Source organism: Nodosilinea sp. P-1105 (genome assembly GCF_012911975.1).
In the GTDB taxonomy this organism is placed as follows: Bacteria; Cyanobacteriota; Cyanobacteriia; order Phormidesmidales; family Phormidesmidaceae; genus Nodosilinea.
Map to the genome: position 1 here is coordinate 1 of NZ_SMDQ01000004.1, position 57,671 is coordinate 57,671.

Sequence of the window (57,671 nt, forward strand, 5' to 3'; positions counted from 1 at the left end):
ATGGGTGGATGGGTGGATGGGTGGATGGGTGGATGGGTGGATGGGTGGATGGGTGGATGGGTGGATGGGTGGATGGGGAGGAGGTTTTGGATTTTGGATTTTGGATTTTGGATTGAAATTGTAGGGTGCATTAGCGGTCAGGGTCTGGGTATTGGCGGTTAACCTAGGGCCGCAATGCACCGGCCAGAAAGGTGGGGAGGTGGTTTTGGATTTTGGATTGAAGTCGTAGTCATTGGGTACATTAGCGGCTAGGGTCCGGGTATTGACGGTCAACCTGGGGCCGCAATGCACCGCTTCCCGAAAGGAATTTTGAATTTTGAATTTTCCCCTTTTCGTTTTTCGTTTTTCAGAAGCGTAGGGGCGGACCTGTGTGTCCGCCCTGGCGGGGTATCCCTGTTTTTGCGATACCCCTAGGGTGCCCAGGAGAACCAGAAGATAGCTATTCTTGATGCCGGACAGGGCTCAGGCGTGGTTTCGTATGCTGTGGCAGACGTAAAGGGCGTATGCTTTAAGGCGGCAAGCTATGCCGTGTGAGCGTTCAGGAGTTAGACTACAAAAAGGGCCTGGATTCTGACTCCTGACTCCTAACTCCTGGCCTATCCCAAACTTCCCGGCTTAGATATCACGCCGGATGTTATCTGGGTTTCCCTTCTACTGTCTGCCTTAAAACCGGATTTCGTACTCCACGGTCACGGTTTCATTGCCAGAAAAGTTGGTCGCCCCCCGGGCCCGGAGTTGATCGCTAAACCGGTAGGACACCCCCACCTCTGGCGGGTTGCCACTGTTAAGAATTTCTAGGGCATCCACACTGATGCGATCGCCGATGTCAATGGAGGCTTCTACCCCAATGCCAATGCCAGCGGTGCTATCGGTGGCGGTATCAGTGGTTGGGAACACACTAAAGGAGCGCAGACCGATGGTATCGGCGACGCGATCGCCAAATCCTGCCAGAGCTCCAGATCCAAAGAAGCCAGCCACCTGTCCCAAAGAGGCCCCATAGACATTGGTCAGTACACTGCGACCCAGCAGGGCCACCAGATCGTCCTGGCTGCGGGCGGGGCGGCTGGTTAAGGCAATCAGCTCCGTGGCCTGCCCGGGGGCATCGGCCTCTTGTAACTCACTGGCGTAACCAAAGGCGGTGGCAAACACGTTGACAAACTCCACCTGGCCTGTGGTCAGGCTCGTGGTATCGGCCACCTCAGCACTGACAAAGGGGGTGGCTGCGGCCTGTCTGACTTCCTGGTCCCGTAGCCGTGCCCGCATGCGCACATCCAGAAAGGGATCTAACCCATGGGCCGGGGTAAAGGTGGCGGTATTGGTTTCCCCAGGAATCAGCCGAAACTGCGTGGAGAACAGGTTGATCCAGCCGGAGTCTAGGGTGATAACCCCATCAGGACGTGGGTCCGCCAGGGTACCATCCACTTGGATATTGCCTGAGGCGGCTATGTTGTAGAACGGCTGTCCCGAGATCAACAGTTGGTCGGCTAAAACCAGATTAAAGTTGCTCAGCCTGACCTGTTCCATCAGCTGATTCGGTAAGGTTTGCGGCTGGGGTGGTAATGGAAACCCGCCCACCTGAGCTTGGTACTCGGCAACGGCATCCGCCAGGGGAGTGGAAAAAAGTGTGGGTTGCTCAGTTGCTGGATCCAGCTCTGAATCCAGCTCTGGATCGACACCATGACCGTTATTGAGTTCGCCCATATAGCCGAGCAGATTATTAGCTCTGACTAAACCACGGCTGACCTCCACCAGCCCAGAGACTTCGGGTGCCATCACCGCCCCTGCAATCAGCACCTGACCTTCCACCTGGGCTTCCAGCAGGTCAGCATAGTCTACATTTAGCTGATTCAGGGCGATCGTCAGTCCCGCAGCAGCCCCTGGGTCTTCCAGAGTCTGTTTGGTCTGGGCTAAGGCAACCGCCGTCCCATGCTGAATCGGCAGTCGTCCATTCACCTCAATGGTGCCATCCCCAAAGACAGCTTGCAGCTGGTTAACCTGCACCTGCTCCAGGTTGAATTGCACATTGCCGGTCAGGTTGGTCACGGGTTGGGTCAAGGCGCTGCTCGTCAACTGGCCATCTTGAAATTGGGCGCGACCTACCACGATCGGATCTTCCAGAGTGCCACCTACCTGGACTGTGACATTACCCTGCCCCCCGTCCCAACGCAACTGCTCTTCAGTGAGTAGGTTCAGTACCTGTAAGCTTTCATTTTGCATGGCCAGCAACACCTCGATCTGGTCGCTGGGGGGCTGCACTGTCATGAACGGTAAGGCATAGGGCACCGTTCCCTGGAGGGTGATTTGGGCTGGATCGGTGACCACCGCAGCCCCTTCAAACCGCAGTTGGGCATTGTCGTAGGTGAAATCGAGATCAACCCCGTCCAGGGGCTGCTGATTCAGCCTGGGATTAACCACTGTCACCTGCCCGACCACCAGGGGATTGCTGAGACTACCCCCCAATTGAGCGGTGGAGGCGATATCCCCCTCAACCGCCACCGGTAAATCGATCAACAGTTCCGCCAGTTCCACCGGTACACCGCTAACCGTCAGTTGGCCATCCAAGTTATCTAACCTGCCGGCACCGGTGAATGCCACCAGCGTGTCAGGGGAGCGAAACTCCAGCGGGCTCACCACGAAGGCCTCGTCTTGGTAGCGGGCGGCCAGTTGGAACTGATTGCAGGCTATGGCGCTCTCCAGGGGTCCAGGGGAATCGGGGGACAGTAGCGGGGCTGAATCGCTTTCATTTCTGGCACCACAGGGCAAAATCCTTCCCCACGACCAGTCTTGGCCTTGGATATTGGCCGTAGCCTGCAGGGTATCGGCAGCAAACCCCTGTCCCTGGACCATGATTGAACCGGTAAACTCACCCTCCAGGGCACTGGGTGGCGGCAGGGCAATCTGAGTGCCGTTCCGCTGGGGTTCATAGGTGTTTAAAAACTGGGCAAACGCCTGCAACTGATCGAAGAAAGGGGCAACGGGCAGAGTCGCTGGCTGCGGAACGACGTCGGCTGCGGTCCCTGTGATGTCATCGGGGGGGGCAAAACCGATATCGCTAAATTCCTCCCAACCCAGCGTGGCCAACGCATCTTCAAAGTTGCCAGTCACAATCTCAACCTGGGCCGCATAGGTCAGCTCGGCCGCCGCCAAATCAGCTTGGCCCGTGAGTTGGTAATGGCTACTGGCAAAGCGTAAATCACCGTTTGTCAAAGCCGCCAGGCCATTGGCATAGCTGTACTGCCCCTCAAAGCTATCAGCCACTACATCCCCCAAGGCCGGGTTGGCAATGGTGGCGATGCCCTGGGCGGTAGGGCTGGCAAAATCAGTCAGATCCGCCTGGAGGGTGGCCTCTAACCGCCCAGCCAGAGGCCCTAACCCGATCGCTTGGGCCGGGGCCAGGTTGAGAGCATCCAGCGGGAAGTTCTGCAGGGTAGCGGTGAGTTGGCGGTTGACCATCTGGCCGTCAGCGGTGGTGTCTCCCTGGCGCAGGGCAAACTGGCTAGGTAACAGGTCAGCATCCAAGCTGGCACTGATGCGATCGCGCTGCCCCCGCAAGTCCACCTGTCCCCCCTCCGCTAGGGCTAGGTTTACGGGGCCTCGAAGCCGGGGCTCAAAGGCGAAGGCATTAACTGCCAGGTTATCCAGTTGAGTATCCCCCTGCAATCGCAGGTTAGCCAGGGGACCCGTGATTTGGCCATCAAAACTGGCCAGCCCAGCCAGGGTAATTTCAGAGCGGGCAGGCTCGGGAATGAACGGGGTTAACCGGCGCAGGTCATAGGGGCTGAGCTGGACCGCTAGATCGACAGTATCGATCGGCGGTGTGGCGGCAAAGTCGGTGGCAATAAACCCGGCAGCGGTTACCCCAGGGGCGTTGAACTGGTCCACCTGAAGGCCAGTGCCAGCCCAGCGAAAGGCAGTGGTCCAGTCCCCCCGGTCCAGTAACGGCGGGGAACCCGGCGCGATCGCCACTTCGGCATCAGCAACCCGGGCCGTACCACTAGCCGCGATCGCGGCTAGATTCAAGTCTTGTAAATTGCCAGCAGCATTGACCACGGCGCTCAACCGGCCGCGGGCCTGATCCGTAAACCGTTCCACCGGCACATCCACTGTGGTCAGTTCTGCCGACCAATCTCCCAGATCAAAGCGAGCCTGGGCGGTGGCATTCAGGGTACCTCCCTCCACCTGGAACTGGGTTTGGTCTACCACCAGCAGGTTGTTGCGATAGGTCGCCTGCCCCTGTCCAGGGTAGGTGGATTCTGGCAGTTGAAACTGCACCACAGCCTGGGGATCATTGAGGCTACCGGTCATTTCCCCGGTAGCCTGGACAGGGCCAATCACCGCCTGGTTAGGCAGCGTTACCCCATAGAGGTTCGCTAGGGCATCGCCGGGCAGGTCGGCCTGCATGTCAAAGGCGAAGCTAGGGTTGGCCAAATCAGCTAAATCTACCTGCCCCTGGCCGGTGATAAAGCCGCCATCCGCAGGGATAATCCGTAGGGTCTGGAGGTCAAACTGCGCCTCGGTGGCCGCAAAGTTGGCGGAGAAGGTATCCACCGTTACTTGGTCCGCCTGGACCGGACCCAGATTGTTCAGTTCCCCCGTCAGTTGAGGCTGATCCAGCGGGCCAGTGACAGCCCCTTCAAACTGAAACGTTCCGGCAGCCTGCACAGGCAGGTCCAGGTCTAGCAGGTCTGTTACCTGGGCCAGGCTAACCGCTGGAATGGCAGCGGTCAGGTCATAACCCGTCTGCCAATCCACCGTACCGGCAGCCGTCAGCGGAATATCCCCCAGCTGCAGACCGGTGTCTTCTAGCACAACCCGCTCCCCCTGAAAGCGCAGGCTGCTGTTGAGATCCCGAATCGGTTCCGGCAGCTGGCTAACCAGGATTTCCCCGTCGCTAAACTGAGCCGTCCCCTGGGCCGACACAGGCCGCACCTCGTCCTGTAGGCGCACCTCGGCCGTCAGGTTACTGTCCAGGGTGCCCCCTGCCAGTCCTAGTTCCGGCGGCAGAAACAGGTTGACCCCGACAGTGGGCAATTGATGGGTTCGCACACTGATATTCAGCTCCTGCTGGTCGAGTAGACCACGGCCCTGGGCCTGAAAGGTGCCGTCACCCAATTGGCCTTCGACCTCAAAGCCCAGTTCATCCACCTCCGGATCATCCAGGGGGGTGAGGTAGGCCCTGGCGTTAACCGCCTCCAGCAGAATCGGCTCCGCCGGGGCGATCGCTTCAGGACGAGGAATTTGGCTGGTCACATGCACCCTGGCGTTTTTCGCCTTGAGTTCCCCCAGCTTGAAGGAAATGGGGCCGGGGTCTTCATCGGGCTCTGGCAGGGTCAGATCAATCCAACGGCCATCCGCCGCCTGCACCACCACCACATCTGGATTCAGCAGGGTCAACGATGGACGCAGGGTGCGGCGAAAAATCAGATCGGGCCAGCTAATGCTGACGTCGATCGCCTCGACGGTGGCCTCGGTCTGTACGGCCTCAGTGGGGGGGAGATGGGCTGAGCCAATGCGAAAGCCCGTTAGGGTAAAGTGTTCAATTTCCCCTACCACCACTGGGCGCTCCAGCGTCTCTTCCAGGCCTGCTTCTAGGCGGGGAATCACCTGCTGGTTCACCACATCCCGACCCCAAATGGCGGTGACAACCCCAGCGGCTACAATCACTCCACCCAGGCCGATACCTACCTTATAGGCCAGGGGCATAGCCGAGCGCGACACATCATCCTGATCAGGGGAAGGGGGCAAAGGGGTAGGCTGGGTCATGACTATCCCGGGGTAGGGGTCAATTAATAAATCATGTAAAGCATGGCGCTAGCAGAAGGCAGTAGGGCTTTGACCGGGGGTAGCAGGCAGCTTCTCACTAACTCTGCTGGGATAAGCACATGTGCAAGAACCCGATTAAGCGCCTTGCATCTACCGAGTCTGTAATCCTGGTAGCACTTTTCAACGAAATTAAGTTAAGGAGACTGTACAAATAATCTGAGCCTCAGGCAAGGGGCGGACGCTACCCATTTGCCCGCGCAGGGCACCAAAGCAATGCCAGCATCTAATGGGTTGCATATAAATGCCAGCATCTAATGGGTTGCATATAACTGATGCAGTGCTAAAGCCATTTGGTGAGCGGCCCCGGCTTGACCCATGCGACGGCGACCGTTTTCGGCGATCGCCTGCAAGCGATCGCTGTCTTCCAAACATTGGCGCATGGCCGCCCCCACCTCGGCGGGCTGGGTAGTCAAAATAATCGATGGCCCCAACAGCCGCTGCTGGGCCTCGGCAAAGGCATAGGTAAACTGGGGACCCGGTCCAGGCAGGGTGAACACAGGCTTACCCAAGCCGACCGCCTGTTCGGTGGCGGTGCCAGCGGTGGCAATCACGGCATCGGCTAAGTGCAGGCACTCGGCAAAGTGGTTGGTACTCAGCACCAGAAAGCCGTTGTGGCGACTAAAGGCCAGGGGCTGCCCGGCGATCGGTTGCCAGCCCGTATCCAGCAGCGCATCTTTGAACGCGGCCTGGTTTAGAGAGGGGGCGATCGCCCCCAGTAGCCGCACCTGCCGTTCTGGGAAAATCGCCAGAATACTGTCGATCGCCGCCAACATCAGCTGCCAGTTATCAAACGCCTCAGGAGCGCGGGATCCAGGCAATAGGGCGACGGTCAACACCGCCTCAGCCGGGGCAAAGGTCCCGGTGAGTTGAGCTAACTTATCAGCGGCGGCCCCCAGGTCATCCATCATTGGGTTACCCGGGTAAATCGCCGGCACTCTAAGTTTCTGCAGCCGCTCAGCGGTCAACTGGTCTCGCACAAACACCCCCTGGCAGCGGCGGTGACTCATCAGCCAGCGCTCCCAGGGTAAATAGACTGAGCCCCCCCATCCCTCGGTCAGGGGGCGACCGGGCAAGCGACCGGTTTCATCCCGCAAGAAATATTCTGACTTCGCAGTGCCCAAAAACGCATAGGGAGCACCGCTGTACCAAGCCATGGCCAGGGGCACAATATCCCCCACCGCCAAAATGGCGCCCCCCGCTTTTCCCCACTGGCGTACGGTTTGCAGCTGTTTCCAGGTCAGCCCCAGCAGCCCCCCCTGGATGTCGCGCATGGCCTGCCGCCTATCCATATAGATAAACCCGCCCGAGGGCAGGGTTTGGGTCGGGCCAACAATGGGAATTCCGGCTTTTTGAAACGCGCCCCCCTCCCCCACAATCGGCAAGGCCGCCAGGGAGGGCGCACCAGGCAAACGACGCAATTGCTTCAAAAGCCTTACCGCAATGCTATCTTCGCCATGACCATTGCTAACACAGAGTAAATCCATTCCCAAGGCTATTCTCAAGGCTGTTTCAAGGGCTATCCACAACCCTATCAGAAAAGCTGAAAAGCCGGTTTTTGCTTCACAGCTCTACGTGCACCTGTTGGGCACAGGTCGTGGCCCGCTGGCGAGCCACTTCCGTGGTTGCTCCGGTGGCCAGGGCGACGCCCATGCGGCGATTTGGGTGGGCCGTGGGCTTGCCAAACAACCGGATTTTACTGCTGGGTACCTGGAGAGCTTGGGCCAGACCGGTGTAGCGGGGGCGATCGCCAGTACCTGCGGCTAAAATCACCGCCGAGGCCCCCGGTCCAATCAGGGTGATTTCACCGATGGGCAGCCCCAAGATGGCCCGCACATGTAGCTCAAACTCAGACATGGCCTGGCTGGCCATGGTCACCATCCCCGTATCGTGGGGCCGGGGGCTCACTTCACTAAAATATACAGTCTGCGGCCGATCCGGAGGACCAGCAATAAACAGCTCCACCCCAAACACTCCCCAACCGCCCAGGGCATCGGTAACGGCCCGGGCCATGGCCTGGCATTGGGCCAGGGTCTCGGTGGGCAGGTCACAGGGCTGCCATGACTCGCGGTAGTCTCCCGCCACTTGCCGGTGACCGATGGGGGGGCAGAACCAGGTGCCATCTGCGGCCCGTACGGTTAACAGGGTAATTTCGGTGTCAAAGGGAATAAACCCCTCTACAATCACGCGATCGCTCTTACCCCGCCCGGCGTCTCGGGCATAGGCCCAGGCCGGTAGCACCTCTGACGTCTGGCGCACTGTTCGTTGCCCCTTCCCCGACGAGCTCATGATCGGCTTGACCACACAGGGCAATCCCACCAGCTGGACCGCCTCCTGATACTCGGCCTCAGTGGCAGCAAATCGGTAGGGGGAGGTCTTTAAGCCTAATTCTTCCGCCGCCAGCCGCCGAATGCCCTCCCGGTTCATGGTCAGCTGAGTGGCCCGGGCGGTGGGAATGACGGTGTAGCCCTCCGCTTCTAGATCAACCAGGGTATCAGTGGCGATCGCCTCTACTTCCGGCACAATCAGGCTAGGTTGTTCCACCTCCACCACTCGGCGCAGCTGAGTACCATTCAGCATGTCGATCACATGACGGCGGTGGGCCACCACCATGGCCGGGGCCTGATCGTAGCGATCGACGGCAATCACCTCTAGGCCCAGACGGATGGCTTCCAGGGCCACTTCTCGCCCGAGCTCGCCAGAACCCAGTAACATCAAGCGTTTAGCCCCATCCGTCAAGGGGGTACCAAGGTGGGTGAAGGGAAGAGTCATGGGCGATCGCTCCAGGGATAAACAGATGGGGTAAAGAACCAGTGCGCCAAAAAAATAGCAAGTTTTTGTCAATCTAGGCGTCCACTTTTCAAAAGTATGTGTAACATCACTGGTGTAGTCAGGTTTTTTCTATCAGGGCAACTATTTGGAGCAGACGCTTTCGGGTTGCACCACTGAGGGTGTGCCCCGTTGGCTTGATTAATAGCTAGTTAGAATTAGGAGTGCGTCGCTAGGGGGGGGGTGATCTAATCCCTCATCGAATCAGATAGTCGATTCAACGATTCAGCGTCCCTACATTAGTGGGGCGATCGATTTTAGGTGGGCGATGGCGATCCCTCTCTAGACCTCTAGATTAGACCCTGGGCTTTAAAGGGATGAAAAGTGGCAAATCTCAAACAAATTGTGTACCATTCGTTAGCACAATTTTCCTAGGGGCGGCCAAACACCCCATAAGCCTAACCTTTAGGCCTAGAAATAGGGTGCCTTAACGGGCTGCAACTAGGACGCGGGGGCAATGTCTCTGCCATTTTTGTGGGCTATTTGATGATTTGACGTTTAGTTTTAGTTACTGATCTGTTTTTGCGGACACTGCCGTGGATAGTTTGAAAGCTATTTTTAATCGTAAGCCTCGCGGCGTTGGCGTTGAGCTTACCCCCGAACGAGTCAACCTAGCCCGACTCAAAAAGCAAGGCGCTAGCCTCAAGTTAGAGACCTTGGCTTCGGTCGAGCTGGCCGAGGGAATTTATGAAGAGGGGCAAATTCTAGACACGGCGGCAATGGCTGACGCCATTCAAACGGTGCTGACCGAAAGCAAAATCAAGGTTAAACAGGCCACCAGTGCCATCCCAGGGAGAGCTATCACTCGGGTGATTCCGGTGCCAGCAGAGCTAGATGATCAAGAACTACGGGAAATGGTGCTGAATCAAGAAGCCAGCCTCTATCTACCCTTTCCTCGGGAAGAAGCGGATGTGGACTACCAAAAGCTGGGCTACTTTGTGGATGAAGATGGCATCGAAAAGGTGCAAGTGCTGCTGGTGGCTGTGCGCAAAGACTTAACCGATCCCTACATCGAAGTCTTCCAACAAGCGGGGCTAGCCCTGAATGTGCTGGAAACCTCTAGCTTTGCCTTGATTCGCACCATTCGCGAGCAGCTGCGCCAGTTCACCCCCCAAGAAGCCGCAGCTGTGGTCGACATCGAATTTGAAAACACTGAAATCTCGATTGTGGTGGATGGGGTGCCCCACTTTTCTCGCACCGTTCCCATTGGTACCTTCCAAATTCAAACGGCTCTCAGTCGGGCCATGAATCTACCGCCATCCCGCAACACAGAACTCCTCCAGGGCATGACCGTACCGATTCAGTCTATGGATACCGTAGGGTCGCCCCAGATGGGCAACACCAACCCTGGCACGACCGCCATGCTACGGGTGCTGGGGGAACTAGCTGACGAACTGCGGCGGTCAATCGACTTTTACCTGAACCAGGGGGAAGAGATGGAAGTCGCCCAATTGCTGTTAGCTGGGCCAGGGGCATCCATTGGCCAATTAGACGAGTTTCTGGCGCAGCGGTTGAGCCTACCCGCCAGTCAAATTGATCCGATTTCAGCCCTGTCCTTAGAGGTGGATGACGACATTCCAGAGGTGCAGCGGGCAGGGTTGGCAACCGTGATTGGTCTTGGACTGCGGGAGGTATAGCCATGTACAGCTTAGATATTAATTTTCTTAAAGACCGAGAGGTCAGGGTCTTTGAAGCCAAGCCCAGGCAGCGTAGTGCGGCGGTGCCTGGCGATCGTCGTCCGCTAATTTTAGGGTTAGTCGTGGCCTTGATTCCCCTGGCCCTGGTGGGGGGCTACTGGGCGGTGACCCGCAACCAAGTCAACACGCTCCAGGCCAGAAGCAACGAACTGGATGCGGAACTGGCTCAGCTACGGGGGCAACTGGATGAAATTAGTGGTATTCAGGGGCAAATCCAGGCGGTTCGCGCCGAAAACAACGCTTTTGTTTCAATCTTTAATGAGATTGTCCCCTGGTCCGCTTTGCTGCAAGACATCCGCAACCGCACCCCAGCCCGGGTGCAAATCACCACCCTCAACCAAACCGCTGGGGACACATCAGAAATTAACCCCGACCTACAACCGCCCAGGGCAGGCGGGGTATCCATTGATGGGGTCGCCTGCTCCCACGACGATATCAATGACTTTGCCTTAGTCCTCCAGCGATCGCCCTTACTACAAACCTCATCGGTGGCCATTGTCCGGGCCCAACAGCAAACCAACCTGCTTGACCCCGAAACCGAGGGTCGCTGCCCCGGCACCGCCGTCGGTGATCCGGAATTTCTAGTGGACTACACCATCCGCGCCAACATTACGGATACCCCCGCCGCCCAGTTGGTGGACGAGTTGGAACGCCAAGGCACCGTTGGTTTAGTGACCCGGCTCCGTGCCCTCAGAGAAACAGGAGTGATCGACTGATGTCATACACAGGTGACTTTCTGCCCGCCGAGGAAAATCAAGAGTTTGAACAGGCCAGCCCGGCCTATCCCACTGCGTTTGGGGTAGAGTTCACGCCAAAAGTTCAGGGCATTGCGATCGCTGTTTTGGGCATTATTGGAGCCTTTGCGGTCTATAACTTTTTGGTACAACCCGTAGTTGAAGAGCGCCAACGGTTAGAAGCTGAAGTGGCCCAAAAAGAGACAGAGTTGGCCCAACAGCGGGCCAACCTGGAAGGGATAGTCGAACTCCAAGCTCAGTTAGATCAAGCCCTAGAGCAGCGGGTTGGCATTTATAGCCTGTTGGGAGATTCCCAGAGCGTAGACACCCTACTGCTCGACATTAACCAACAGATCCGTAACAGCAATGCGGCCATCAGTGATGTGCTTCAAGTTGACTTTGACCGCTTAGATGGGGGGCAACTAGCCGCCCTTGGGCTTAACCAAGCCCAGATCCAGCGAGTTCGGGCCGAGTTTGCCGGTGACCCAGTCACCCAAAAGTTGCTCTACACCTCTGAGTTGATGAGCTTTAATCCAGGCCCGTCTGTTTTGCTCAGTGATGGTCCCCCCGAGCTCAATAATCGGCTCGAACGGCACACCGTTGATGTCTCTATGCAGGCCCTATTTCCACAAACCCTTAGCATCATGCGTAATATCGAGCGGTTAGAACCCTTGATCATTATTCGTGATATGCAGCAGACCATTGCCCCTACACCCCAGGGGGTCAGCGAAGAGCAGCTGATAGGGCTGACCCGCCTGCTACAAACCAACTTCACCCTAGATGTCTTGGTTCCAGTCAACGATCCCAGCATTCCACCGACACCCGTTGCCCCAGAGGGTGAAGAAGGCGAAGACGTCAGCGAGTAACCCTGTCCCGATGCCCCCGCCAACCGAAGATAGATCGCCCAGTATATAAGCCATGCGGCCCGCCGCAACTGTGATGGAGGAGTGAACCGTGAACCGTGTATTGAACCTGAATCCCCTACTACTAGGCGGTGCCCTAATCGCCCTAGCCGCTGAGCCTGGAGTTGCCTCTGTAACCAGCATTACTGGCGTTCGGGTCAACCCCACCGATGCTGGCCTAGAGCTAGTCCTAGATACCAGGGGTGGCGATGCCAGTAATGTTTTCACCGTCAGCCAGGGCAATACCCTACGGGCTGACATCACCCGTGCCCAGCTCAACCTGCCCGATGGCAATGGGTTCAGCCAGGCCAACCCAGCCCCTGGCATTGCCGAAGTATCTGTGGTCCCCCTAGACGCCAACAGTGTCAGGGTAACCATCAACGGCAATGGTCAAGCCCCGACTGGGTCGGTCTCGTCTTCGGGTAATCAGGTGGTGGTGTCGGTTCGCAGCGATGGTCAAGCCGCCCAGCAACCGACCCCCGTACCCACTGAGCTAGAGACCGTACCTGCCCCCGAGGCGCCCCCGGCCACCGCCCAGGCGACGCCCCCGGCTGACGCCACACCGGCCACGCCCCCAGCCCAGGCCAACCCAGATATTTTAGTGCCAGACCCCGAGGTGACCATCGATGGTCAGCCAGTACCCCAGCCCCGGCCCCAGCAAGCTCCCCCCTTCCTCCCCCGGGCCGTGGCTCCACCGGTGGGTGATATTGCCGTAGCGGAGGCCGTACCCACCTTTGGCAGTATTGATCTGGGCAGCAACGAGCGCATTCCTCGGCTGCTGCTGCGGGATGCCTCAGCCCGAGAGGTACTGTCGCTATTGGCCCGTTCCGCTGGGCTAAATCTGGTCTTTACCCCGGCCACAGACAATGGTGCTGCCGCTAATGGCGATGGCCCCACCATTAGCCTCGACATTGAGAACGAGTCGGTGCAAGACGTGTTTAACCACGTTTTGCGGGTTTCGGGCTTACAGGCTAACCGGGTGGGTCGCAGTATCTATGTGGGTCAAGCCCTGCCGGTGTCAGCTCAGACTATTAACACTCGCACTCTGCGTTTAAACCAGGTGGATGCCACGGTTGCCGCCAACTTCCTAGTCGCCCTAGGGGCTGAGAGTGCGGTCAGCCGCGAGCGTTTAGTCACCAATGTCACCGCCGTTGAAGTGGCTGAGGGGACTCCGCCCCTGACCGAAACCCAAACCACTACGGTGGACCAGATTGAAACCCAACGGGTGGACTATGAAGATAGTCGGGCAATTTTGCGGGGCCTACAGGTTGTGGCCGATGAGCGCACGAACTCGGTGACTCTGGTGGGTCGAGGGGAGTTGGTGGCGATCGCCACCGAACAACTGACCCGCCTGGATATCCGCCGTCGTCAGGTGGCCATCAATGTCAGAGTGATTGACATTGACCTGAACGCTCTAGATGCCTTTGGCACCAGCTTCTCGTTCCAGACGGGTAATTTTGGTATCACGAGTACCGGTGGTCTAGGGGTAATCAACCTCGGCACCCCTGGTATAGGTAACCCTGGTGTTCCATCCACCCCAAATCCACCTACTGTACCGGGTGCAACCCCTATCGGGCCCAGAACTTTGGGGGGGCCTGGGACTAATTTAACAGCTAGCAATTTCTTGTTCCAGTTGCTAGCCACCGTCCAAAGCGGTAGCGGCAAGATCATTACCGACCCCACCCTGATTGTGCAGGAGGGACAAAACGCCACCGTTCAGCTCACCCAGGACGTGGTCACCAAAGTCGAAGAAACGACCACGATTACGAATGGCATTTCTGAAACCACTCAAGAAGTTGAAATTAGCCCAGCTGGCTTAATTCTGCAAGTCAATGTCGATCGGATTGATGATAACGGCTTCGTTTCCCTGTCTGTAGCACCGAGTATTTCCGCACCTACCGATACCTTTACGGTGGCAGGAGAGACATTCTTTCTGCTGTCTGAGCGGCAGCTCAGCTCTGGACAGGTGCGGGTGCGAGATGGACAGACCCTGCTGTTGTCGGGCATTATTCAAGAGACAGAGCGCTCTACTGTCACCAAGGTGCCCATTTTGGGCGACATCCCCATTCTGGGGGCGCTTTTCCGCAGCACGGTCACAGATAATCAGCGGCGAGAGTTAGTTGTGTTACTGACACCCCAGATTCTCGACGACTCAGATCAGAGTGTGTGGGGCTACAGTTACACCCCCAGCGAAGAAGTGCAGAATATCTTGGAAAATCGGCAGCGCTAGGGGTAGTTACCAGGTCAGCTTAAACTTAACCCAAATATGACACGAGCCTAGGGGTGTAACTCACGACATCTCTAGGCTTTGCCTTTATTTAAGTTCCTGCCCTACTATCCCACTGTCCCAGAAACCCGGCTTCTTCACTGACGGGCTCACACGTTGAGCGGGTGATATAAATCCTAGTTGTATAACCCCGAATCAAACCCTGTGCCGCTCAGGCTGAGCTTGTCAAAGCCCTAACTCGTTTCGGGGTTTTGTTAACCGGATTTGGTATGACAGAGTAGAAACCGGGTTTCTAGCCAGACGATCTCTTTTCTCTGGCTCTGATTTACAGCCAAGTTGAGTAAACTAGGGCTAACAGTCCCTAAGGCACTTCCATGGCTTACCGCGACTATCCCCAGCCCGCCTCAGAAACTTTGCCGACAATGTACGACTTGCCCAGTGAGGATCCGGAAGGGTTGGGCCTTGGAGTGTGGCCAGGCCAATACCAGGATACCCAAGGGATCTAGTTGCGCTGGTACCAAGACGATGGCAGTTGGGTCCCAACCGCCCAGGAGCAGGCAGACCAGGAGCGACAGCGGGCTGAGCGCTTAGCGGCTCAACTGCGGGCTTTAGGGGTTGACAGAGTAAACATCAAAGACCGCTTTGCCTTCTGGACTAGTGGTCTGTCAAGACTAAAAATTAGGGTAAGCGCTTTGCAAAGCCCTTTTATCTTCAGGGAGGTTGCTTCAACACATCAGGACCTTTCATCCCCTCCCACGGAGGGGTGCCCGGAGGGCGGGGTGGGTCTGTACTAGTCCGGGTACCAGAACATACCTTTGATGCCTTCAGGGTCGGGCATAAATCCCAGCTGCTTATAAAACTCCACCACCTGGGGATCGGCAAACAGGGTGACATTGCTAATATCTTCACTGCGCAGTTTCTTGATCAGCTGTCGCATCAGCTCCTTCCCCAGCCCTCGCCCTTGAAAGTCTGGATGCACCACCACATCCCAAATCGTGGCGTTAAAGGCATGATCCGAGGTGGCCCGCGAAAAGCCAATCAACCGTTGCCGTGCCCCTCGCTGTTCCCACATTGACACCACCAGATAGCTATGCTGAATGGCCTTGCGCACCTTGCGAATCGGGCGCCTGGCCCAACCTACCGCATTACACAGTTCTTCGAGCTCGTATAGGTCGATGTCACGATTCGTGCTAAAAATAATCGCGCTGCCCTCGTCGCGCTCTCGCATCGCCTCTAGAACGGTACCCGACGGCCCTAAATTCCCCGATGACGCGCCATCGGATCCTACAAAAAGACTCTTCCAAAAACCCATGTAGGCACTGCTCTATAACGAACGAAGACAACTGTCAGCAAGGACAACCACGTTTTTTAGTATATCCTCTGGCTCTGGTTCTACGGCCTAGTCCCTAACATCTGGGCAAATTCAACCAGGACTACCCCTGAAGTCGCACTTATACTAGTCTAATCAGGTTCACTGTAGGTCTAAACGTTGTACGATGGAGCCGCTTAACCCGGCGTGGCGCCTAGTTCATCGGCGGCGGCAACCAAGTCACAGATGTAACCCTAGAATCCACAGACGGGATGGTCGTCTTGCCCTGTGACTCAACCTATCAGTTTCTGGGGTTTCAGATGCTAGCTTTACCTCAATGGAGTTCCCCTTTTCAACGATGGCCGCTGGCTTAAACCCCTCCACGGTTGAGTTACTCAAGCGCTTTAACCGGGCGTTTCCCCAGTTTTATGAGCAGTTTGTCAGCAGCGAGATCCAGCTCCAGAATTTGAGGCTGGCTTACCAGTTGTATAAGCAAAAAACTGCCGTTATCGACATCAAACCCGATGGCAGCAAGAGCGCCTTGTACTTTGCCTACCGCAACCAGTCTTTTTTGTTGAGCGATATCTTTGGGGTGTTAGCGGCCTATGGGCTAACTATCCATAACCTGAGTCTATACGGGCAGATTTATTCGCCCATGCTGGTTTTTATGAAGCTGGTGGTGTCGCGCAGCCGGCAGGCCCTACTCGGACCAACCGCTGACAATGTCTGTCGAGCCATTCGTGAAACCCTGGCGGGACACTTCGAAGTCGAGGAAATGCTGACAGTAGAGTTTAACCTGGATGCGGGACTAGAGCGGGTAGAAACTGAGTTTTATGTGGATCCAGTCTTTCATCTGCCAGCCCTCCTGATCGAGGCGGATAACCAACCTGGTTTGTTCTATAAGGTGATGTACGCCATTTGGCAGGAGGATCTCTTGGTGGTGAATGCCAATTTGCTGGTGTGGCGAGGCCGCACCCGGTTAATTTTGTACCTGCTGGGTCCGAACGAAAGCTTAATTCCCGATTACCTAGGCCAAAAGATTGCCGAGGGCATTCGCTACCGCCTCATGGCTTAAGGGATGAGCATTGAGCTGATTACTTGATTGGGCCAGGGTTTGCAGTAGGATCAACCTATGGCCACAACCACAATTTTTGGTGTTCCTCACCACTACCAATTCACTACCGAGGGCACGGATGCTCCCTTTGTATTTATCCACGGTTGGCTGTTGAGCCACAGCTACTGGCAACCGGTTATGCACCAACTAGTGGGTTGTTATCCTTGCCTGGCGTATGATCTGCGCGGGTTTGGCGAGTCCCGATATCATCTCGATCGCTACGAACCTGGCTTGCCCCCCAAAGCTGAAGCCATAGGGGCATCTGATTCTCCCTATGGTTTAGCGGCCTATGCTCGGGACCTGGCAGCCCTGTTGAAACAGCTAAATCTAGGACCTGTGTGGCTTGTGGGCCATTCGTTGGGGGGCAGCATTGCCCTCTGGACGGCCTATTGCTATCCCGAGTTGGTACAGGGGGTGATTTGCCTCAACTCCGGAGGAGGCATTTATATCGAGCGAGACTTCCAACAGTTTCGCCGGGCTGGGCAGCAGATTGTGCGCTGGCGATCGCCCTGGCTGGGCCGGGTGCCGGTGTTACCGCTGCTACTAACTCGGATGATGGTGGCCAAGCCTCTACCTTATCATTGGGGATGGCAGCGCTGTCGCGACATGCTCTGTGCCCATCCTGCAGCGGCCCTAGGTAGCCTGCTCGAATCTACCACCGAGGCAGAAGTACACCTATTACCTCGAATTGTCTCTAGCTTGACCCAGCCTGTGTACTTTATCACCGGTCGCCAAGATCAGGTGATGGGGCCAACCTTTGTCTATCACCTGGCGGGCTATCTAGCCGCCACAGAATCCGGTAGCAAAACGGTGTTTGAGCTAGATAACTGTGGCCATATGGCCATGATTGAACAACCCCAAGCCGTCGTCGATGTTCTTAAGACCATGGTGTTAGGCCCCAACCTCCAGGGCTAGGCCGCCGTTTTCCCAGTGAGGACCAATTTTTCCTAAGGCCAAGATAGTCCAGCGATCGAGCACCAACCCATCCCCTCAGCTCCCAGCCAGCGTTGCAGGCGATGGTTCTAACTTGATAAGTTAACAACATAACTGTTGAATTTTGGATCGCTATTGCAGTCAAAAGACACTGCTATAGCGATGTACCTATGCTTTTTCATCTACGCCAACTAAATCCCAGGCTGCTACTGGGCTTGCCCCTGCTACTGAGTATGGGTTGTACAGAGGCGTCGCTCAATGACACCAATGATCCTAGCGGTCAAACCGAGCCACCCTTTGAGGGTACAACGACGACTATCGATCAGATGGATGACCTGGAAAGGGCCGACTCGGGGATCTTAGAAGAGGTGCGAGTAGCCGAGCATGATGGCTATGAACGGGTTGTGTTTGAATTTCGCGATCGCAGACCTGCCTATCGAGTGGACTATCTCGATCGTCCAGCCCAGGCCTGCGGTTCCGGCTTTGATATGGACACGGCAGGTGATCAGGTACTCAAAGTCAGTTTTGCCCCGGCCTCGGCATTTGAGGATATTGATGGGGAACGCCGGAAAACTGTTGACGACACCGAACTGAGACCTAACTTGGCGGTGCTGCAAGAAATGGTTGAAACCTGCGACCACCATGGTGGAGTATCGTGGGCCTTAGGTACCGCTGAGCAGGTTCCGTTTCGCGTACTTGAGCTAAAGGACCCTGGGCGGCTGGTTATTGACCTGCGTTCCCCATCGCTATGATCAACCCTACCTTTCTGAACCTTTTCGACATGGGGGAGTAGGTCGCTGATTTGATTTGGTTCAAAACTTGGCAAAATAGCTAACAAAACAAAAGAGATGCCGACGACTGGCCGTGTTTCGTCTCGGCATCTCTTCTGGTTCGCTCCTCACACATCCAAATTATAGGCAATGACCATGAGGTTGTCACCCCTTTTTATAGGGTTAACCCAACAGTTTTTCTTATAGGTCGAGTCGGTTAGGGGTCAGAGTTCAGGATCATTAGGCTGGAGAGCAGCCAGGGTAACCCTTAAAGGCTGGTGGGGGCGGCATGGCTGAGCAAACCTACCAGCAGGTGTTCTAATCCGCAGACAATGCCTCTCAGCAATAGAACCGTGGGTGGGCGAGCTGAATCAGCTGACCTCCATGGCAGAGGGTCGAGTTTCCCGAACCAGTGCTCGACTCGGGCGGACAGGTGATAACCGGCCTCAAAACAGGCTGTGGGGTCTGGGGAATCAAACCGATCGATCAGCCGAATTAAGGCCCAAAGTATCTCTTGTTCTAGCGGGGTAGACGCCACAAAGCGATCGGGTAGGAGGAGGTTGTCTTCCCCTAGGCCCGCCAGTCGGTAACACTGACAATAGGCATATTGCACAAATGCCAGGGGAGATAGGCCTAACCGCTGGGCGACCTGCGAGTCTCCTATGAACCCTGGCCAAAGGGGGCTGACCTCTGGGGTATCCCTGGGGCGGGGGGAGTGAACCACCTCCCACAACCACAGACTGAGGGCTTGGGCGGTGGGGGTTAAGAGGATCTGTCCAGTGGATAAACTTTGGGCTTGGGTCTGCCAGGCGATCGCATCCCCCCGTTCATCCAACTCCGGTCTCATCGCCATCGCCCCAGAATCACCTACCTCCGATAGGTGATTCCAGTCCCTAGCCAGGGTGTTGGCCAAAGTAGCGGCGGCTGGGGCCGGAGTTAGCCTCAGGGCAAGGGCCGAGCCATAGCAAATGGGATCGGGGTTGCGGCCCAGGCACAGGTCCCAAGCGGTTAACCGGGATGGTTCCCCGGCGTGGTTGTTTAGGAGCGTTGGCTCCGATATCTCCAGAATGCCTAGGTGCTGAATCGCGATCGCCCCCAACCGGGCCTGTAAAATCCCCTGCAATGTTCGGTAGCCCATCGTTATTCTTAAATACTTTTGAGGTGTATTAGTATGAGAATGTTCCTGCTAATCTTTTACTCTGGTCACTTTTACTCTGGTCATTATTGTCATTTGTGGTTGGTCTGGTATTGGGGTTCGAGTTCTGGACCTTAGATTGGGAGTTTTGGGAAGGGGGGGCAGCTAGGGTTTTAGGGGTTAGAGATAGACCGTATGCTGATGCTTAGTGGCATTCACAGCTCTCCCCAAGTCTCTGGTTATGGGGTTCCTGGCTACAAAGTTAGTCACCAAGCCTAAGGCTTCAGGTGCCATAGGCGATTAGATCTGGGTCTTTAGTCGTCCTATAGGCAAATCGTCACTACTGAACTTGATCCAAGTTATTTCTAGTAATATCCTGCGCTGTCTAAACTTTATGCCGCTATCCACCAGTGCTGACAATGCTCGTCCATTTTTGACCTGGCAACGTATTACTGACTGGGCCCAAGAGCATTATCGCTCCAGAACCTTCAATAAAGATGAACGCATTCCCACCCGCCCAGGGTTGCTTTACCTGGTAGAACGGGGTGCTGTACGCCTAGTGGGGGCGGCTCAGGCGGGGGCGGGCCCCAGCGAAGATGACGATGAAACCGAAGGAAATGATTACGAGTCCCTATCTGCGGCCACATTGGGTAACAACGAGGAGGCGTTTTTAGGCTTTGTAGGATCTGGGCAACCCTTTGAGATCGTGGCCCAGTCTCCCTTTAGCCTGCAAAGCTTTGCCCATGTCGATCAAACGATTGTGATCTGGCTGTACTGGAATGATCTAGACAATTGGCCCCACTTTCGCCGGGAAGTGTTAGATGCCTTTCGCTACCAACACCAGCGTAAGCTGCTATGGCTTAGTACCCTGGGCCAACGCCGTACCATCGATCGCCTGCTGGGATTCTTGACCCTGCTGATTGAGGAATTTGGGGAGCCCTGTGAGTCAGGCTACTACCTACCCTGGCCGCTGACCCACGCTCAAATTGGCAGTGCCATCGGGTCTACCCGGGTGACGGTAACCCGATTGATGGGCAAGTTGCGGCAAAAACAGCTGATTCAAACCTATAAAGATGGGCTGATTGCCATTCCCAACCCCGCTGATCTATCCATTCGAGGGGCTTAGTACTCTGCAGCATAAGTCAGCCAACGATGTCTGATACCTGGCACCTGGTAACCCACCTCTGCCTACTTCGACAAGTTACCCCTGCTTCGACCAACTCAGGACATCGCCTGGGGTCGCTGCGCGAGCAGTACAGGCCTCCCAGGAGGCAATACCCGACACCCGATACCCACTACTACCAGCCAATGCTTAGGGAGTTGGGCTGGGGCAAGGCTCTGACGGTGAGGCGGGTTTAGAGCCATTTTTGTCGGGGCTAGTCTTTTCGGAACTGGCCTTGTTGGCTCCAGCGGACTGAAAGTTAAGGGGCAGGTTAGTAAACTGCGGCAGAATTTCGCTGGTAAACGCCGCCGCCGCCTTGGAGCGATAGCGGTTGGGATTAAAGATCACCGATAGAGTGCGATGGACAACCACAGAGTCAATTTTGGCTCGATGGAGTACCCCCATTTGCAGTTCCTTTTCGATCGCCGAGTTAGATACAAAAGCGACCCCAAGACCAGACTGCACCGCCGTTTTAATCGCTTCGATGGAATTCAGTTCCATTTCAATCTTCAGGCGGCGGGTTTCAATCCCACTGCGGGTCAACACCTGGTCAATTACTTTGCGAATGGTGGATTGGGAATCTAGGGCAATAAAGTGAAGTTTGTAAAGATCTTCCCGCTGAATCACGTCGTGACTGGCCAAGGGATGATAAATCGGCATGATCAATGCGAGTTCATCCTCCGCGTAGGGCACTCTTTCTAAAGAGTCTTGTAATTCAGGAGGAACTTCACCACCAATAATCGCTAAATCCACCTGGCCATTGGCCACACTCCAGGAGGTCCTGCGGGTGGAGTGAACATGGAGTTGCACAGCCACATCGGCATACTTCTGCCGAAACAGGCCAATCATTCGAGGCAGCAAGTATGTCCCTGTGGTTTGGCTAGCGCCAATGATTAGGGTACCTCCCTGCAAATTTTGCAGATCCTCGATCGCCCGGCAGGTTTCTTGGCAAAGGCTCAAAATGCGATCGCCGTAGCTCAGTAATAGATGCCCAGCTTCCGTCAGCTGGGCTCGCCGTCCACCCCGGTCAAACAAGGGGACATCCAGCTGACGCTCAAGGTTTTGCACCTGGAGGCTGACCGCTGGTTGAGACACGTAAAGACTGTCGGCGGCTCGCTTAAAACTACCTTCTGCAGCGATCGCTTTCAGGATACGCAATTGATCAAGGGTGAAAGGAAGGTCAGCCATGGGCATTAACCCTAACGTAAAGTGATACTGGAACGCCAGTAGATAACAGTAGCAGCGGCAGGTAGCCGTCGAGGGGAATCCCTCAACAGCAGCGGCACCGCTCTTGTCTCGACGCCAGGTTCAAGGACACTATTTTAGATCTATCGATTCTTTTCGATAAGTCTGCCATCCTTAGATTACTTGGTTCGGGACCTTCACAGAAAAAAAATGCACAATACCCCAACGATTTATGAAACGTCAGGTTATTCAGAACTTCCTGAATCTACCCGGCATCTCGGGGGTGGCGTTGATTGATGGCCGAAATCGCCCCTTCTTCTTTGGGCCAGATATCAGTCTTAACTCCCACCAACAAGATGTTCTAGCCCAAGGGATTCAGCAGGTCGTATCCACGACCTCGGACAACTTCGACACATTCTCGTTCCGCTTTACCAATCAGTTGGCCCACATCTACAAACTTGACCAGGGGGTTATTCTCCTGGTGTTGATGGCTGAATCACAGCCTTTGGCCGACTATCGCTCGGCAGTGAGCCAACTGAAGGCGACCCTGATGGAAGCGCCCCACAACGTCGTACCCACCTTTCGCCTGGTTGCCGGCTGTGTCACATTGAACGGGCCATCTCAGAACACCCCTGCGTCCCCCGCCCCTGGAGCTGAAAGGGCCGAATTGGGTACGCTAACAATAACCTTTGAAGATACTGTGGTCGCACTTAACCACCTGAGCCATAGTGCCGCTCAATACCTGGGCAACGTGATTGTGGCCAATACTTGGAAACAGGCTCGCCCAGCGAATCCCTGGCTCGACCAATTTGAGTTGCAGCCCAATGGTTCGTTTCGAGTGGTTGAAGCCAGTACAACCTCACTGACTGAAGAGCAGCAGCAGTGGGTCAGGGAATGGGTGAGCGCATTTCTGCAGCGGGGAGGGCGAACCATCCGCAACTTCCATAGCCTGGTGAGCGATACGGCCCTGACGCCCCAGGAAAAGCAGCTACTGCTATCCCCACCGCCGCGATCGCCAGATTCACCTTCCTAGCCCTGGGTGCGTTCCCCCCATAGTTGATTCAGACGGCCATCGTCATTGCCCCTCCCTGCGATCGCAGCGATATCATGTTTAACCTCCTGACTGTAGACATTACCCACCATGGCTAAAACTGTCCGCCTTGAACCCATTGCCCAAGAAACGTCGGTAGAAACCAACGGCAACCTGCTCTCGGTTCTGTTGAACAAAGAGCTAGACGTGCTGAAGGAATGTGGCGGTCGTGGCATGTGCGCCACCTGTCACATCTATGTGCAGTCGGGCATGGAGTCACTAACCCCAATCAATCGCCGAGAACAACGCACCTTAGAGGTAATTACCTCATGTAAGTCCAACTCACGGCTCGCCTGCCAGGCTCGGGTGATGGGAGAAGGGGTGGTCGTCGAACTACCACCCGGGATGTACGTCAACTCCTTACAGGACATTGAAGCGTTGATTGGGCGACGGGCCGACCAAGACTTACTCCACCCGATTACCGGAGAAGTGCTAGTGGAACAGGGCAAGCTGATTACCCGATCTACCCTGAAACAGTTGGAAGACACCGCTAGCTTTAAGGTGGGCGAGTTTTTTACCCAAAGCAAAGAAGGATAGGGCTATAGGTCGGGGTTTGGGTATCGGGCCCAAGGTTCATGGTTCACGGTCTAAGGCTCATGGTTCATGGTTCACGGTCTAAGGTTCACGGTTCGCCGTACACCTTACACCTTGTACCTTGAACCTTCCCCACCTTGTACCTTGAACCTTCCCCACCTTGTACCTTGAACCTTCCCCACCTTGAACCTTCCCCACCTTGCACCTGCTTCCTACTTCCTGCCCCTGACACATCTGCTATGGTAAGGCAAAGCCTTAATTGAGTTTTGTCGAGCCCTTTGGTTATGGAATCTGTCCCGCCACTCAATGCCCGCCATCAGCAGGTGCTACAGGCTACTATTCGTCACTACATCGCCACTGCCGAGCCGGTGGCGTCGCGATCGCTAGCCCAGGAATATAACCTCAAGGTTAGTCCGGCAACGGTGCGCAATGCCATGGGTCTGCTAGAAAAATACGGCCTGCTGTATCAGCCCCACACGTCAGCGGGGCGGGTGCCATCAGATTTTGGCTATCGTCTTTATGTCGATCGCCTGATGCCCCCGGCTAATCAGGTGGGGCAGCGGGTGGATACACTACTGACAGAGGGGTTGAGTTGGGTGGGCTGGAGCCTAGAGGCGGTCTTGAAATCGGCGACTCAAATCCTGGCCCAGGTGAGTGGCTATCTGGCCTTGGTGACTGTCCCCCAAGCCAATACGGTGCTGATTCGCCATGTCCAGTTGGTGGAAGTAGACAGTGGCCAGCTGCTAATGATTGTGCTGCTCGATTCTTTGACCACCCAGTCGGTGGTGATCCAACTGCCCACCGAGGCAGCCCAGCCCCTGTTTGAGGGGCCTTGCGGCCGCGAGATGGAGATTTTATCTAACTTTTTGACCCACCACCTGCGGGGTCGCCCCCTAGCAGAGGTCGCTACCCTAGACTGGGGGGAATTAGGGGATGACTTTCAGCACTATGCCCAGATGCTATGCCAAGCCCTGCTGGATCTGGCCCGGCGATCGCGGCCGACCAGTGCCCCCCAGCTGGTGATTAGTGGCCTTTCAGAGGTGCTGCGCCAGCCTGAATTTTCCGAGTCTCAACAGATTCAAGCGGTCGTCAGACTGTTGGAGGAGGAGCAATCCCAGCTTTGGCCATTGTTGTTTGAAGCGCCTGCCATGGCCCCTGAATCTTCTGACGTGCGGGTGTGGATTGGCTCTGAAAACCCAATTGAGCCGATGCAGGGGTGTGCCTTAGTCGTATCTAACTACACCCGAGACGATACCTCCCTGGGGACTGTAGGGGTGCTGGGGCCTACCCGCATGGTCTACGAAAATGCAGTAGCGGTGGTAAAGGCAACGGCTGACTACCTGTCCACCGCTCTCAGCACCCCTTAGCTACCTGTGATCATCACTGAGCTACTAGCGGTACTTTCGATTGGGGCAGCCACGGGGTTACGGATTGCCCTGCCCCTGCTGCTGATTGGACTAATGTCAGGTAATCAGCTGTGGGCCAATGTGCCCTTACTATCCCGCCTGCCACCGGCTCTGCTGCTGGGAATCTTAGCCAGTTGGTCGGCGGCCGAGTTGATGTTGTCGAAGGATCGCCACAGCCAGCGGCTATTTCAAAGTATCGAGCTCGTGCTTAGCCCTGGGGTAGGGGCCTTGGCTGGTGTTGCCTTGGCCCGCACCGTAGGTCTGGAGGGATGGCTGCATTGGATTTTTGGCTTAATCAGCGCCCTATTGGCCCTGGTGATTCAGCTCTTGCAGGTAGGGTTCTTTTATCGTCCCCGACGTCCCCCCCTGTGGGCTTTTTTTGTGGTGGATGGTCTGTGTATTGTGTTGGCTTTCTTAGCCTTTGATGACCCCAATGCTGGGGGCATCATTGCCTTGCTGCTGCTCTGGCTGGTAATTCGCACCTCTTACCTCTGGCGCAATTGGACCAGAGGTGGTCCCCGATCGCAGGGCTGATGGTTGACTTATGCCTTGCTCAGCTACAGAATGCCAACAAAATGCAGTGGCCCTTTGCCACTGACCAGTTCCAGCAGCAGGGCCAAGAACCCCACCATGGCCAATCGCCCATTCCACACTTCGGCCACCGGAGTAAGCCCCCAAGCCGATCGCTCTTGGGGATAGATCTTCACCTTCTTGTCAGGCTGCACCACTTCAGAAAACAGCTTACGGGGCGACTCTAGGGCGTCAACCACCATTTCGGCCATATCAGCGATGAACTGGGGGTGGGTGTTGAGGGCGGGCACCCGATGAAACCCTTCGATACCGGCATGTTCAGCAATTTCGCGATATTCGATATCAATTTCTTGCAGGGTTTCAATGTGCTCAGAAACAAAGCTAATGGGCACCACCACCAGGTCTTGCACCCCCTGCTGGGCCAGTTCCTTGATGGCGTCTTCGGTGTAGGGCTGAAGCCATTCCACTGGACCCACCCGGCTTTGATAGGCCAGAGTATGGGGGTTAGGGCGATTCAGCGATCGCATGATCAACTCAGTACAATGCTCAATCTCCCGCTGGTAGGGATCCCCCGCTTCTTCCACATAACTCACGGGGACGCCATGGGCGCTAAAGAAGATATGGGCCTGATCAGGGCGATCTAGCTTGTTTAACTCTTGGGCAATTAGATCGGCCACGGCCCCGGTATAGCCTGGGCGGGCATACCAGGAGGGAATCACAGTGTAGACAATCCGTTGCAAAGAAGGATCTTCCATCCACAGTCGCTCTAGTAAGCGAAAGCTAGAGCCACTGGTACTGATAGAAAATTGCGGGTAGAGGGGAAGCACCACTAATTTTTCAATGCCATCGCGCTTAATTTGGGCCACTGCTTCTTCGGTGAAGGGGTACCAATAGCGCATGCCAATGTAAATATTGGCATCAGTACCCTTGGCGGCTAAGGCGGCTTGCAGCGCCTCTGCTTGTTGCTCGGTAACTTGCCGTAGCGGCGAGCCACCACCAATTTGCTGGTAATTTTCTTGGGATTGCTTGGCTCGAGAACTGGAAATTAGCCAAGCCAATGGCCGCTGTAGCCAAGGGAATGGGAGTCGAATAATTTCTGGATCAGAAAACAGGTTAAACAGGAAGGGGCGAACATCGTCAAGTTGTTCTGGCCCCCCCAGATTAAGCAATAAGACCCCAACGCGACCCATGGCACTATCGTGTTTATAAACGTCTGAGCGTGTTCGCTCTCGTAACTGTGATAAAGCTGAAAGCTGTGATTTCATATATTCTACAGGTTCCCTGGATGGTTTCCCACCGCTGACATGACCTATGGGCCAGCTTGACTCGTTAGATGTGGCGATTACTAAGCTCAACCATCGCTTAAAGGCCGCTCGACTGGGGCTACAGGTGGAGCGTCGAGGCGATCGCCTGAACCTCAGAGGAACCCTTCCCCCCCGTCCTGGCAGCACCAAGCAACGCCGCCACCAGCAACGAATTCCCTTGGGGCTACCTGCGACTAAACCGGGACTAAAGCAAATTGAACAAGAGGCGAAAATCATTGCCGCCCGCCTGATTGAGCGTCGGTTTGACTGGTCTGACTACCTCGCCCCTAGCCAAACACCAAAGCCCGAGGGAGCCAGCTTAGCCGAACGCATTGCCCAGTTTCAGGCGGCGATGATCGCCCAGGCCGGTCCCGACACGGCGGCTTTGGCCTCTTGCAAAACCACCTGGGCCAAGGCCTATGCCCCTTATCTCAACAAGCTGACGGCCCAGGCGGCCCAGTCCCCTAACCAGTCGTTGGCGGAGGCCATCATCGCCACCCTAGAAAGTTATCCGCTCCACTCCCGCAGTCGCCAGGTGGGGTGTACCGCCCTCAAAGCCTTTGCGGCTTACCACCAGATTGATCTGCCCCCCGACCTGGATAGCCTCTGGGGCCGCTACGGGAGTCGTCAAGCCCAGCGCCGCCAACTTCCCTCTGAGCAGGACATTGTGGCCTGGTACGATCGCATTCCTAACCCTGGCTGGCGCTATGTGTATGGGTTAATGGCCACCTATGGTCTGCGGAATCACGAGGTGTTTTTTTGCGATCGCACCCCCCTCACCAGCGGCGATCCCGAAGCCCGTATTACTGTCCTAGAAACCACCAAGACAGGGTTGCACGACGTCTGGCCCTTTTACCCAGACTGGGTAGAGCAATTTAACCTCCGCCAGACTGTCCTCCCGGCGATCAACATTGACCTGAAGCAAACCACCTTACAGCGGATTGGCCAGCAGGTCACAACCCAATTTCGGCGTTACCAAATCCCCTTTTCCCCCTATGATCTGCGCCATGCCTGGGCGGTGCGCACCATTCACTTTGGTCTGCCCGACACCGTAGCTGCCCGGATGATGGGCCACTCGGTCGCCATTCACACCCGTACCTATCACCGCTGGATTACCCTGCGAGACCAGCAGCAGGCGGTGCGATCGGCCCTGGCCCGGATTTCGGAAACTAGCCAAAATCTGGGCTCAGGTGACGATAGGGTTTAGACTAAATCACAACAAAACCATTAATATGCACAATATTTACTATTCTGACGTTTATTATTCAGAGCGATATGCTTCTGGTTCTGCCTGAACTGGTTCTATCTAAACTAACTCTGCCTGCATAAGAGGCATCCCCCAACCCTGGGATGGCAGGATATACCCCGACGTTTTGCCTACTTGGCATTGCTATGAAAGTCTTGCTTGTTGAGGATGATCGACCAACCCGTGACCTGCTGGCCTATCATTTGACAGCAGCACGATACACCATTGAGCAAGCCGCTGATGGCGTTACGGGCCTAGAATTAGCCACTCTGCTCACCTATGATCTAATGGTGTTGGATGTGCAAATTCCCCGCCTAGACGGCATTAGTCTCTGCCGCAAACTCCGGAATCAAGGCATTACCACCCCCATTTTGATCTTGACGGCTTATGGGAGTGAAGACAGCATCATCACTGGCCTAGACGCTGGGGCCGACGACTATGTCACCAAGCCCTTCGAGGTATCCCAGGTCTTAGCCCGGATTCGTGCGTTGCTCCGTCGGGGAGACAGAGGCCAAGGAGTTCCTTCTCTGGTTTGGGGGGACTTGTGCTTAGACCCCGCCCTAGCCGAGGTGACCTACCAAGGACGCACCGTGCCGGTCACACCGAAGGAATACAGTTTACTAGAGCTCTTTTTGCGCCATCCTCAGCAGGTGCTTAGCCGCAGCACCATCTTAGATCACCTCTGGACCCTTGACGATTCCCCCACCGAGGGCGCGGTGACCAACCTGGTCAAAGACTTACGCAATCAGCTTAAACGCAGTGGAATGACCGAGTCTGTGATTCAAACCGTATATGGGCTGGGATATCGACTAAAGGACTTGCCTGCCACGCCTCAACCCAGCTCTTCGTCCCAGCCTGACGGCTCCACCCCAGTCAGCCATGCCCCCTCCCCAGCCGCCCCAGAGGATATCCACCAGGGGGCAGATCCCTCAAATACCGTGGCTCAGATCGGTGAGCTTAAGGCCATTGCGGCGCGATTTCAGGCTTCAATTCGGCAGCGGCTAATGGTGGTCGAGGACGCCATACGAGTCTTGCAGGCGGGTGTTCTCAATCCGCAACAGCAAACCATCGCCTGTGAAGAAGCCCATCGTTTAGCAGGGGGGCTAGGCACGTTTGGCTACAACACTGGCTCAATGTTGGCCAGGCGCATCGAACAGCTGCTGCAGCAGAACCAGCCTTTGGATTCCTCAGCCATCGACGCTTTGTCAGCGACTCTGCTGAAGCTCAAGCAGACTCTGGCAGCCCCTCCCCAGTCGCTAACCAGGGCTGAACCCTTAACTGGGACGGGGGCTGCACATCAACTGGTTACCCTGGCCGTTGCCCCATCCTTAGTCGAGCAATTAGGCCAGAGCGCCCCTAACCAGCATTGGCAAGTTACAGCCCTGGATAATCTGGATGGCCTCGATCAGGTGATGGCAAGGGTACCCATCGACGCCATCGTCATAGATTTGCATGGCTCTGTGCCCGCTGGGGAAGCCTTTGGGTTCCTGCGCACCATCAAGCAACGTGATCCTGAAATACCAGTCCTGGTGCTGAGTAGCAACGACTGTCTGGCGGAGCGGGTGCAGGTGGCACGTCTAGGTGGCGATCGCTACCTAGTGACACCTGCCACGGCGGCCCAAGTACTAGACAGCCTTGAGCCGTTGTTGCCGTCCTCTTGCCCTATCTCCCAGTCACAGGTCATGGTGGTCGACAATGACCCGATGACCTGTGCCGCAGTCACCAACTTACTAACCCCCTGGGGTCTAGAGGTGGTCGAACTCAATCACCCCACCCAGTTTTGGACAGCACTGCACCAAACTCAACCGAATCTGCTGCTGCTGTCGATGGAAATGCCCACCTTCAGTGGGACGGATTTATGTCGGGTAGTACGGCAAGATCCTCGCTTCGGCCACTTACCGATTTTGATGATGGCAGCTCACCCCGACACCGTGACCATCCACCAGGTGTTTGAGGTGGGGGGTGACGACCTAATTGGTAAGCCAATCATTGGTCCTGAGTTGGTGACGCGGGTCCTTAGCCGGTTGGAGCGCAATCACTTGCGCCAGCCGCTAGCCTGTATACGTCAGCCGCAAGCCATGTTTTGGCCCCAATTCGCTTTACATCGCGTTGCCCATGCACCCACCTAGGGCTGAGGAATTATGACTAAGCGTATTCTCGTGATTGACGATGAGCTCGATATTCGAGAAATCGTTTGCCTGTCCATAGAGGCGTTTAGCGGCTGGGATGCCGAAGGGGCGGCCTCTGGCGGCCAAGGGCTGGAAAAGGCTCAGCAGGGCCATTGGGATGCTATTTTGCTAGATATTTCGATGCCCGATATGGACGGGGTCGAAGTGTTTGAGAGGCTACAACAAACCCCCCAAACCCAACCAATTCCGGTGATATTGCTAACCGCCAAGGTGCTACCTAGCGATCGCGATCGCTTTGCCAAACTGGGGGTAGCTGGTGTGATCACCAAGCCCTTTGACCCAGTTAATATTGGTCGGCAGATGGCCGAGCTGCTGACATGGCCATCTCCATCAAGATAAGTGACATCAAGATGAGTGAAACTGGACTCAGCCCACGATCACTGTAGACTAAGCCCAGTCGCTTATTCCCTGGCTCATGAAGGTAGAGGAACCCGTTGCTGATAGTGTCAGGTTCTGGGTGCCAGGTATCAGGAATGATCGATCGACCTATGCTGGGGTCAGCATCAGCACCAAAGCCCGCTTATCTAGAGCCTGCACCTTGCCAGCCTCGCCGATATCCTGCACAATCCGATCCAGTAGCTCTCCAGCCCGATCGCGGTGTTGGTGTTCCCGCCCCCGCAACCGCACTAAAAACTTGACGGAATCTCCCTTCGACAGCCACTCTGTCGCCCGCTTGATCCGCAATTGGTAGTCAGACTCGCCCACATTAGGCCGCAGCTTGACCTCCTTGAGGGAAGGCTTAGAGCTTTGCTTTTGTCGCTTACTCTGTTGATACTGAAGCTTACCGTAGTCCAGAATTTTGGCAACAGGAGCATCTTTGCCGTTCGAGACCACCACCAAATCGAGCCCTTCATCCTCAGCTAGCTTAAGCGCATCGCGAGTATCAATGAGCCCCCGGTTTTGATTCTCATGATCAATCAGCAGCACCTGAGGTGCGCGAATTTGCCGGTTTACCAGTTGAGTCTTAGAAATAAGTCGATCCTCCAAGAATTCGATATAAAGGATATCGCTGACAACAGTGGTCAAGCGAACGGTTAGAGTATGGACCAAACTAAAACTAGAATAGCCTAGCTTTTCACAAGTGTCGTACTCAGCCAAGGGGTCTTAACAAAATGGTAAATCGCTAGTCAAGTATGAGTTTGGTCTAGGCGGCTCAACCCCTTGCTGGCCTTGTTTTAGGAATCGTTATGGCAGAGTACTTTTTGACCGTCGCCCGAGGGCTAGAGCCCCTGGCCGCCACCGAATTGGCGAGCCTGGGCGCTGAGGCCATTACCCCAGAGTTTTGCGGCGTTGCCTTTGAGGGCAATCGGGCGTTGCTGTACCGGGTGAATCTGTGGTCGAGGCTGGGGTTTCGGCTACTGGTGCGGCTGGCTACGGGTCCCTGTGGGGATGCAGACGACCTCTATCAGACGGTGCAGCAAATCGACTGGCGGCCCCACCTACCCCCCGATCACACCCTGGCGGTGGATGCCACCGGTAAAAATCGTCGCCTTAACCATAGCCACTTCACGGCTTTGCAGGTCAAAAATGCGATTGTCGATCAGCAACGGCAACACTGGGGGGAGCGATCTGACATTGATAGTCAACACCCGGATGTGCGGGTCAATGTCCACATCCGGGGCGATCGCGCCATGATTAGCCTAGACAGCTCTGGCCATAGCTTGCACCGCCGGGGCTATCGGCATGCGGTGGGCGCTGCCCCTCTCAAAGAGTCCCTGGCTGCTGCCCTGGTCACCTGGTCTGGCTGGTCGGGGGATATGCCCCTAATCGACCCCCTCTGCGGCTCTGGCACCTTGCCCCTAGAAGCCAGCCTCAAGGCCCTGAATATTGCCCCTGGACTCTTGAGGGAGCAATTTGGGTTTGAAACCTGGCCCGATTTTGATGCCCCCCTCTGGCAACAGCAGATTCAGGACGCCAAAGCCAGCCGTAAACCAGACCTAGAGACAATCATTTGGGGCTGCGATCGCGACCCCGACGTTATTCAACAAGCCAGCGACAACGCCCAACGCTGTGGCCTGGAGGGCCAGATCGAGTTTTTTGAGCAGGAGCTGTCGGAGTTGGTGGCCCCGGCTGACAACGGTGTGATTCTCTGCAACCCGCCCTACGGCGAGCGCCTGGGCCAGGGGGAGGATTTAGGCCAGTTTTATCACCTCTTGGGGGAGGTGCTCAAACAGCGATTCAAGGGCTGGACCGCCTTTGTGCTCAGTGGCAACAAGGCCCTGGCTCAGCACATTGGCCTCAAGTCAGCCCAGCGCATCCCCGTATACAACGGGTCGCTGCCCTGTCAGTGGATGAAGTATGAGTTGTATTGAGGGGGACAGGGGACAGGGGACAGGGGGTTAGAGATTATTCCCCAGGGGGGCTGGCTGGAGGAGTCACGGCTGGCTGGCCAACCCCTTGACTGAGGCTGTAAGCCAGTTTGTCAGCCAACCCGGCCACCCAGGCTTCATCCTGTTTGGTATAGCTGCGGGGGGCATTGGCGGCTAGAATCAGCGCCCCGGCGTCCCCCAGGGGTTGGCAAATCACCCCCTGGGTATTGTCTGGCAGATAGTCAAATTCCACCCGGCCGGGATAGATGGCCAGCTTGACCAGATACACCGCCTTGCCCGTCTCCAATACCCGCTTCAGGATCGGGCCAGGGGTGACGGTGGCTTTGGGGCCTAATACCCCCCGTCGCAGCAAGACGCGACCCTGGTAATACACCACCAGCGATCGCGTCACCGTATTGGTTAGCAGTAAATGGGAGGCCCAGGCTAGCTCAGTTTTGACCGCTTCGGGTAAATCCTCGGCCAAATCAAACCCCTCTTCCCCCGTTAACACGACCGCCTCGGGCGGAATCGGCTGCACCCGCTGCCAGAGCAAGCCAGTCAAAATCAGCAGCGCGCTGAGGATCACCCCGATCACATCCGATCGGGCCTGGGATTCGGTCAGGGCTGGGGTCAACAGCCGATTTAGCAGCAGCAGGGTACCGCCCAAACTACCGACCACAATCGGTAACAGTCGTAACTCCCGGCTGGTCCTGGCTGTTGTCATGGCTCCCTGGGGCTAATCGCGGGACAGCCCATCCTTACGCTACTGGGAACCAGTCTACCCCGCTAGAGACTCGCTATCACCGACAATCGACCGCATGCCTTCTAGGGTGGCAGGGATGCTGCGGGGATCCATAAACATCACTTTGCTACTATCGCTACTGCCAATTTTGAGGCCCATCTCCATATAGTGTTGAGCAATTAAAAATTGCAGTGCTTCCCGAGTACCAGGATCCTCGGTCATGGTTTTAGCAATAATCTGCATCGCCTCAGCCGTGGCCTGGGCCTGCAAGATTTGTTCTTGGCGAAAGGCTTGGGCCTTCATGACGATGGCTTTTTGCTGGGCTTCTGCGTCTAAAATAGCGGCTTTTTGGCGGGCTTCTGCATCTAAGACAGCCGACTCAGCCTTGCCTCGGGCAGAGTTTACAGCCGATTCCCGCTCCCCTTCTGAGGTCAACACGGCGGCCCGCTTTTTGCGCTCAGCCGCCATTTGCAGTTCCATCGAGTCTTGCACCGCCTTCGAGGGCACAATATCCCGCAATTCCACCCGGGTCACCTTCACCCCCCAGGGATCAGTGGAAATATCCAGTTCCCGCAGCAGAATTTCGTTAATCTCAGAACGGGCGGTAAAGGTTTGATCTAGCTCTAGCTGACCCATCTCGGCGCGAATTTGGGTCAGTACCAGGTTGACCATGGCCGCCTGCAGGTTTTCCACCTTGTAGTAGGCCTTTTCCATATCCACAATCCGCCAGTACACTACCGCATCGACGCTGATGGACACGTTGTCGCGGGTAATACACTGTTGGGGGGGCACATCCAGCACCCGCTCTCGAATGGTCTGTCGATAGACCACCTTGTCTAGGAAGGGAATCAAGAAGTTGAGGCCCGGGGTCAACTTCTTGCCGTTGTATTTCCCCAGGGTTTCCACCAGGGCTTCGTCGCTTTGGTTGATGATTTTGACAGAGCTAGCGGCAATGGAGCCGCCAAAAAATAAAATAATCAGAAAACTAACTAAACCACCCATAGTTTGAGTTCCTTAGATTGTGGGTCATCAATGATTAAGACAGGATATCTAGGCGTTCTATCCCTACTGGTTACTTCACATCCTCAAGGCGCTTTCCGGCATCACATACAAGGTATTGCCCTTGCGGCTGACCACCACCACTGGCTGATCGGCCGGAATCAGCAGCGCTTCATCATCGCAGCGAGCTGACCAGGAGTTGCCCTCATAGAGCACCCGCCCGGCCTGACCTGGGGGAATGGCAGTGAGGGTACGGGCTTCGGTGGAATCGAGCAAAATGCTGGGGGTGCGCTTAGGCATAAACCGGCGCAACAGAAAGATGAAGATTAGCGATAGCACTACCCAGAGGGCAATTTGCAGGCCGAACCAGGGGACCACCAACGCCACTAGGGCCACCACAAAGGCACTGAGCCCCAGGGTGGACTCCACAAAGCCAGTGGGTAGAAAGAGTTCCATCAGACAGAACACAGCACCCAAAATTACCCAAAATAGGGGATAGTTCATAGGAAAAATGAGATGGAAGCGGGCTGAAAGGACGGCGGGGCACAGACTTTCTCTATGTTGCCCGCTGAAATCACCAATATCCTCTAGGATTAATCTATCTTTAGGGTCAGCCCTTGCGGGGCCTGATGACGTTGTCTTAAGAAATGCTGGCTTTGGCCTATGAACCGTGTTGAGCGTCTGCCATCTCGCATGAAGCCTTACCTATGGGCCGTGGGAGAGGGCCTGGACACCTTACCCCTAGATGAATTGGTGAGCCAGCGTTATCGGGTCGTGGCCCCCCGGGTATGGCTGGATACCCGACCCGAACAACGGCCCGATACCCCCGATAGCTTACCCCCGGTAGCGACCCCTTACTTAACGCTACACCACCACCGCCTGCACGTGCCAGGTCTCTATGGGGTGTTGGAGCAGGCCATCACCACGCCTATTTTGTTGTTAGAGAATGCGCCTATTCATCCCCAGGGGGGAGAACTCTACCCCACCCTTGAGACTGGGCTGTTTAACGCATCACCCCTGCGGCAGATCAACTGGATCTGGCAAATGTGGGAGCTGTGGCCGATTCTAGAGGCCTATGGGGTGGCCACGAGTCTACTCACCCCGAATAATGTGCGGGTAGAGGGGTGGCGGATTCGCTTACTAGAGTTGGTGGCTGACCCAGACCCGCCGGAATTAGCCGCATTGACCCAACGGTGGCGATCGCTATTATCCCCCATTCATGTTTCAGTGTCAGAACCCCTAGGACAGTTGCTTGATGCCATCGATCAGGGCCGGGTCGAGGTAGAGACCATCGGGCTCCAGCTCAACCAAATCTTGCTGACCCAGGGGGCCGCCGTCTCCAGCCGCTTGGCCTTGGCGGGGGCACTGACCCAGGGGCCAACTCAACCCCGAAATGAAGATGCCTGCTGGCCCTATGGTCCGGCCCTAGAGCTAGAGAGCGATGACGAGCGGTTGCAGGTGGGCATTGTCTGCGATGGGGTAGGGGGCCATGACGATGGCGAAGTTGCTAGCCAGCTAGCGGTCCAGTCTTTACAGATTCAGCTGCAGTCTTTACTGGCGGAAACCCAAAAAGAATTTCAACTGTTGCCGCCCCAGGTGGTGACCCAGCAGTTGGAGGCGGTAATTCGCATCGTCAACGAACTGCTGAATTTTCAAAATGACAACCAAGGGCGAGTGGGTCGCCAGCGCATGGGCACCACCCTGGTGATGGCGGTGATTATTCCCCAACGGGTGCAAACAGATGAGGGTTGGGGCCGGGTCAATGAGGTTTACCTGGCCCATGTGGGAGACAGTCGAGCCTACTGGATTACCCCCGACTACTGCCACCAACTCACGGTCGATGATGACATCGCTGGCCGGGAAGTGTTAGCTGGGCGCCAGACCTGGCCCTTGGCCAAACAACGCACCGATGCTGGTGCCCTGACCCAGGCCCTGGGCACCCGGGGGGGGGGCCACCTGCACCCCCACATCCAACGCCTGATTCTGGATGAAACGGGTCTGTTGCTGCTGTGTAGTGATGGCCTCAGCGACAACTACCGGATTGAGGATGCCTGGGCGAATTACATCGGGTTGATTATCAAGGATATTGTCACCCTGGAGTCGGCGGTGGCCTCATGGATTGAGTTGGCTAACCAGAAAAATGGCCACGACAACACAGCGGTGGTGTTGATGCAGCACAAGCTGGTCACACCCATCGGGGGTAGGGCTGACGCTACTCCCCTAGACGATAACCCCCGAGAGGAACGGGTGTCCCCGACCGGGGCCAAACTCTATGGCGAAAGCCTGGGACAAGAGGACACTGCTGCTGCCAGCACCCCTAAGCGGCCTAAGGGTATACCCCGATGGCTCTTGGCGGTGTCTGGGGGAGCACTGCTGATCGCCTTGGTGGGCTGGTGGCTGATGACCCGATCGCCGACTCCCCCTACCCCCACCCCACCAGCGGAGACAGAGATAGAACCCGAGTCTTAGGGGGCAGTGATGAGGGTCAAGTGATGGCACTGTTAAGTGATACCTGGACAATGCCCTGGACCGATGGCTTGCAGTCGGCGCTGCTCAATCCAGTCCAGACCTGGTTGGCCGAACACCCGCTGATTGCCTGGCTGGTAGCGCATCCCCTGTGGGCCTTAGGCTTGCTGGTGCTCGGCATTTTGCTGCTGGCTGGATTGTGGAGCGCGATCGCCCGGCTGACCGAAGGCTTTTGGCTAACCCTGGTAGGGTTACCGTTTCAGCTAGTCAGTTGGTTGTTTACCACGGTGACTAGGGTGTTGGTTCGACGCTGGGCCAAGCCAGCCCCCCAGGCCCACCCCGATCGGCTGACGGAAATTATCGGTCGTCTAGAAACCCTGCAAACCGAACAGGAAGATCTGCTGGCGGAAATGCGGCAGTTATTGGGGGAGAGGGAGTAGGGGAGGTGGGGTGATGGGGTGGTGGGGGGATGGGGGGATAAGCGAGGGAGACAATGTTTTTATTTTTGTCGAAGCTGCTGCCACTGTTGATCTATCCCCTGGGGTTAGCCTGTGTACGGTTGGCCAACTTATGCGGCAGAGGACTAAACCTGGTATCGGCCGTCTAGCCTTTGGCCGTATAGCCCTGAATATTCTCTGGACGAAACTGACGCATAATTGGTGTCGCTTGGCGCACCAATCCTTCGGACCCACGCACCACCACCAGAAACTTGCCGTCGTTGAGGCGGTTGCGGTAAGACAAGGCATCGCCACTACCAATGGCAATACCCACGCCACCGCCAATAAAAAAGGCCCCCATGGCCCCAGAGCCAGCCCCCAACAGACCGCCAATCAACTGATTGCCCAAACGCCCAGTCCAGGCAAAGGTGTCAAGTCCAGTAATCAGGTTGAACACAAACCCGGCCGCAAAGCCAAAGGGCACCAGCCACAGCATCATCAGCCGAATTTGCTTCCAGGCCTGGTCGGCGGGGTCAATCAGCCCGTAGTCATCGGCAGACTTAAAACCGTTACCTAAAATATCAAAGCTGTCTTTGGGCACCTCAGCTTTTTCTAGGGCAATGTAAGTTTCTTCGGCTTTGATTCGAGTATCGAAAACGGCTACCAGATAGTTCATCGCAATCCCTAAAGGTACGTCAATCAGCACTGTTCCTGAAACCTGGCCGCTCACCCCTGAAACCCCGAGCCAGGGTTGTCATGGTTTTACCAGCCAGGATTAGTTGCGTAGTTTAGGACAAGGTTGCGGCCTGGCCGCTAAGGCGCATTGGTCCACTAAACAGGGTTGATTATAGGCTGCTTCCGTTTCTAGGGGTGGCGGCGGCTGGCCAAACACCATCTCACAGCTAAAATCTTCAAAGTTAGGGGTCATGGTCAGCGGAATGCCAAAATCTTCGGTAAAAAATCGCTGGGTGGGTAACTTGCACATGTTGACGCACAGGCCAACGCAGCGGCTCTCATCCAGGTAACGGCATTTTTTAATCTGTACACCGCTTGCCTGGGGGCGTACCCGTCCGGTGCCGTCATCGACGTCTACCGTCGTAACGTCGCAGGGGCCAACCAACCACTCAAACAATCGGGTGGCAAACCAAGCATTGAGCTCACACACCAACTGGGTGGGCGAAAAGAGCTGACGAATCAGCCATAGGGCCGGCCCAGGTACCAAAGATCTCAGCACTACCGCCACCACGGCTTGTTGCTCTTGGGCGTTGCGTCCCTGCATAATTTGTTTCGACAGGTCCACAAACCCGTCGTAGCCCTTGAAGGCGGTTTTTTGCCCCACAGCGCGGGACATTTTGCGACTAAATAGCCCAATAAATAAGCGGTCGAAGATATTATCGCGATAAACCGTCTTTTCAGACGTGGGGCCGACCCCAGAGACTGGTTGCAGCGGCATGTTTTTCTTCACCCATGACCTTGATCACCTCCTTTACCAGGGTAATGGTTTACTCACCCATCGGAGTAATTGGACCTGGAACCCTCTAAGCCGGATTGAGAGCAATCCAGCTTAGAGGGTTTTAGCTAAAACTTAGCCAGAGTCTCACGGTGACCGGCCCAACGGACCGAGTTCGCGTCCTGGAAATGGATGTTTTCTGAGTTGGGATACGCTTAGCTTCCGGGTGACAATGGTGCCAAGATGTAATTTTATTGAATAGAAGCTAATCGCGATCGCCCCCGGAACGGGCCGCCTTGGCTTTTAGCTGGCTGGCCAAAGCCTCGCTCCCTTGCCAGGGGCAATGGCACAGCACCCGGCAGACGCAACTCAGTTCAGCAGGAAACGGTATCTAAATGACTCTACAAAAAGATGGTATTGCGCCCCATGGTGGCACCCTAGTGGATCGGCTTGTGACCGCTGACCAAAAGGGGATGTTTCTCGACCAAGCGGATACCCTACCCCGTGTCACCCTAGATGAGCGAGCCTTTTCTGACTTGGTGATGATTGCCATTGGTGGCTTTAGCCCGCTGGATGGGTTTATGGCCAAGGCTGATTACGACACCGTAGTCACCGACATGCGTTTAGCCAGCGGCTTGCCCTGGGCCATTCCGGTTACCCTATCGGTGGACGAGGCAGTGGCCAACAGCTTGAAAGTAGGTGACCTGGTGCGGCTGGATGATCCGACTGGGCGGTTTGTGGGCGTACTAGAGTTGACTGAAAAGTACACCTACGACAAGGCCCACGAAGCGGTCAACGTCTACCGTACCGACGAAGATAAGCACCCTGGGGTCAAGGTGGTCTATGACCAGGGGGCGGTTAACCTGGCTGGGCCAGTGTGGCTGCTCGAGCGGGATCCCCATCCCCTATTTCCCAACTACCAGGTGGACCCAGCGGCATCGCGGGCTCTGTTCCGAGAACGGGGCTGGAAAACGGTGGTGGGCTTCCAAACCCGCAATCCCATCCACCGAGCCCATGAGTACATTCAGAAGTGCGCCCTGGAAACCGTAGACGGTCTGTTTCTGCATCCCCTGGTCGGGGCCACCAAGGCTGATGACATCCCCGCCGACGTGCGTATGCGCTGCTACGAGATCATGATTGAGCATTACTTCCCCCAGGACCGGGTGATTCTGGCGATCAACCCGTCTGCCATGCGCTACGCTGGTCCCAGGGAGGCGATTTTCCATGCGCTTATTCGCAAAAACTATGGTTGTACCCACTTTATTGTGGGCCGTGACCATGCCGGTGTTGGCGACTACTATGGCACCTACGATGCCCAGCATATTTTTGAGCAGTTTGAACCGACTGAATTGGGCATCACGCCGATGAAATTTGAGCATGCCTTCTACTGCACCCGCACGGGGGGCATGGCAACGGCAAAAACCAGTCCCAGCACGAAGGAAGAGCGAATCCATTTGTCTGGCACAAAGGTCAGAGAAATGCTGCGTCGGGGCGAACTGCCCCCCCCAGAATTCTCTCGCCCTGAGGTAGCAGCAGAGTTGGCCCGAGCGATGCGGGTACCTGAAGCTGTGGGATGAGGGAAATCGTTAGACTGAAATCAGGCTGCAATCACTGAGCATGCGAGCAAACCGGTGACATTAAAACGACGGGCGTTTCTGCAACAGGCAAGTCTCACCCTGGGAGCATTGGGGGTTGGGGGCTCCACCTGGTTGGCTGGCTATCAGCAAGCGCTGGCTAAACCGACCCAGCGGAAGCTAGCGCTGTTGATTGGGATTAATCAGTACCCTAGTCGCGCTATAGACCCAATTTTGGCGGATGATGTCGGTCTGAAGGGCTGCCTGATGGATGTAGAGATGCAACGGCAACTGCTGGTGCATCGGTTTGGCTTTCAGCCGGTGGATATTCTCACCCTGACTAACCAGGAAGCCAGCCGTCAGGGCATTCTGGAGGCGATTGACCAACATTTGCTCCAACAAGCTAAGGGGAATGACGTGGTGCTGCTGCACTTTAGTGGTTATGGCAGCCAGGTGCGATTGGAGGCTGATAGCCCGACTTTCCGGGCGGCTTGGGTCGCTTGCGACAGTCGTCTTCCTAGGGAAGATGCGCCAGCCCTCACCGATGTGTTGGAAGCGGAACTAACGGCCCGGCTGCAACAGCTCCCCACCACCAACATCACCACGGTGATTGATGCCGGTAGCCAAGATGCCGGGTATCTGCGCTGGGGCAACTTGAAGGTGCGATCGCGGCCTGCCGTACCTACAGGCACACTACCTACGGGAGCACAGCCAGAGTGGGTGGATAATATGGCCCCCTGGCCAGGGCTGCTGTTACGGGCCGGGGATTTGGGGCACCTGGTTTTAGAGGGTCAATGGGATAGCTTTAGTGCCGGGGTGTTCACCTATGCCCTGACCCAGAGTTTATGGGAAACCTTACCCGACCCCAATCCCAAGGTACTGCTGAAACAGGCCACCAGCCGCCTGCAGGTGTCTATTGGTCCAGATCAACAACCCACCGTTGAGAGCTCTCTACCCACTAAAACAGAAGCCGCCTATGCCCTTCCCCCCCAATTGCCACCAGCGGATGGGGTGGTCTTGCCGACCTCCAGTAGCGATCGCCCCTTAATCCTATGGCTGGGGGGGATTGCAGCCCCGGTCCTCCGATACTTACAACCGGGATCTCGATTTGTTACCCGGCCTAGCAATGGTGCCACCCACTTTTCGGCCCCTGACACCGTCCAGTTACGGTTGGAGTCCCGCAGTGGCCTGCGAGCCACGGTTAAAGTGGCGGGACCCGCGCCCAGCCAGCCCCTAGACCGCCAGCCGATTTACGAAAAGTTGCGTCTACTACCCCAAGCCATTGATTTAGTGGTGGCCCTCGATCATCAACTCAAGCGGGTTGAGCGGGTAGATGCCACCAGCGCCCTTTCCAATATTCCCTTTGTCACCTCAGTCGTAGCGGGAGAGCGGGCCGCCGACTGCTTATTTGGCCGATTGCCAGTCGGCCCTGTATCCACCCTAACCGCTTCCCTGATCGGTGTCGCAGAGACCGGCGACTTTCCCAAAGCCAGCGACAATGCTCTCAGCAGCTACGGCCTATTCGCCCCCAATCGCACCCTGGTGCCGGGCACAATGCTGCCCAAGGAAGAAGCGGTTAAAACCGCCGTCAACCGCCTCACACCCCAGTTACAAACCCTGTTGGCCTTAAAGCTATTGCGCCTGACTGAAAACCGTTCAGTCTCCTGGCTGGGTGCCACCGTCGCCCTGGAAACCACCCAGCCGCAGCCCCAAGTATTTATGAAGCAACAGACCGATCGCAGCCCCAAAGAAGGGGTGGCGGCGGTGCTAAATCGGTTGACCCAAAGGCAGTCTCCCCCCGAGGAGACCCTGGTGCTGACCAATGAGCACCGAGTGCTATACCGCCTCAGTAATCAATCGAGTCAGCCCCTGCATGTGTTGTTGGTCCGATTTGACAGCCGTGGGGACTGTGCTGCTTCCATTGCCCCCCCAGAAACCGTCGATATTGAAGACGAGTCAGTCACTGATCTATCCGCAGCGGCCATATCCCCGGGAAAAAGCCAAACCCTGCCCCGGGATGGCTCAGGCTGGGGGGTGATTAATGGTGCCAACTGGGTCGAAACCCATGTGGTGCTGAGTGCACAGCCTTTACATGAATGTTTAAGGGTACTGAGCCACGATGGTGATATCACCCCTCCAGCTGGGGAATTACAGCGGGTGCGGCAACCCCTGAAATTAGCCCGGGCTCTGTTACAGGATTTGCATAACGCCACAGTGGCTGCCGATCCCAAGCTGGCCTCAACCGATCACTATGCTTTAGGGCAAGAACAGTGGGCCACCTTTACGTTTAAGTACACCATTGCCTAACTAAAAGCTCACTACCCCAAGTCCGCCCCCTAGGGCTAGACCCACCAGACAGGTCAAACCCAGCCGAGTCATCACGGCCCCACTGGAAAACCGACGTAGGAGGCGATCGCCGAGGGTAGCTGTTGCCACGCTACAAACCGCCGCTATCAAGACCGCCAACCCACTCAGCAGGGCAATTTCCAGCATCGCCCCAGCGATGGTGAGGTCATCCAGTTGGTCGGTACCTTGGTGGTTCAGAGCCACGGCCAGGGCGATCGCCACAATGCCCGCCCCCACCGTGCTAACCAGCACCAGCAGATTGGCCCTAAACCACTTGAACCGCTGGAGAGATTGGGGGCCGGCCAGCCCCACCACTTGCAGCAGCACCCCGGCCAGGGCGATCATCCATAGCCAGGGGGCACCGGTAAAGCCAATTAAGATAAACCCGGCGATCGCATAAAGCACAATACACAGCACCGTTAGGCCTGGCGTCGATCGTCGTGTCGTCCGTCTAGGGCGTTGAGCTTTGCGATTGGCCGAGCGACGACGGGGGTAAGGACTAGGCATGACGATCTACCGCTAGGACTACTGAAAATCCTAAGGGATAGTTTGCCAGCAAGGGCAGTATTGTGCAGTAATCTTGTCATAAATCCGTAGCTCCGAAAGCATGAGTGTTCACCTCGCTGCGTTATTTCAAGGTTTGATTGGTGCGTCTAGCCTGCTGGTGGGGGCCATCTTGGGGATTGGCTGGCGACCATCCCGGGGGTTTACTGCTGCGATTATGGCCTTTGGTAGCGGTACGCTGTTGTCGGCGATCGCCTACGACATTACCTTGCCAGTTTTTCATAGCAGCGGCTTCTGGCCCCTGGTGGTGGGGTTTGCCTTTGGCGGTACCCTCTTCAGTGTGATTGTCAACTACATCGACAATCAGGGGGGGTTTATCCGCCATCCCTCATCCTCCCGGCGATTTCTCTATCACCACCGTCAGGATGAGGCCTCTGAGGTACTCGATCGGATTGGCCATATCGAGGTTCTCCATACTCTGTCTCCTTCGGAGATGCAGGCGGTGATCCCCTTGCTGAAGCCGCTGCAAGTGGATGCTGACACAGTGCTCTGCCAGGAGGGAGAACCCGGGGATGCCATGTTTCTGATTGTGGATGGTAAGGCTGGAGTCTTTAAGGGTAACCAATGGCTGGCCCAACTGGGGGCGGGTGAGATCTTTGGGGAAATGGCCCTGCTGACCGGAGAGGAGCGATCGGCTACGGTGATCGCCAAAACCCCGATGGAGCTATACGAGCTGGGCAAAGCTGACTTTGACGCCATGATCAACTACGCGCCTCAGTTATCCAGTGGTCTCAGCCGCATTCTAGCTCGCCGGTTACGGGAAACCACCCAGTCAACAGCCACAGCCAAGACAATCGATGATGAGCGCTGGCGGCAACAGGTGCTCGACAGTGTCGAGGTGGATATTCCCCTTTCCGAGCAGCAATTTCAGGAACTGGCCAAAAGCTCAGCCCCCTTTGCCATCCTGGTCGGCACGCTGATCGACAATATTCCTGAAGCCCTGGTGATTGGTGTTAATGCGGGGGCCGGTCATGTGGGTAGCTCCTTTCTGTTGGCCGTGTTTATTTCCAACATTCCCGAAGCCATGTCCAGTTCCATCGGTATGCGCCAGGCGGGCACCCCCTCCCAGCGGATTATTGCCCTCTGGACCGGCGCGGTGCTGCTGGGGGGGGTGACGGCGATCGGCGGCAGTCTGTTGGCCGATATTGCCTCTGACTGGATGGTAGATGTGGCCCAGGCCACGGCAGGAGGGGCGATTCTGGCAATGCTGGCCAGCACCATGATGCCCGAGGCTTATGAAATGGGCGGGGGATCGGTCACCTTTTCGACCATTGCTGGTTTTCTGATCAGCTTTTGGGTGGCCTCGATCGCGTTCTAGACTAGAGCTAGAGACTGATTCCCGTAGCCCAGGGAAACGGGCGTTAGAATAAGGAAATTGTTGTCACACCTATCGGGTTTATCTATGTCCGTCTTAGCTGCGATCGCGGTGATTGCCCTGCTAGTTGCTGTCCACGAAGCTGGGCATTTTCTAGCAGCTCGGCTCCAGGGTATTTATGCCAACCGCTTTGCCATCGGCTTTGGTCCCATTCTGTGGAAATACCAGGGGGCTGAAACCGAGTATTCCATCAGGGCCATCCCCCTGGGGGGCTTTGTTGGGTTCCCGGACGATGATCCCGATAGCGACATCCCTGCCGATGATCCTAACCTGCTTAAAAATCGTCCTATCCTCGACCGGGCGATTGTGATTAGTGCCGGGGTCATTGCCAACCTGGTGTTTGCCTACCTGGTGTTTGTGGTCCAGTTTGGCATTATCGGCGTTCCCGAAACCTTTAACCCCCAACCCGGGATCTTGGTGCCCCAGGTGATGTCTGAAACCACCCCGGCGGCCCAGGCCGGGATTCGGCCTGGGGATGTACTAGTGGCTGCTAACGGCGAACCCATTGAGGGGGGTGAACCAGCCGTACAAGACTTCATTCAACTGATCAAGGCAAGTCCTAATACGCCGGTTGAACTGACGGTGCAGCGGGGCAGTCGTGAGCTTGATCTGGCCGTAACCCCAGAGGTCGGGGCCGATGGTACCGCCGTGATTGGGGTACAACTGCAACCCAATGGGGATTTTGGCTACCGTCGTCCCCATAACCCGATCGAGGTGATCACCTTAGCCGCCCAACAATTTCAAGACATGTTGGTGCGTACCGTCGTTGGCTTTATTAGCCTGGTGACTAACTTTAATGAAATGGCCAGTCAGGTGGCTGGTCCTGTCAAAATCGTGGAACAGGGGGCGGGGCTAGCCCACTCTAGCGCAGCCATGTTGTTTCCCTTCACTGCCATCATCAGTATCAATCTGGCGATTATCAATATTCTGCCGCTGCCAGCCCTCGACGGTGGCCAGCTGGCCTTTTTACTGGTAGAGGCCCTGCGCGGTAAGCCCTTGCCCGATCGACTTCAAGAGAACGTGATGCAAACCGGTCTGGTCCTGCTGCTGGGGCTGGGGGTGTTTCTCATCGTCCGAGACACCACCCAACTGGAAGTGTTTCAAAACCTGCGCCAGTGACCCCGAAGCGGCGGGCCTCTAAACAGCAGCGAGCCCGAGAAATTTTGCTGCGCCTCAAGCGGCTATATCCCGATGCCGTCTGTTCGTTAGATTACCAGACCACCCTACAGTTGATGGTGGCCACAATTTTGTCGGCCCAATGTACCGATGAACGGGTCAACAAGGTCACCCCGGCCCTATTTGCCGCCTACCCCGATGCCGAGGCCTTTGCCGAGGCTGACCTGGAAGCCCTGGAAGCCCTGGTAAAATCCACTGGCTTTTACCGCAACAAGGCCAAAAATATCCGTGCCGCCTGCCAAAAAATTGGCACCGAGTTTGGTGGTGAGGTACCGGCCACCATGGATGAGTTGCTGACGCTGCCGGGGGTGGCCCGCAAAACTGCCAATGTGGTACTCGCCCACGGTTTTGGCATTAACGCTGGGGTCACCGTCGATACCCACGTCAAACGCCTGAGCACCCGCCTGGGGTTGACCCAACACACCGACCCGATCAAAATCGAGCGGGACTTGATGAAGCTACTGCCCCAGCCGGACTGGGAAAACTGGTCGATTCGTCTGATCTACCACGGACGCGCTGTCTGTACCGCCCGTAACCCCGACTGCGGGGCCTGTGCCCTGGCTGATCTCTGCCCCTCCGCCCGGGTCCTGTAGGGGCCAGCATCCTTGCCGCAGGAACGGTGCCGGAACAAGGCTAATGGTCTGTCACCAGCAACTTGACGGGGCTCGGCCCGATGGTTACCCCCCGCCGCTGGGGCCTGACCGGTTGACGGTTAGCAGGGGCCAGTCGGCAAGTGGTAAGAATAGTGCTAATCACCAATGCCATTTCTAACTGGGCCAGGGCGGCGCCGACGCAGCGCCGACTGCCCCCGCCAAAGGGCATAAACTCGTAAGGGGAAAAGCTGCGCTCTAAAAATCGTTGGGGCCGAAACTGACTAGGGTTGGGATAGAGGTCAGGACGGTGATGCAAAGAATAGAGATCGGCCATCACCACAGTGCCCGGCTCTAGGGGGTAGCCCATCAATTCCGTCGGACGTTCCACCTGCCGGGCAAAGCTCAAAGGCGCCACGGGATAAATCCGCAGGGTTTCTTTGCAAACCGCGTTTAGAAAGGGTAATTGCGATCGCGCGATCGCATCATCTCCAACCTCGCTGGCGTCCAGTTCCTGGCGCAGGGTCCCCTGGATTTCGGGCAACGCATGAATCCAATACAGGGCCCAGGTCATGGCTGTCGCCGTTGTCTCGTGGCCAGCCAGCAACAGAGTCATCAACTCGTCTCGGAGTTCTTGATCACCCATGCCCTCACCATCGGCATCGCGGGCCTCAAGCAAGAGGGACAAAATATCCCGGCGGGTTGGGTCGGGGCAGCTGCGCCTCTGGCTAATTTCGGCAAACAGCAGCTGATCAATGTCTGTTTTTAACCGTCGTAATTGCCCCCCTGGGCTCCAGACCCCAATATCCCGCTGTAGGGCAGGGAAAAACAAGAGCGACGCTGTTAAAGGAGTTCCTACCAGTTCCAGCAACTGACCCAGCAGATGCCTCAGACGCTGGTGGCGTTCCCCGGCGTGGAGTCCAAACACGGCCTCCAGAATTACCCCCATGGAAATACGCTGCATGGCTGGCCTGACAGCAAAAGGCCGCTGCAACGGCCAGGTCTCAATGTCAGCCTGGGTCAGGCGGACAATCAGGTGGGCATAGGCCTTTAGCGCCTCTCCGTGAAAGGAAGGCATGAGCAGTTGACGCTGCCGGCGATGGTGGGCACCACTTTGAAGCAGCAGTGAATGTTGCCCAACCAGAGGGGCTAAAATCTGGTTTTGCTCCCCTGGGGCGCTGAATTCCTGGGTGTCATGGGTCAGCAATTGCTGGACCGCTGCAGGATGATTGACAAAGACGAACGGCTGATACAGGCGCACCCAGTACAGGTCTCCGTAGCGCTCAAAATTGGCTTCTAGAAACTTGAGGGGCTGGAAGATCCACTGAAGAAGCTGGATGTAGTGATGTTGGGTTGGACCTGAAAGGTGCATGGTCAATCCCAGAATGCTTCCTTTCCATACTAGAAAGATAATCCTTAAGGCGTGAAGGCGATCGCTCCCAAGGAGATGTCCGAGAAAGAACAGCCCCGCTTTAAGTCAGCGAGCATCGCTGCCGCAGGGGAGGCCGTTTTCCGGAAATCACCCAAGGCGACAACTACTCAGATACTCCTAAAAGTAGAGCCCAAAAAAGTAGAGCCCAAAATAAATATGACGGGGACCATCACGCGCCGACGATCCCCGTCATCTCTGACCTATTAAATTGTCCAAGCATTCCCTCCTTTTGACATCACGAGAGTGAACTTAACGAGCATGCAGTTAGTAACACTTTCCGTCCACAGCCGCCTCTTGCCAGATCCTGGTTTGGCCTTGCCCACTGGGCGTTGCCACGTTTTCTGCGGTGGGAAGGATAACCTGCATCCTCATCTACATGTTAGCAAGTCATGACATCAAAAGCGGCCTGTCCTCACCTTTTGTTACCGAAATGCTGACACCCAGTTCCTGTCACCTGACATCAGTCCCTTCAAGCCAGCTCTGGCGTCCTCTGCCAAACCCCAGTAATCCCTTGGGGCGCACGGCGACCACTCCCTAGACATCGAGCATCGGATACCAACCTCAGCAACAGGAGTCATATTTCTGCCAAACCGGCTTAGCTCACGAATTGAAACAAAATAATCCCAACGGCCCAGGCGAAGAAAAGCCAGGCAATTAAACTCGGAACCATAGCGCCTCCTAGGTTGTACCGCTTTTACTGTAGCGGCTAATTAATCCCAATCTGAGGGCTGAAACCCGAACCAGGGCAGACCGGGCATTCTTTGTAAGATTGGGCTTTACGAATTCGTGTATCTTCAGCTAGAATTATCAATTGTGCGTTTGTAATCAAGAACCCCACAGCTTAAGGAACTAAATGGCTAAGAAAAGCATGATCGCGCGGGAGCGCAAGCGGGAAAAGCTGGTAGAAAAGTATGCCAAGAAGCGGGAAGCCCTGCTGGAAGAGTTCAACAATGCTCAGAACCAGCAAGAAAGAGTGGCGATTCACCGCAAGATTCAGCAGCTTCCCCGGAATAGCGCCCCCACTCGTCTGCACAACCGCTGTTGGATGACGGGTCGGCCCCGAGGCTACTACCGCGACTTTGGTCTCTGCCGCAACAAGCTACGGGAAATGGCTCACGAAGGTTTACTGCCTGGGGTGGTCAAGTCAAGTTGGTAGATAAATTGCCCCAAACCAGAGTTCCTGCTTGATAAAGCAGCACTGTCATCCATGCCGTGGCAAGGCTGTTTGTGAATGGCCAGGGGTTAAGAAGCATCTGGACGCTAATTCCACAAGAGCCCCCAAAACCCAGGGGTGGGTGGTTTTGTATGATAAGTTCTGACGTAGCCGGGGTGTCACAGATCTTTAACGATAGCCCAGCCCCTTTGATGCCCCAAACCCCTTGGCCACGCTACCCTGCACCTGCTTGAAGCTAACTCTATCGGCACCGGGGTCATAGAGTACGTAGGCAGGTTGGCCTACCCGACCCACATTGCCCACCCCCACCACTCGGCGGGGTGACTTTTCCTGCTCCTGGGGTGCCGCTGTCTGATCCAAGGTAGTCACCGTAGAGCGCAGAGCACCAGGCTCGATCCAACACTCAAAGGCTCGCCCTGATCGCCCACAAAACAGCGTGTTGGCATCGGCGCGGATCAGGCCATCGCATAGAGTAATCGGCGGCGTCTCCGGCGTCAGCTCATCGCTGTAGCTCACGGTACTGCCGTGGATCAGCAGACAATCCAACTCGTGGAAGCCAAAGTCTAGAGTCGCCAACCACTGCACCGTCTGCCGCGACACCGTCTCCCACAGGTCTTTCACTGCCCCAAGGCCATACCGTTCCACCAATTCCGGCGCATCGGGCAGCCCGCGAAAACCGTGCAGGCTAAAGCACTGCTCCTCCCACCAGCCCGTACAGACCTGGGGGATAGGTTCCCCTGGCTGGGGCTCTCTCACCCGCCGCACCACCGCCTCGTTATCGCCCTTCAGCCCCACTAGATCGCCCACTATATAGAGATCCGTCACCGGATTGCGCTGTCGTCGAATATCCGCCAGCACTGCCTCATAGGCCGCTAGATTGCCTTCGATGCCGCTGAGAATGGCCCATTGCATGAATTGGACTCCTATTTTGTGGATGGGTGGATGGGTAAGGGGTGGATGGGTAGGCGGGGAAGTAGGTTGTTTAGAGGGAGTGTTCAGCAAATCGCGCTTGACAAGGCTGAAACCCTTGATTTTTCGTTCCCGGAACGGGGGTTTACGCAAAATTTTGGTCGCTCCCTAGACTCATGCACCCATCCACCCATCCCCTCATCCACCCTCACACCCCATTACCGCTCACAAACATGCCCCGCATCCTCCGCCCGCTCGGCAAACTCCATGCCCCGCTCCAGTCGCCAGGCGAAGATCGGCGGCAGGCCCTGTTCGAGGATGGCGGCGCAGGTTTTTTTGTAGTCGTAGGGCACTTCCCGCAGGGTGACCTGGGTGGTGTCGGTGTCGTAGAGGACGTAGGTGGCGTTGGGTCTGCCGTGGCGGGGTTCGCCGACGGAACCGGCGTTGACGATGCGTTTGAGGGGGGCGGTGAACTGGCGCTGGGTTTCCCCTTGCCCGGGCTGCTGCACCCTGACCGAGAGGGTGCCATTCTCTAGCTCTCGCAGATAGGGGACGTGGGTGTGGCCACAGAACAGCACATCGGCCTCGGCGGCCAGGACCCGCTCCAGGGCAGCGAAGCCATCCATGGTGGGCAGCAGGTATTCGTGCTGGCTGTTGGGGCTGCCGTGGACAAAGCAAAGGTTGTCCTGGCGTAGGGTCATGGGCAGGCTGGCCAGGTACTCGCGCACCTCGGGGTGAATGACGCGGTTCGTCCACTCATGGGCCAGGTGACCTCGCTTTTCCGCCAGTTGGGAGGGGTAGCTGCACTCGCAGGCGTTCAGCCCCTCGACGATGTCTTCATCCCAGCAACCCTGACAGGTGGGGATATCCAAAGACCGAATCATCTCGACTACGGCGTTGGGGTAGGGGCCATAGCCCACCAGGTCCCCCAGGCAGTAGATCTGCTCAGCCTTTTGATTGTCGATGTCGCACAGCACGGCGTCGAGGGCCTCATAGTTGCCGTGGATGCAGGAAATGACCGCTAGTTTCATACAAAAAGAGCCTCTTCTGCAGGGTCTAGGGATTGGTAATGCTGTTGGTATTGGGCCAGGGCGGCGTCGGATAGGGTGCTATCCAGCAGGGTTTGGGCGATCGCCTCTCGCTCTAGTCCATAGCCCACCACCTCAATGCCGCTGAAGCGATCGGGCCGCCCCTCTAGCCAGCGGGGAATCGCCAACTCGGTATAGGCCATCCCCGGCAGCCCCTCGACAAAATCCACATGGAAGGCGCGTCCATCGGGAAGCTCAAAAATTCCCTTCATCCGGCCCACCTGGCCGTAGGCTCCCCCGGACACCTCCAGCAGCAGCGCCTCCAGGCTGGGCGGGTCGAACACCTGCCCATTCAGCGGCGTACACCAAATTTCTGGCAAGTAACCATTGGCCGGAGCTGCCACAGGGTTACCGGTCACGATGCGATCGCTCCATCCGTGCCAGTCCGATTCGGCCAGGTCAGGGGGCAGCACCGCCACCCGCTCCCAGGGCAACTCTGCCAAAAACGGTGAACCCAAATCCAGGTGAAACCCCCACTCCAAATACACCGTTGCCTGCTCCGGCAAATCCGCCAGAATGGCCGTCAGCTGAGCCTCAGGTACCACCTGCACCCAGGGAAATCGATAGCCAATGTGGGCCAAATCCACGGACAGGTCCCCCAGCCCTGGGCACACATAGTACTGGGGAGTGGACTGATGCTTGAGAAACTGGCTAATCCAAGTCGTTTTGCCGCTGCCAGAGGGGCCGGAGATGGCGATGAGGTGGGGCATTTGGGGGGATGGGTTGGAGGGTAGGAGGGTGGATGGGTAGGAGGGTAGGAGGGTGGATGGGTAGGAGGGTGGATGGGTAGATGGGTAGGGGGTAGATGGGTAAGCGGGTCAAGGAGTAGGTAGGTTGCTTAGACTCATGAACCCATTCACTCATCCACTCATCCACCCATCCACCCATGCACTCATCCACCCTTTAATGAAACGCCGGACTGTGCCGAATCAAACTCATAAACTCCTGCCGGGTGCGGGCGTCGTCGGCAAAGACGCCTTTCATGGCGCTGGTGACGGTCCAGGAGCCGGGTTTTTGGACGCCGCGCATGACCATGCACATGTGGGTGGCTTCGACCACAACGGCAACGCCCTGGGGTTGCAGGAGCCCCTGGAGGGCGTCGGCGATCTGGGCGGTGAGGCGTTCTTGCACTTGCAGGCGGCGGGCGTACATTTCGCAGATGCGGGCGACCTTGGAGAGACCGATCACCTTGCCGTTGGGAATGTAGGCCACATGGGCGCGGCCCAGGATGGGCAGAATGTGGTGTTCGCAGGAGCTAAATAGGTCGATGTCGCGCACCAGCACCATTTCGTTGGTGTTTTCGTGGAAAACAGCGCCGTTGAGTAATTCATCCAGGGATTGGTTGTAGCCGGAGGTGAGGAATTTGAGGGCCTTGACCACCCGCTTGGGGGTGTCGATTAGTCCTTCGCGATCGGGGTCTTCCCCCAGGCCAATCAGCAGGGTACGCACCGCCTGCCGCATTTCAGCCTCGGAGACGCGGGGCTGGGACTGGATGGAAAGGGCGGCGATCGACTGATCAGCGGAGAGGTCGCGGGAGGGAAGTTGTGCGGTCATGGCCGATGAAGTCCTAAATGGGTGGGTGGGTAAGCGGTCTACGGTTTACGGTTTACGGTTTACGGTTTACGGTTTGAGCCTTGCACCGTGAACCGTTCACCATGCACCGATACTTGACAAGCGGCCAACTGCTGTCGCAGTCCATCCGCGTCGAGGTGGCGACCAATGAAGACGATCTGGTTGCCGGGACTGGCACTGTGCCAGGGTTCTACGTCGAGGGTGCAGCGTTTGCCACTGAGCTGAAAAATATGTTTGTTGGGGCTTTCGTTGAACCACAGCAGCCCCTTAGCGCGAAACACATCCCTGGGGAGGGCCTCGAGAAACTGCTCAAACTGACGTAGGGCAAAGGGGCGATCGCTGCGGTAGGACACTGACACAAAGCCGTCGTTTTCTAGATGATGGCTGTGATGGCCATGTCCGTGGTGGTCATGGTCATGATGATCGTGATGATCGTGGCCATGGCTATGATCATCGTGGCCATGTTCCGCTGGCTCTAGGGGAATCATGGCGTCGTAGGCCATGGGGTCATTGAAGCCCACATTCAGCACTAGGGGCAGGGGCAACGAGGCATTCTGGCAGCGGATGATGCGGGCACCTTCCTTCAGGCTATGGATGTGGTTTTCGAGCTTTTCCACCCCCTCATCGGGCACCAGATCGGTCTTGTTCAGCAGAATCATGTCGCTGTAGGTGATTTGTTTAAAGGCCGCCTCGCTATCAAACAAATCGGGGGCAAAGGCCGAGGCATCGACCAGGGTAATGACGGAATCGAGCCGGGTGAGATCGCGCAGTTCGGTGCCCAGAAAGGTGAGCAAAATCGGCAGCGGATCGGCCACGCCAGTGGTTTCAATCACCAGGTAGTCAATTTTGTCGCCCCGTTCGAGCACGTTGTAGACTGCTTCCACGAGGCCATCGTTAATCGTGCAGCAGATGCAGCCGTTACTCAGCTGCACCATGTCCTGATCGACGGAGACCAGTAGCTGGCTATCGATGTCAATATCACCAAATTCATTCACCAAAACCGCAACTTTCAGGTTTTGATTATTGGTCAGAATGTGGTTCAGCAGGGTGGTTTTGCCACTGCCCAAAAAGCCAGTGATGATGGTGACCGGCAGACCACGTTTGGGGATGGATGGGGATTGGGAGGTCATAGGGGTATCGGGTTTTGGGTATCGGGTTTAGGCATCCCCTCCTGGGAGGGGCAGGGGTGGGTTGGTCCGGTATCGGGTTTCGGGTTTCGGGTTTCGGGTTTTGCCTGACACCTAACACCCGACACCTGACACCTGTCCCCTTAAACCGCCGACAATTTCGTTCTAGGCAATACAATTGCTACTAGAAAGATCGCAAGCTGCATGGTGACGATCGCAGGTCCTGAAGGCAGATTAAAGGCTGCCGAAATCACCATACCTAGCACGGCACCTAATGCCCCCAGCAGGGCGGACAAAATCACGTAGCCAGTGAAACTGTGGCTGAGTAGGCGGGCAGCGCAGGCAGGAATCACCACAAAGGCACTGATCAATAGCACACCGATCGCCTGGATGGAGGTGCCCACCACTAGGGCCAACAGCACAATGAATGTCGTGCGGTGGGCCGAGGCGGAGATACCCCGAGCCACGGCTAAGGGTTCGTGGAGGGTGAGCAGAATCTGCGATCGCAGGGTCAGCCCCACGTAAACCACACAGGCTACCAGCAAGATGGAACCCACGACTAGATCGCCCTGCCGCACCGCCAAAATGTCGCCGAACAAAATGTTGTTAATACCACCTCGGTACTGCCCCACAAAGGTCAGCAAAATCACCCCAATGGCCAGGGACGACGAGTAGACAATATTCAACAGCGCATCCGTCCACAGCCGCGTGCGCTCTAGCAAGTACGTCACCCCCAGGGCGAATACCACCGCAAAGGGCAGTAACACTGAGGAGGGGTTCATGCCCAACAACAGCCCCAGACTGATACCCAACAGGGCCGAATGCCCCAGGGCATCACTAAAAAACGACAGCTGCCGCAGGATGGTGAAACTGCCCATTAGCCCCCCCATCAAGCCGGTGAGGATGCCGCCCATCAGGGCGCGCTGCATGAAGGGGAGTTGGAAGAGTTCGAGGGTGTGGGTGAGGGAGGGCATAGGGGTGGATGGGGGGGAGGGTGGATGGGGGGGTGATTTTGGGGGAAGGGTGGATGGGGGAGGGGTTGGTTAGGGGATATCGGGATTTAGAGGTTTATCAGGTGGCTTTCGAGGCGGCGATGGAAATTTTTGAGGTCTCAAAAAGGTTTCCGGTTGAGGAACGGTACTCATTGACCGATCAAATTCGGCGCTCCTCGCGATCGGTCTGTGCAAATTTGGGAGAGGCTTGGCGAAAGCGACGATACGAAGCAGCCTTCATTGCCAAGATCAGCGATTGTCAGGCTGAGGCGACAGAAACACAAATCTGGATAGAATTTGCCGTCAAATGCCAGTACCTCGATCCTGAAACTGGCAGACACCTGTACTGCATGTACGACAAAGTCCTGGGTCAACTCGTCAACATCATCAAAAACTCCTCCCACTGGATCATCAAATAACCCCACCCATCCACCCCCTACCCATCCACCCATCCACCTCCCCCTAATGCCGATGCCGATACCTGACAAACTCCGACCCATAGACCAGCGCCAGGTTATCCGGTGCTAAAGCTACCTCTGGGCTGCCCTGGCACCGGATAGAGCGGTTGAGGCAGAGGACGCGATCGCAGTGTTTGCGGACCATGTCGAGGTCGTGGGAAATTTGCAGGATGGCCCAGCCCTGGTCTTGTTTCAGTTGGTAGAGCAATTGGTAAAACTCTGACTCACTGCGGATATCGAGGCCAGCGGGGGCTTCGTCGAGGATCAGCAGGCGGCGGGGGCGCACCAGACAGTAGGCCAGTAGGGCACGTTTCATTTCGCCGCCAGACAGACGAGAAATCGGCTGGGGACCGAGGTGCAGGGCATCGACTTCGGTGAGGGCGCGGCTGACCGCCAGGCGGCGGGGTTGGCGGTTGGCCCAGGGTAGCTGTGGCCCTAGGGTGTCCCAGCCGAGGGCGACGAGTTCGTTGACCGTGATTGGGATGCGACGGTCGAACAGGAAGTTTTGGGGCAGGTAGGCAATCTGCTGCCGCACCTGGGCCGGTAGACGCCCCTGACGACTGAGGGCATGCCCCAGCACAAACACATCCCCCGACCGCCGGGGCAGGATGCCCAAAAGGGCCTGAATCAAGGTACTTTTGCCAGCCCCATTGGGGCCAACGATGGCGGTGTCAGTGCCCTCAGCCAGGGTAAAGGACACATCCTGCACGGCGGGGTAGGTGTCGCGGTATACAGTCAACCCGTCTACGACTAGAACGTCAGTGCTCAAGTGCGCCCCTCCTAGAACCGTAGGCCCATGGTCTGGGGAACCGCTGCCACTGGTTGAGTTTCCCACCGTGGTAGCCAAGACTGGGGCTCAGCCCCAAAGGAAGCTACCAAATTAGCCGCATTTTGGCGCATCGTCGCCAGATAGTACTCAGGCTGCACTGCCTCGGGACCGCCCACTTCGATGGGGTCGAACATGCTGACGCCTACCCCCAGATCGCGGGCGATCGCATCAAAGGCATCCTCCCCAACCGTGGGCTCGGTCAAAATTGCCTTTAGCCGGGACGTATCAACTTCATCCATCACTCGCCGCACATCCTCGGGAGAAGGGTTAATGGCGGGCACATCCACCAAATACTCGCTCTCTAAGCCATAGCTCTCGGCAAAGTAGGGGGCAAAGTCGTGGAACACCACAAAGCTCTGTCCGGCAAACGGGGCCATTTTCTCTGCAATCTCCGCATCCAGCGCTTCTAGCTCAGCAATGAAAGCCGCCGCATTGGCCGTGTAAATCTCCTCTCCCTCAGGGTCTACAGAAATCATACCGTCGCGGATATTCTCCACCTGCTGAATCGCCCGCTTGGGGTCGAGCCAGATGTGGGGATTGTACTCGCCGTGGTGGTGATGGTGGTGCCCCGCCTCGGCGTGGTCGTGGTCATGATCGTGGTCATGGCTATGATCGTGGTCGTGGTCGTGGCCATGATCATCATCATTACCGTGACTGTGACCATGGCTATGCCCTCCCTCATCCTCATTGGCCAGCACTGCAATCCCCTCGCTGGAGTCAATCATCACTAGATCCGGGTTCTCGGCATTGGCAATCAGGTCATCCAAGAAGAACTCCATCTCCAGGCCGTTCTTCACCAGCACGTCAGCATTGGCCAGCGCCTGCACATCCGCAGGCCGCGCCTGAAAATCGTGGGGATCCACATTGGTCGGCATCAGGGGAATCACCTCAGCGCGATCGCCCACTACTGCATTGGTAAACTGCGTGATCGGCAAAATCGTCGTCATCACCGTCAGGTCAGTGGCCTCCACCGCCCCACCAGGGGCATCGGCCTCGCCGACCTCAGTAGGGCCAGTGCCGCAGCCCCCCAGGGCGATCGCCACAGAGGATACAAGCAGTAGGGCCGTTCGGCGGAAAGGGAAGAGGGTTGGCATGGGGGTCTCCTTGGTTGGGTGGATGGGTAAGGGGGTGGATGGGTAGGCGGGTAGGGGGTGGATGGGTGGATGGGTAGGGGGGTGGATGGGTGGATGGGTAAGGGGGTGGATGGGTAGGCGGGTAGGGGGTGGATGGGTAGGCGGGTAGGGGGTGGATGGGTGGATGGGTAAGGGGGTGGATGGGTAGATGGGTAGGCGGGTAGGTAGATTGCGTAGACTCATGCACTCATGCACACATCCACCCATCCCCTCATCCACCCATCCACACATCCCCTCATCCACCCATCCCCTCATCTACCCAAAACCCTCGCCACATCCTTGGCAAAGTAGGTCAAAATCACATCCGCTCCGGCTCGCTTGATGCTGGTTAGGGTTTCGAGGACCAGGGCTTGCTCGTCGATCCAGCCTTGGGCAGCGGCGGCTTTGACCATGGCGTATTCGCCGCTGACGTTGTAGGCGGCGATGGGCAAGTTTGTGTATTGTTTGATGCGGCGGATCACGTCCAGGTAAGCCAGGGCGGGTTTGACCATGACGATGTCGGCTCCTTCGGCGATGTCAAGGTCGACTTCCTTGAGGGCTTCGGCGGCGTTGGCGGGGTCCATTTGGTAGGTCTTTTTGTCGCCAAATTTGGGAGCGCTTTCTAGGGCATCGCGAAAGGGACCGTAGTAGGCGGAGGCGTATTTGGCGGAGTAGGCGAGGATACCGACGTTGATCCACCCCTCAGCGTCGAGGGCCTGGCGGATCGCGCCGATGCGGCCATCCATCATATCGGAGGGGGCGACCATGTCGGCTCCGGCGGCGGCGTGGGTCAGGGCTTGCTTGACCAGCACGGCTACGGTTTCGTCGTTGAG

Annotated in this window: 49 protein-coding genes (1 of these 49 running past the window's edge); 25 read left to right on the plus strand and 24 right to left on the minus strand. The window is 56.5% G+C overall.

From position 1 onward, the window contains the following. Positions 1-663 precede the first annotated feature (663 nt). The 3 genes from E1H13_RS02775 to purT all read right to left on the minus strand — a co-directional run bounded on the left by E1H13_RS02775 (position 664) and on the right by purT (position 8,592). A complete protein-coding gene (locus tag E1H13_RS02775) occupies positions 664-5,763 on the minus strand; it encodes a translocation/assembly module TamB domain-containing protein (RefSeq protein ID WP_169611878.1) in 5,100 nt (1,699 codons plus the stop codon). Positions 5,764-6,074: 311 nt separating this feature from the next. Beyond that, positions 6,075-7,307, minus strand: a complete 1,233-nt coding sequence (locus E1H13_RS02780) for a lipid-A-disaccharide synthase-related protein (protein ID WP_169611879.1) — start codon at positions 7,305-7,307, stop codon at positions 6,075-6,077. 76 nt (positions 7,308-7,383) lie between these two features. Beyond that, positions 7,384-8,592 (minus strand): formate-dependent phosphoribosylglycinamide formyltransferase, encoded by a 1,209-nt coding sequence (gene purT, locus E1H13_RS02785; RefSeq protein ID WP_169611880.1) that lies wholly within the window; start codon positions 8,590-8,592, stop codon positions 7,384-7,386. A gap of 593 nt (positions 8,593-9,185) precedes the next feature. Here purT and pilM point away from each other — a divergent pair. The 4 genes from pilM (at position 9,186) to E1H13_RS02805 (ending at position 14,212) form a co-directional block, all read left to right on the plus strand. Then, positions 9,186-10,286 carry a type IV pilus assembly protein PilM gene (pilM, locus tag E1H13_RS02790; RefSeq protein WP_169611881.1) on the plus strand — a complete coding sequence of 367 codons (1,101 nt, stop codon included), beginning with the start codon at positions 9,186-9,188 and terminating at the stop codon, positions 10,284-10,286. 2 nt (positions 10,287-10,288) lie between these two features. After that, a complete protein-coding gene (locus tag E1H13_RS02795; RefSeq protein ID WP_169611882.1) occupies positions 10,289-11,062 on the plus strand; it encodes a PilN domain-containing protein in 774 nt (257 codons plus the stop codon). Next, on the plus strand, positions 11,062-11,946 hold the full coding sequence (locus E1H13_RS02800; protein ID WP_169611883.1) for a hypothetical protein: 885 nt from the start codon (positions 11,062-11,064) through the stop codon (positions 11,944-11,946). Before E1H13_RS02795 ends, E1H13_RS02800 begins: the two co-directional genes overlap by 1 nt. An 88-nt stretch (positions 11,947-12,034) precedes the next feature. Then, a complete protein-coding gene (locus E1H13_RS02805) occupies positions 12,035-14,212 on the plus strand; it encodes a type IV pilus secretin family protein (protein WP_169611884.1) in 2,178 nt (725 codons plus the stop codon). 787 nt (positions 14,213-14,999) lie between these two features. On the opposite strand, the gene E1H13_RS02810 is transcribed toward E1H13_RS02805, so the two are convergent. Continuing rightward, complete coding sequence (locus E1H13_RS02810) at positions 15,000-15,521, minus strand: GNAT family N-acetyltransferase (RefSeq protein ID WP_169611885.1); 522 nt, start codon at positions 15,519-15,521, stop codon at positions 15,000-15,002. 355 nt (positions 15,522-15,876) lie between these two features. Between E1H13_RS02810 and E1H13_RS02815 the strand changes: the two genes are divergently transcribed. The 3 genes from E1H13_RS02815 (at position 15,877) to E1H13_RS02825 (ending at position 18,317) form a co-directional block, all read left to right on the plus strand. Continuing rightward, on the plus strand, positions 15,877-16,593 hold the full coding sequence (locus tag E1H13_RS02815) for a hypothetical protein (RefSeq protein WP_169611886.1): 717 nt from the start codon (positions 15,877-15,879) through the stop codon (positions 16,591-16,593). A 57-nt stretch (positions 16,594-16,650) separates the two neighbouring features. After that, on the plus strand, positions 16,651-17,547 hold the full coding sequence (locus E1H13_RS02820; protein WP_169611887.1) for an alpha/beta hydrolase: 897 nt from the start codon (positions 16,651-16,653) through the stop codon (positions 17,545-17,547). A gap of 188 nt (positions 17,548-17,735) precedes the next feature. Continuing rightward, on the plus strand, positions 17,736-18,317 hold the full coding sequence (locus tag E1H13_RS02825; protein WP_169611888.1) for a hypothetical protein: 582 nt from the start codon (positions 17,736-17,738) through the stop codon (positions 18,315-18,317). A 286-nt stretch (positions 18,318-18,603) separates the two neighbouring features. Here the strand turns inward: E1H13_RS02825 and E1H13_RS02830 are convergent, their stop codons facing one another. Further along, complete coding sequence (locus E1H13_RS02830; protein ID WP_169611889.1) at positions 18,604-19,473, minus strand: hypothetical protein; 870 nt, start codon at positions 19,471-19,473, stop codon at positions 18,604-18,606. Between the two features lie 391 nt (positions 19,474-19,864). Here E1H13_RS02830 and E1H13_RS02835 point away from each other — a divergent pair, with 391 nt between their 5' ends. Further along, positions 19,865-20,596, plus strand: coding sequence for a Crp/Fnr family transcriptional regulator (locus E1H13_RS02835; protein ID WP_169611890.1), 732 nt, complete (start codon positions 19,865-19,867; stop codon positions 20,594-20,596). A 186-nt stretch (positions 20,597-20,782) separates the two neighbouring features. On the opposite strand, the gene E1H13_RS02840 is transcribed toward E1H13_RS02835, so the two are convergent. Beyond that, the gene (locus E1H13_RS02840) at positions 20,783-21,820 is read right to left on the minus strand and encodes a LysR family transcriptional regulator (protein ID WP_169611891.1); all 1,038 of its coding nucleotides are present in this window, start codon (positions 21,818-21,820) and stop codon (positions 20,783-20,785) included. A 229-nt stretch (positions 21,821-22,049) separates the two neighbouring features. On the opposite strand from E1H13_RS02840, the gene E1H13_RS02845 reads away from it, so the two are divergent. The 4 genes from E1H13_RS02845 to E1H13_RS02860 all read left to right on the plus strand — a co-directional run bounded on the left by E1H13_RS02845 (position 22,050) and on the right by E1H13_RS02860 (position 25,381). Further along, complete coding sequence (locus tag E1H13_RS02845; protein ID WP_169611892.1) at positions 22,050-22,850, plus strand: hypothetical protein; 801 nt, start codon at positions 22,050-22,052, stop codon at positions 22,848-22,850. A 108-nt stretch (positions 22,851-22,958) separates the two neighbouring features. Continuing rightward, positions 22,959-23,444 (plus strand): 2Fe-2S iron-sulfur cluster-binding protein, encoded by a 486-nt coding sequence (locus E1H13_RS02850; protein ID WP_169611893.1) that lies wholly within the window; start codon positions 22,959-22,961, stop codon positions 23,442-23,444. A gap of 281 nt (positions 23,445-23,725) precedes the next feature. Beyond that, the gene (gene hrcA / locus E1H13_RS02855; RefSeq protein ID WP_169611894.1) at positions 23,726-24,808 is read left to right on the plus strand and encodes a heat-inducible transcriptional repressor HrcA; all 1,083 of its coding nucleotides are present in this window, start codon (positions 23,726-23,728) and stop codon (positions 24,806-24,808) included. A 6-nt stretch (positions 24,809-24,814) separates the two neighbouring features. Beyond that, positions 24,815-25,381 carry a DUF4126 domain-containing protein gene (locus E1H13_RS02860; RefSeq protein WP_169611895.1) on the plus strand — a complete coding sequence of 189 codons (567 nt, stop codon included), beginning with the start codon at positions 24,815-24,817 and terminating at the stop codon, positions 25,379-25,381. Positions 25,382-25,404: 23 nt separating this feature from the next. Here the strand turns inward: E1H13_RS02860 and hemH are convergent, their stop codons facing one another. Further along, positions 25,405-26,568: a ferrochelatase gene (gene hemH / locus E1H13_RS02865; RefSeq protein ID WP_169611896.1), complete on the minus strand. Its 1,164-nt coding sequence runs from the start codon at positions 26,566-26,568 to the stop codon at positions 25,405-25,407. Positions 26,569-26,689: 121 nt separating this feature from the next. On the opposite strand from hemH, the gene E1H13_RS02870 reads away from it, so the two are divergent. The 3 genes from E1H13_RS02870 to E1H13_RS02880 all read left to right on the plus strand — a co-directional run bounded on the left by E1H13_RS02870 (position 26,690) and on the right by E1H13_RS02880 (position 30,456). Further along, positions 26,690-27,889, plus strand: coding sequence for a site-specific integrase (locus E1H13_RS02870; RefSeq protein ID WP_169611897.1), 1,200 nt, complete (start codon positions 26,690-26,692; stop codon positions 27,887-27,889). Between the two features lie 185 nt (positions 27,890-28,074). Then, complete coding sequence (locus tag E1H13_RS02875) at positions 28,075-30,057, plus strand: response regulator (protein ID WP_169611898.1); 1,983 nt, start codon at positions 28,075-28,077, stop codon at positions 30,055-30,057. Positions 30,058-30,069: 12 nt separating this feature from the next. Beyond that, entirely contained in the window at positions 30,070-30,456 is a 387-nt protein-coding gene (locus E1H13_RS02880) for a response regulator (protein WP_169611899.1), read from the plus strand. Positions 30,457-30,603: 147 nt separating this feature from the next. On the opposite strand, the gene infC is transcribed toward E1H13_RS02880, so the two are convergent. Then, entirely contained in the window at positions 30,604-31,143 is a 540-nt protein-coding gene (gene infC, locus E1H13_RS02885) for a translation initiation factor IF-3 (RefSeq protein ID WP_240966373.1), read from the minus strand. A 161-nt stretch (positions 31,144-31,304) separates the two neighbouring features. Between infC and E1H13_RS02890 the strand changes: the two genes are divergently transcribed. Further along, positions 31,305-32,429 carry a THUMP domain-containing protein gene (locus E1H13_RS02890; protein ID WP_169611900.1) on the plus strand — a complete coding sequence of 375 codons (1,125 nt, stop codon included), beginning with the start codon at positions 31,305-31,307 and terminating at the stop codon, positions 32,427-32,429. 34 nt (positions 32,430-32,463) lie between these two features. Here E1H13_RS02890 and E1H13_RS02895 read toward each other — a convergent pair whose 3' ends face one another. From E1H13_RS02895 to E1H13_RS02905, 3 genes are all read right to left on the minus strand, one after another. Further along, a complete protein-coding gene (locus tag E1H13_RS02895) occupies positions 32,464-33,150 on the minus strand; it encodes a cofactor assembly of complex C subunit B (RefSeq protein ID WP_169611901.1) in 687 nt (228 codons plus the stop codon). A gap of 54 nt (positions 33,151-33,204) precedes the next feature. Next, positions 33,205-34,170, minus strand: a complete 966-nt coding sequence (locus E1H13_RS02900; RefSeq protein WP_169611902.1) for an SPFH domain-containing protein — start codon at positions 34,168-34,170, stop codon at positions 33,205-33,207. 75 nt (positions 34,171-34,245) lie between these two features. Next, positions 34,246-34,671, minus strand: a complete 426-nt coding sequence (locus E1H13_RS02905; RefSeq protein ID WP_169611903.1) for an NfeD family protein — start codon at positions 34,669-34,671, stop codon at positions 34,246-34,248. A gap of 159 nt (positions 34,672-34,830) precedes the next feature. On the opposite strand from E1H13_RS02905, the gene E1H13_RS02910 reads away from it, so the two are divergent. Further along, positions 34,831-36,636 carry a protein phosphatase 2C domain-containing protein gene (locus tag E1H13_RS02910; RefSeq protein ID WP_169611904.1) on the plus strand — a complete coding sequence of 602 codons (1,806 nt, stop codon included), beginning with the start codon at positions 34,831-34,833 and terminating at the stop codon, positions 36,634-36,636. 23 nt (positions 36,637-36,659) lie between these two features. Then, positions 36,660-37,073 (plus strand): hypothetical protein, encoded by a 414-nt coding sequence (locus E1H13_RS02915; protein WP_169611905.1) that lies wholly within the window; start codon positions 36,660-36,662, stop codon positions 37,071-37,073. 163 nt (positions 37,074-37,236) lie between these two features. Here the strand turns inward: E1H13_RS02915 and E1H13_RS02920 are convergent, their stop codons facing one another. Both E1H13_RS02920 and E1H13_RS02925 read right to left on the minus strand, forming a co-directional pair. Beyond that, the gene (locus E1H13_RS02920; RefSeq protein WP_169611906.1) at positions 37,237-37,746 is read right to left on the minus strand and encodes a hypothetical protein; all 510 of its coding nucleotides are present in this window, start codon (positions 37,744-37,746) and stop codon (positions 37,237-37,239) included. Between the two features lie 99 nt (positions 37,747-37,845). Beyond that, a complete protein-coding gene (locus tag E1H13_RS02925) occupies positions 37,846-38,523 on the minus strand; it encodes a DUF4033 domain-containing protein (RefSeq protein ID WP_169611907.1) in 678 nt (225 codons plus the stop codon). A gap of 392 nt (positions 38,524-38,915) precedes the next feature. Here E1H13_RS02925 and sat point away from each other — a divergent pair, with 392 nt between their 5' ends. Both sat and E1H13_RS02935 read left to right on the plus strand, forming a co-directional pair. Beyond that, on the plus strand, positions 38,916-40,097 hold the full coding sequence (gene sat, locus E1H13_RS02930; protein WP_169611908.1) for a sulfate adenylyltransferase: 1,182 nt from the start codon (positions 38,916-38,918) through the stop codon (positions 40,095-40,097). Positions 40,098-40,151: 54 nt separating this feature from the next. After that, positions 40,152-42,401 (plus strand): caspase family protein, encoded by a 2,250-nt coding sequence (locus E1H13_RS02935; protein ID WP_169611909.1) that lies wholly within the window; start codon positions 40,152-40,154, stop codon positions 42,399-42,401. Here the strand turns inward: E1H13_RS02935 and E1H13_RS02940 are convergent, their stop codons facing one another. Next, positions 42,402-42,947, minus strand: a complete 546-nt coding sequence (locus E1H13_RS02940; RefSeq protein WP_169611910.1) for a hypothetical protein — start codon at positions 42,945-42,947, stop codon at positions 42,402-42,404. Between the two features lie 100 nt (positions 42,948-43,047). Between E1H13_RS02940 and E1H13_RS02945 the strand changes: the two genes are divergently transcribed. From E1H13_RS02945 to nth, 3 genes are all read left to right on the plus strand, one after another. Then, the gene (locus E1H13_RS02945) at positions 43,048-44,322 is read left to right on the plus strand and encodes a cyclic nucleotide-binding domain-containing protein (RefSeq protein WP_169611911.1); all 1,275 of its coding nucleotides are present in this window, start codon (positions 43,048-43,050) and stop codon (positions 44,320-44,322) included. 84 nt (positions 44,323-44,406) lie between these two features. Next, positions 44,407-45,498 (plus strand): RIP metalloprotease RseP, encoded by a 1,092-nt coding sequence (gene rseP, locus E1H13_RS02950; RefSeq protein ID WP_169611912.1) that lies wholly within the window; start codon positions 44,407-44,409, stop codon positions 45,496-45,498. Then, complete coding sequence (nth, locus tag E1H13_RS02955; protein ID WP_169611913.1) at positions 45,495-46,148, plus strand: endonuclease III; 654 nt, start codon at positions 45,495-45,497, stop codon at positions 46,146-46,148. Before rseP ends, nth begins: the two co-directional genes overlap by 4 nt. Positions 46,149-46,188: 40 nt before the next feature. On the opposite strand, the gene E1H13_RS02960 is transcribed toward nth, so the two are convergent. Further along, positions 46,189-47,517, minus strand: coding sequence for a cytochrome P450 (locus E1H13_RS02960; protein WP_169611914.1), 1,329 nt, complete (start codon positions 47,515-47,517; stop codon positions 46,189-46,191). Between the two features lie 913 nt (positions 47,518-48,430). Here E1H13_RS02960 and rpsN point away from each other — a divergent pair. Next, a complete protein-coding gene (gene rpsN / locus E1H13_RS02965; RefSeq protein ID WP_169611915.1) occupies positions 48,431-48,733 on the plus strand; it encodes a 30S ribosomal protein S14 in 303 nt (100 codons plus the stop codon). 186 nt (positions 48,734-48,919) lie between these two features. On the opposite strand, the gene E1H13_RS02970 is transcribed toward rpsN, so the two are convergent. The 6 genes from E1H13_RS02970 to E1H13_RS02995 all read right to left on the minus strand — a co-directional run bounded on the left by E1H13_RS02970 (position 48,920) and on the right by E1H13_RS02995 (position 54,421). Beyond that, positions 48,920-49,663, minus strand: coding sequence for a metallophosphoesterase (locus tag E1H13_RS02970; RefSeq protein WP_169611916.1), 744 nt, complete (start codon positions 49,661-49,663; stop codon positions 48,920-48,922). Between the two features lie 215 nt (positions 49,664-49,878). Further along, positions 49,879-50,691, minus strand: a complete 813-nt coding sequence (locus E1H13_RS02975) for a metallophosphoesterase family protein (RefSeq protein ID WP_169611917.1) — start codon at positions 50,689-50,691, stop codon at positions 49,879-49,881. After that, the gene (locus E1H13_RS02980) at positions 50,688-51,458 is read right to left on the minus strand and encodes a GTP-binding protein (protein WP_169611918.1); all 771 of its coding nucleotides are present in this window, start codon (positions 51,456-51,458) and stop codon (positions 50,688-50,690) included. Before E1H13_RS02980 ends, E1H13_RS02975 begins: the two co-directional genes overlap by 4 nt. Positions 51,459-51,651: 193 nt before the next feature. Then, positions 51,652-52,302 (minus strand): GTP cyclohydrolase I FolE, encoded by a 651-nt coding sequence (gene folE, locus E1H13_RS02985; RefSeq protein WP_169611919.1) that lies wholly within the window; start codon positions 52,300-52,302, stop codon positions 51,652-51,654. A gap of 59 nt (positions 52,303-52,361) precedes the next feature. Further along, positions 52,362-53,450: a GTP-binding protein gene (locus tag E1H13_RS02990; protein ID WP_169611920.1), complete on the minus strand. Its 1,089-nt coding sequence runs from the start codon at positions 53,448-53,450 to the stop codon at positions 52,362-52,364. Between the two features lie 140 nt (positions 53,451-53,590). Continuing rightward, positions 53,591-54,421: a metal ABC transporter permease gene (locus tag E1H13_RS02995; RefSeq protein WP_169611921.1), complete on the minus strand. Its 831-nt coding sequence runs from the start codon at positions 54,419-54,421 to the stop codon at positions 53,591-53,593. 53 nt (positions 54,422-54,474) lie between these two features. Between E1H13_RS02995 and E1H13_RS03000 the strand changes: the two genes are divergently transcribed. Next, on the plus strand, positions 54,475-54,858 hold the full coding sequence (locus E1H13_RS03000; protein WP_169612014.1) for a four helix bundle protein: 384 nt from the start codon (positions 54,475-54,477) through the stop codon (positions 54,856-54,858). Positions 54,859-54,901: 43 nt separating this feature from the next. Here the strand turns inward: E1H13_RS03000 and E1H13_RS03005 are convergent, their stop codons facing one another. The 3 genes from E1H13_RS03005 to hemB form a co-directional block, all read right to left on the minus strand. Further along, positions 54,902-55,666 carry a metal ABC transporter ATP-binding protein gene (locus tag E1H13_RS03005; RefSeq protein ID WP_169611922.1) on the minus strand — a complete coding sequence of 255 codons (765 nt, stop codon included), beginning with the start codon at positions 55,664-55,666 and terminating at the stop codon, positions 54,902-54,904. Between the two features lie 11 nt (positions 55,667-55,677). Further along, positions 55,678-56,820 carry a zinc ABC transporter substrate-binding protein gene (locus tag E1H13_RS03010; RefSeq protein WP_169611923.1) on the minus strand — a complete coding sequence of 381 codons (1,143 nt, stop codon included), beginning with the start codon at positions 56,818-56,820 and terminating at the stop codon, positions 55,678-55,680. Positions 56,821-57,110: 290 nt separating this feature from the next. Further along, on the minus strand, positions 57,111-57,671 hold the 3' portion of the coding sequence (gene hemB, locus E1H13_RS03015) for a porphobilinogen synthase (RefSeq protein WP_169611924.1). Its footprint extends 495 nt past the window's final position; 561 of the gene's 1,056 nt are visible here — the last part of the coding sequence; its start codon lies beyond the right edge, outside the window; its stop codon occupies positions 57,111-57,113.

Coding starts and splice junctions, on each gene's coding strand:
- E1H13_RS02775 (WP_169611878.1), bottom strand. CDS start 5,763: ATGACCCAGCCTACCCCTTTGCCCCCTTCCCCTGATCAGGATGATGTG.
- E1H13_RS02780 (WP_169611879.1), bottom strand. CDS start 7,307: ATGGATTTACTCTGTGTTAGCAATGGTCATGGCGAAGATAGCATTGCG.
- purT (WP_169611880.1), bottom strand. CDS start 8,592: ATGACTCTTCCCTTCACCCACCTTGGTACCCCCTTGACGGATGGGGCT.
- E1H13_RS02795 (WP_169611882.1), top strand. CDS start 10,289: ATGTACAGCTTAGATATTAATTTTCTTAAAGACCGAGAGGTCAGGGTC.
- E1H13_RS02800 (WP_169611883.1), top strand. CDS start 11,062: ATGTCATACACAGGTGACTTTCTGCCCGCCGAGGAAAATCAAGAGTTT.
- E1H13_RS02810 (WP_169611885.1), bottom strand. CDS start 15,521: ATGGGTTTTTGGAAGAGTCTTTTTGTAGGATCCGATGGCGCGTCATCG.
- E1H13_RS02815 (WP_169611886.1), top strand. CDS start 15,877: ATGGCCGCTGGCTTAAACCCCTCCACGGTTGAGTTACTCAAGCGCTTT.
- E1H13_RS02820 (WP_169611887.1), top strand. CDS start 16,651: ATGGCCACAACCACAATTTTTGGTGTTCCTCACCACTACCAATTCACT.
- E1H13_RS02825 (WP_169611888.1), top strand. CDS start 17,736: ATGCTTTTTCATCTACGCCAACTAAATCCCAGGCTGCTACTGGGCTTG.
- E1H13_RS02830 (WP_169611889.1), bottom strand. CDS start 19,473: ATGGGCTACCGAACATTGCAGGGGATTTTACAGGCCCGGTTGGGGGCG.
- E1H13_RS02835 (WP_169611890.1), top strand. CDS start 19,865: ATGCCGCTATCCACCAGTGCTGACAATGCTCGTCCATTTTTGACCTGG.
- E1H13_RS02840 (WP_169611891.1), bottom strand. CDS start 21,820: ATGGCTGACCTTCCTTTCACCCTTGATCAATTGCGTATCCTGAAAGCG.
- E1H13_RS02845 (WP_169611892.1), top strand. CDS start 22,050: ATGAAACGTCAGGTTATTCAGAACTTCCTGAATCTACCCGGCATCTCG.
- E1H13_RS02850 (WP_169611893.1), top strand. CDS start 22,959: ATGGCTAAAACTGTCCGCCTTGAACCCATTGCCCAAGAAACGTCGGTA.
- hrcA (WP_169611894.1), top strand. CDS start 23,726: ATGGAATCTGTCCCGCCACTCAATGCCCGCCATCAGCAGGTGCTACAG.
- hemH (WP_169611896.1), bottom strand. CDS start 26,568: ATGGGTCGCGTTGGGGTCTTATTGCTTAATCTGGGGGGGCCAGAACAA.
- E1H13_RS02870 (WP_169611897.1), top strand. CDS start 26,690: ATGGGCCAGCTTGACTCGTTAGATGTGGCGATTACTAAGCTCAACCAT.
- E1H13_RS02875 (WP_169611898.1), top strand. CDS start 28,075: ATGAAAGTCTTGCTTGTTGAGGATGATCGACCAACCCGTGACCTGCTG.
- E1H13_RS02880 (WP_169611899.1), top strand. CDS start 30,070: ATGACTAAGCGTATTCTCGTGATTGACGATGAGCTCGATATTCGAGAA.
- E1H13_RS02890 (WP_169611900.1), top strand. CDS start 31,305: ATGGCAGAGTACTTTTTGACCGTCGCCCGAGGGCTAGAGCCCCTGGCC.
- E1H13_RS02895 (WP_169611901.1), bottom strand. CDS start 33,150: ATGACAACAGCCAGGACCAGCCGGGAGTTACGACTGTTACCGATTGTG.
- E1H13_RS02900 (WP_169611902.1), bottom strand. CDS start 34,170: ATGGGTGGTTTAGTTAGTTTTCTGATTATTTTATTTTTTGGCGGCTCC.
- E1H13_RS02905 (WP_169611903.1), bottom strand. CDS start 34,671: ATGAACTATCCCCTATTTTGGGTAATTTTGGGTGCTGTGTTCTGTCTG.
- E1H13_RS02910 (WP_169611904.1), top strand. CDS start 34,831: ATGAACCGTGTTGAGCGTCTGCCATCTCGCATGAAGCCTTACCTATGG.
- E1H13_RS02915 (WP_169611905.1), top strand. CDS start 36,660: ATGGCACTGTTAAGTGATACCTGGACAATGCCCTGGACCGATGGCTTG.
- E1H13_RS02920 (WP_169611906.1), bottom strand. CDS start 37,746: ATGAACTATCTGGTAGCCGTTTTCGATACTCGAATCAAAGCCGAAGAA.
- E1H13_RS02925 (WP_169611907.1), bottom strand. CDS start 38,523: ATGCCGCTGCAACCAGTCTCTGGGGTCGGCCCCACGTCTGAAAAGACG.
- sat (WP_169611908.1), top strand. CDS start 38,916: ATGACTCTACAAAAAGATGGTATTGCGCCCCATGGTGGCACCCTAGTG.
- E1H13_RS02940 (WP_169611910.1), bottom strand. CDS start 42,947: ATGCCTAGTCCTTACCCCCGTCGTCGCTCGGCCAATCGCAAAGCTCAA.
- E1H13_RS02945 (WP_169611911.1), top strand. CDS start 43,048: ATGAGTGTTCACCTCGCTGCGTTATTTCAAGGTTTGATTGGTGCGTCT.
- rseP (WP_169611912.1), top strand. CDS start 44,407: ATGTCCGTCTTAGCTGCGATCGCGGTGATTGCCCTGCTAGTTGCTGTC.
- E1H13_RS02960 (WP_169611914.1), bottom strand. CDS start 47,517: ATGCACCTTTCAGGTCCAACCCAACATCACTACATCCAGCTTCTTCAG.
- rpsN (WP_169611915.1), top strand. CDS start 48,431: ATGGCTAAGAAAAGCATGATCGCGCGGGAGCGCAAGCGGGAAAAGCTG.
- E1H13_RS02970 (WP_169611916.1), bottom strand. CDS start 49,663: ATGCAATGGGCCATTCTCAGCGGCATCGAAGGCAATCTAGCGGCCTAT.
- E1H13_RS02975 (WP_169611917.1), bottom strand. CDS start 50,691: ATGAAACTAGCGGTCATTTCCTGCATCCACGGCAACTATGAGGCCCTC.
- E1H13_RS02980 (WP_169611918.1), bottom strand. CDS start 51,458: ATGCCCCACCTCATCGCCATCTCCGGCCCCTCTGGCAGCGGCAAAACG.
- folE (WP_169611919.1), bottom strand. CDS start 52,302: ATGACCGCACAACTTCCCTCCCGCGACCTCTCCGCTGATCAGTCGATC.
- E1H13_RS02990 (WP_169611920.1), bottom strand. CDS start 53,450: ATGACCTCCCAATCCCCATCCATCCCCAAACGTGGTCTGCCGGTCACC.
- E1H13_RS02995 (WP_169611921.1), bottom strand. CDS start 54,421: ATGCCCTCCCTCACCCACACCCTCGAACTCTTCCAACTCCCCTTCATG.
- E1H13_RS03000 (WP_169612014.1), top strand. CDS start 54,475: ATGGGGGAGGGGTTGGTTAGGGGATATCGGGATTTAGAGGTTTATCAG.
- E1H13_RS03010 (WP_169611923.1), bottom strand. CDS start 56,820: ATGCCAACCCTCTTCCCTTTCCGCCGAACGGCCCTACTGCTTGTATCC.